Annotated in this window: 49 protein-coding genes and 1 tRNA gene (1 of these 50 running past the window's edge); 14 read left to right on the top strand and 36 right to left on the bottom strand. The window is 68.9% G+C overall.

Translation table 11 applies throughout. The annotated features are described in order from the left end of the window. Window positions 1-439, bottom strand: partial view of a putative antibiotic biosynthesis monooxygenase gene (locus tag ABD767_RS12775; protein ID WP_344869745.1) — the 5' portion only. The gene continues 125 nt to the left of window position 1, outside the view; 439 of the gene's 564 nt are visible here — the first part of the coding sequence; the start codon lies at window positions 437-439; its stop codon lies off the left edge, out of view. Between the two features lie 142 nt (window positions 440-581). Here ABD767_RS12775 and ABD767_RS12770 point away from each other — a divergent pair, with 142 nt between their 5' ends. Further along, a complete protein-coding gene (locus tag ABD767_RS12770; RefSeq protein ID WP_103043958.1) occupies window positions 582-1,496 on the top strand; it encodes a LysR substrate-binding domain-containing protein in 915 nt (304 codons plus the stop codon). 30 nt (window positions 1,497-1,526) lie between these two features. Here ABD767_RS12770 and ABD767_RS12765 read toward each other — a convergent pair whose 3' ends face one another. The 6 genes from ABD767_RS12765 to ABD767_RS12740 all read right to left on the bottom strand — a co-directional run bounded on the left by ABD767_RS12765 (window position 1,527) and on the right by ABD767_RS12740 (window position 6,402). Then, window positions 1,527-2,591, bottom strand: coding sequence for a 2Fe-2S iron-sulfur cluster-binding protein (locus ABD767_RS12765; RefSeq protein WP_103043959.1), 1,065 nt, complete (start codon window positions 2,589-2,591; stop codon window positions 1,527-1,529). Between the two features lie 188 nt (window positions 2,592-2,779). Further along, a complete protein-coding gene (locus tag ABD767_RS12760; RefSeq protein ID WP_103043960.1) occupies window positions 2,780-3,136 on the bottom strand; it encodes a phenol hydroxylase subunit P4 in 357 nt (118 codons plus the stop codon). Window positions 3,137-3,172: 36 nt separating this feature from the next. After that, window positions 3,173-4,720 carry a YHS domain-containing protein gene (locus ABD767_RS12755; protein WP_103043961.1) on the bottom strand — a complete coding sequence of 516 codons (1,548 nt, stop codon included), beginning with the start codon at window positions 4,718-4,720 and terminating at the stop codon, window positions 3,173-3,175. A 44-nt stretch (window positions 4,721-4,764) separates the two neighbouring features. Next, on the bottom strand, window positions 4,765-5,034 hold the full coding sequence (locus ABD767_RS12750) for an MmoB/DmpM family protein (RefSeq protein WP_103043962.1): 270 nt from the start codon (window positions 5,032-5,034) through the stop codon (window positions 4,765-4,767). Window positions 5,035-5,067: 33 nt separating this feature from the next. Then, on the bottom strand, window positions 5,068-6,066 hold the full coding sequence (locus ABD767_RS12745) for a ferritin family protein (protein ID WP_103043963.1): 999 nt from the start codon (window positions 6,064-6,066) through the stop codon (window positions 5,068-5,070). Between the two features lie 48 nt (window positions 6,067-6,114). Next, window positions 6,115-6,402 (bottom strand): phenol hydroxylase subunit, encoded by a 288-nt coding sequence (locus tag ABD767_RS12740; RefSeq protein WP_103043964.1) that lies wholly within the window; start codon window positions 6,400-6,402, stop codon window positions 6,115-6,117. 265 nt (window positions 6,403-6,667) lie between these two features. On the opposite strand from ABD767_RS12740, the gene ABD767_RS12735 reads away from it, so the two are divergent. The 3 genes from ABD767_RS12735 (at window position 6,668) to ABD767_RS12725 (ending at window position 10,933) form a co-directional block, all read left to right on the top strand. Continuing rightward, entirely contained in the window at window positions 6,668-8,356 is a 1,689-nt protein-coding gene (locus ABD767_RS12735) for a sigma 54-interacting transcriptional regulator (protein ID WP_425549921.1), read from the top strand. Between the two features lie 4 nt (window positions 8,357-8,360). Next, entirely contained in the window at window positions 8,361-9,095 is a 735-nt protein-coding gene (locus ABD767_RS12730) for a GntR family transcriptional regulator (protein WP_103043966.1), read from the top strand. Window positions 9,096-9,277: 182 nt separating this feature from the next. Further along, complete coding sequence (locus ABD767_RS12725; RefSeq protein ID WP_103043967.1) at window positions 9,278-10,933, top strand: SulP family inorganic anion transporter; 1,656 nt, start codon at window positions 9,278-9,280, stop codon at window positions 10,931-10,933. A gap of 10 nt (window positions 10,934-10,943) precedes the next feature. On the opposite strand, the gene ABD767_RS12720 is transcribed toward ABD767_RS12725, so the two are convergent. From ABD767_RS12720 to sucC, 9 genes are all read right to left on the bottom strand, one after another. Next, window positions 10,944-11,777 carry a M48 family metalloprotease gene (locus ABD767_RS12720; RefSeq protein ID WP_103043968.1) on the bottom strand — a complete coding sequence of 278 codons (834 nt, stop codon included), beginning with the start codon at window positions 11,775-11,777 and terminating at the stop codon, window positions 10,944-10,946. Between the two features lie 100 nt (window positions 11,778-11,877). Then, window positions 11,878-12,759, bottom strand: coding sequence for an EamA family transporter (locus ABD767_RS12715; RefSeq protein WP_103043969.1), 882 nt, complete (start codon window positions 12,757-12,759; stop codon window positions 11,878-11,880). A gap of 171 nt (window positions 12,760-12,930) precedes the next feature. Further along, complete coding sequence (locus ABD767_RS12710; RefSeq protein WP_103043970.1) at window positions 12,931-13,614, bottom strand: helix-turn-helix domain-containing protein; 684 nt, start codon at window positions 13,612-13,614, stop codon at window positions 12,931-12,933. A 34-nt stretch (window positions 13,615-13,648) separates the two neighbouring features. Next, window positions 13,649-15,040 (bottom strand): DNA repair protein RadA, encoded by a 1,392-nt coding sequence (gene radA / locus ABD767_RS12705; protein WP_344869743.1) that lies wholly within the window; start codon window positions 15,038-15,040, stop codon window positions 13,649-13,651. Window positions 15,041-15,102: 62 nt separating this feature from the next. Further along, window positions 15,103-15,179, bottom strand: a tRNA-Arg gene (locus ABD767_RS12700). Between the two features lie 59 nt (window positions 15,180-15,238). Then, window positions 15,239-15,892, bottom strand: coding sequence for an FHA domain-containing protein (locus ABD767_RS12695; protein WP_103043972.1), 654 nt, complete (start codon window positions 15,890-15,892; stop codon window positions 15,239-15,241). Between the two features lie 210 nt (window positions 15,893-16,102). After that, window positions 16,103-16,915 (bottom strand): Stp1/IreP family PP2C-type Ser/Thr phosphatase, encoded by an 813-nt coding sequence (locus tag ABD767_RS12690; RefSeq protein ID WP_103044002.1) that lies wholly within the window; start codon window positions 16,913-16,915, stop codon window positions 16,103-16,105. 174 nt (window positions 16,916-17,089) lie between these two features. Further along, the gene (sucD, locus tag ABD767_RS12685; RefSeq protein ID WP_103043973.1) at window positions 17,090-17,983 is read right to left on the bottom strand and encodes a succinate--CoA ligase subunit alpha; all 894 of its coding nucleotides are present in this window, start codon (window positions 17,981-17,983) and stop codon (window positions 17,090-17,092) included. A gap of 16 nt (window positions 17,984-17,999) precedes the next feature. Further along, the gene (sucC, locus tag ABD767_RS12680; protein WP_103043974.1) at window positions 18,000-19,160 is read right to left on the bottom strand and encodes an ADP-forming succinate--CoA ligase subunit beta; all 1,161 of its coding nucleotides are present in this window, start codon (window positions 19,158-19,160) and stop codon (window positions 18,000-18,002) included. Between the two features lie 193 nt (window positions 19,161-19,353). On the opposite strand from sucC, the gene argC reads away from it, so the two are divergent. Both argC and uvrA read left to right on the top strand, forming a co-directional pair. After that, entirely contained in the window at window positions 19,354-20,292 is a 939-nt protein-coding gene (argC, locus tag ABD767_RS12675; protein WP_103043975.1) for an N-acetyl-gamma-glutamyl-phosphate reductase, read from the top strand. 75 nt (window positions 20,293-20,367) lie between these two features. Then, window positions 20,368-23,403: an excinuclease ABC subunit UvrA gene (uvrA, locus tag ABD767_RS12670; RefSeq protein ID WP_103043976.1), complete on the top strand. Its 3,036-nt coding sequence runs from the start codon at window positions 20,368-20,370 to the stop codon at window positions 23,401-23,403. 79 nt (window positions 23,404-23,482) lie between these two features. On the opposite strand, the gene ABD767_RS12665 is transcribed toward uvrA, so the two are convergent. The 5 genes from ABD767_RS12665 to pyrF form a co-directional block, all read right to left on the bottom strand. After that, complete coding sequence (locus tag ABD767_RS12665; RefSeq protein ID WP_103043977.1) at window positions 23,483-25,435, bottom strand: methyl-accepting chemotaxis protein; 1,953 nt, start codon at window positions 25,433-25,435, stop codon at window positions 23,483-23,485. A 136-nt stretch (window positions 25,436-25,571) separates the two neighbouring features. Continuing rightward, window positions 25,572-26,531, bottom strand: a complete 960-nt coding sequence (locus ABD767_RS12660; RefSeq protein ID WP_103043978.1) for a M14 family metallopeptidase — start codon at window positions 26,529-26,531, stop codon at window positions 25,572-25,574. Further along, window positions 26,528-27,523 (bottom strand): tripartite tricarboxylate transporter substrate-binding protein, encoded by a 996-nt coding sequence (locus ABD767_RS12655; RefSeq protein ID WP_103043979.1) that lies wholly within the window; start codon window positions 27,521-27,523, stop codon window positions 26,528-26,530. The genes ABD767_RS12660 and ABD767_RS12655 overlap by 4 nt, the downstream gene beginning before the upstream one ends. A 100-nt stretch (window positions 27,524-27,623) precedes the next feature. Then, entirely contained in the window at window positions 27,624-28,526 is a 903-nt protein-coding gene (locus ABD767_RS12650; RefSeq protein ID WP_103043980.1) for a LysR substrate-binding domain-containing protein, read from the bottom strand. 17 nt (window positions 28,527-28,543) lie between these two features. Beyond that, complete coding sequence (gene pyrF / locus ABD767_RS12645; protein WP_103043981.1) at window positions 28,544-29,365, bottom strand: orotidine-5'-phosphate decarboxylase; 822 nt, start codon at window positions 29,363-29,365, stop codon at window positions 28,544-28,546. 56 nt (window positions 29,366-29,421) lie between these two features. Between pyrF and ABD767_RS12640 the strand changes: the two genes are divergently transcribed. Further along, the gene (locus ABD767_RS12640; protein WP_103043982.1) at window positions 29,422-30,300 is read left to right on the top strand and encodes an EamA family transporter; all 879 of its coding nucleotides are present in this window, start codon (window positions 29,422-29,424) and stop codon (window positions 30,298-30,300) included. A gap of 27 nt (window positions 30,301-30,327) precedes the next feature. Here ABD767_RS12640 and ABD767_RS12635 read toward each other — a convergent pair whose 3' ends face one another. The 6 genes from ABD767_RS12635 to def form a co-directional block, all read right to left on the bottom strand. Continuing rightward, window positions 30,328-31,533: a phosphoglycerate kinase gene (locus ABD767_RS12635; RefSeq protein WP_103043983.1), complete on the bottom strand. Its 1,206-nt coding sequence runs from the start codon at window positions 31,531-31,533 to the stop codon at window positions 30,328-30,330. Window positions 31,534-31,619: 86 nt separating this feature from the next. Beyond that, window positions 31,620-31,949, bottom strand: coding sequence for an AzlD domain-containing protein (locus ABD767_RS12630; protein ID WP_103043984.1), 330 nt, complete (start codon window positions 31,947-31,949; stop codon window positions 31,620-31,622). Further along, window positions 31,946-32,713 carry an AzlC family ABC transporter permease gene (locus ABD767_RS12625; protein WP_103043985.1) on the bottom strand — a complete coding sequence of 256 codons (768 nt, stop codon included), beginning with the start codon at window positions 32,711-32,713 and terminating at the stop codon, window positions 31,946-31,948. Before ABD767_RS12625 ends, ABD767_RS12630 begins: the two co-directional genes overlap by 4 nt. Next, window positions 32,710-33,684, bottom strand: coding sequence for a methionyl-tRNA formyltransferase (fmt, locus tag ABD767_RS12620; RefSeq protein ID WP_103043986.1), 975 nt, complete (start codon window positions 33,682-33,684; stop codon window positions 32,710-32,712). The genes ABD767_RS12625 and fmt overlap by 4 nt, the downstream gene beginning before the upstream one ends. Before the next feature lie 70 nt (window positions 33,685-33,754). Further along, window positions 33,755-34,237 (bottom strand): hypothetical protein, encoded by a 483-nt coding sequence (locus tag ABD767_RS12615; protein WP_103043987.1) that lies wholly within the window; start codon window positions 34,235-34,237, stop codon window positions 33,755-33,757. Further along, window positions 34,234-34,758, bottom strand: coding sequence for a peptide deformylase (gene def / locus ABD767_RS12610; protein ID WP_103043988.1), 525 nt, complete (start codon window positions 34,756-34,758; stop codon window positions 34,234-34,236). The genes ABD767_RS12615 and def overlap by 4 nt, the downstream gene beginning before the upstream one ends. Before the next feature lie 188 nt (window positions 34,759-34,946). On the opposite strand from def, the gene ABD767_RS12605 reads away from it, so the two are divergent. The 3 genes from ABD767_RS12605 to ABD767_RS12595 are packed head-to-tail and all read left to right on the top strand — an operon-like array spanning window position 34,947 to window position 38,177. Beyond that, complete coding sequence (locus ABD767_RS12605; RefSeq protein ID WP_103043989.1) at window positions 34,947-36,182, top strand: LysM peptidoglycan-binding domain-containing protein; 1,236 nt, start codon at window positions 34,947-34,949, stop codon at window positions 36,180-36,182. Between the two features lie 31 nt (window positions 36,183-36,213). Then, complete coding sequence (dprA, locus tag ABD767_RS12600) at window positions 36,214-37,371, top strand: DNA-processing protein DprA (protein WP_103043990.1); 1,158 nt, start codon at window positions 36,214-36,216, stop codon at window positions 37,369-37,371. Window positions 37,372-37,394: 23 nt separating this feature from the next. Next, window positions 37,395-38,177: an NYN domain-containing protein gene (locus tag ABD767_RS12595; RefSeq protein ID WP_103043991.1), complete on the top strand. Its 783-nt coding sequence runs from the start codon at window positions 37,395-37,397 to the stop codon at window positions 38,175-38,177. 18 nt (window positions 38,178-38,195) lie between these two features. On the opposite strand, the gene ABD767_RS12590 is transcribed toward ABD767_RS12595, so the two are convergent. The 7 genes from ABD767_RS12590 to ABD767_RS12560 are packed head-to-tail and all read right to left on the bottom strand — an operon-like array spanning window position 38,196 to window position 48,075. After that, complete coding sequence (locus ABD767_RS12590; RefSeq protein ID WP_344869742.1) at window positions 38,196-38,591, bottom strand: PepSY domain-containing protein; 396 nt, start codon at window positions 38,589-38,591, stop codon at window positions 38,196-38,198. Between the two features lie 42 nt (window positions 38,592-38,633). Continuing rightward, window positions 38,634-39,386, bottom strand: a complete 753-nt coding sequence (locus ABD767_RS12585) for a glucose 1-dehydrogenase (protein WP_103043992.1) — start codon at window positions 39,384-39,386, stop codon at window positions 38,634-38,636. Between the two features lie 51 nt (window positions 39,387-39,437). Beyond that, window positions 39,438-41,696 (bottom strand): DUF3141 domain-containing protein, encoded by a 2,259-nt coding sequence (locus tag ABD767_RS12580; RefSeq protein WP_344869741.1) that lies wholly within the window; start codon window positions 41,694-41,696, stop codon window positions 39,438-39,440. Between the two features lie 28 nt (window positions 41,697-41,724). Further along, complete coding sequence (locus ABD767_RS12575) at window positions 41,725-42,861, bottom strand: ABC transporter permease (protein WP_103044004.1); 1,137 nt, start codon at window positions 42,859-42,861, stop codon at window positions 41,725-41,727. A gap of 4 nt (window positions 42,862-42,865) precedes the next feature. After that, window positions 42,866-45,580, bottom strand: coding sequence for a ribosome-associated ATPase/putative transporter RbbA (rbbA, locus tag ABD767_RS12570; protein WP_103043994.1), 2,715 nt, complete (start codon window positions 45,578-45,580; stop codon window positions 42,866-42,868). Between the two features lie 4 nt (window positions 45,581-45,584). After that, a complete protein-coding gene (locus ABD767_RS12565) occupies window positions 45,585-46,655 on the bottom strand; it encodes an HlyD family secretion protein (protein ID WP_103043995.1) in 1,071 nt (356 codons plus the stop codon). A gap of 28 nt (window positions 46,656-46,683) precedes the next feature. Beyond that, entirely contained in the window at window positions 46,684-48,075 is a 1,392-nt protein-coding gene (locus ABD767_RS12560) for an efflux transporter outer membrane subunit (RefSeq protein ID WP_425549922.1), read from the bottom strand. Between the two features lie 306 nt (window positions 48,076-48,381). Here ABD767_RS12560 and ABD767_RS12555 point away from each other — a divergent pair, with 306 nt between their 5' ends. Continuing rightward, window positions 48,382-49,014 (top strand): TetR family transcriptional regulator, encoded by a 633-nt coding sequence (locus tag ABD767_RS12555; protein ID WP_103044005.1) that lies wholly within the window; start codon window positions 48,382-48,384, stop codon window positions 49,012-49,014. 287 nt (window positions 49,015-49,301) lie between these two features. Then, complete coding sequence (locus ABD767_RS12550) at window positions 49,302-51,548, top strand: TonB-dependent receptor domain-containing protein (protein WP_103043997.1); 2,247 nt, start codon at window positions 49,302-49,304, stop codon at window positions 51,546-51,548. Between the two features lie 221 nt (window positions 51,549-51,769). Here the strand turns inward: ABD767_RS12550 and ABD767_RS12545 are convergent, their stop codons facing one another. After that, window positions 51,770-53,062: a Glu/Leu/Phe/Val dehydrogenase dimerization domain-containing protein gene (locus tag ABD767_RS12545; protein WP_103043998.1), complete on the bottom strand. Its 1,293-nt coding sequence runs from the start codon at window positions 53,060-53,062 to the stop codon at window positions 51,770-51,772. Between the two features lie 206 nt (window positions 53,063-53,268). Between ABD767_RS12545 and ABD767_RS12540 the strand changes: the two genes are divergently transcribed. Next, a complete protein-coding gene (locus tag ABD767_RS12540) occupies window positions 53,269-53,730 on the top strand; it encodes a PACE efflux transporter (protein ID WP_344869737.1) in 462 nt (153 codons plus the stop codon). A gap of 79 nt (window positions 53,731-53,809) precedes the next feature. On the opposite strand, the gene ABD767_RS12535 is transcribed toward ABD767_RS12540, so the two are convergent. Continuing rightward, on the bottom strand, window positions 53,810-55,342 hold the full coding sequence (locus tag ABD767_RS12535; protein WP_344869736.1) for a catalase: 1,533 nt from the start codon (window positions 55,340-55,342) through the stop codon (window positions 53,810-53,812). A 121-nt stretch (window positions 55,343-55,463) separates the two neighbouring features. Between ABD767_RS12535 and ABD767_RS12530 the strand changes: the two genes are divergently transcribed. Beyond that, a complete protein-coding gene (locus ABD767_RS12530) occupies window positions 55,464-55,763 on the top strand; it encodes a hypothetical protein (protein ID WP_344869735.1) in 300 nt (99 codons plus the stop codon). Window positions 55,764-55,865: the final 102 nt, after the last annotated feature.

Here is a 55,865-nt window from a genome sequence, read left to right as displayed (position 1 = left end):
TGACGCACGCCACCTTCCAGCACAGGTGCGCCGTGCGGGTGGTGCCGTCGGGCGCGGCAAACCAGTAGTCCAGCCCCGTCACGCGCTGCAATTGCTGCGCACCCACGGTGTGCGGCAGCACCCGCTGCAGCCAGTGTGCGCGCTCTGGCGAGTTCTGCCATGCGGCCAGATGGGCCTCGGTGTCGAAGGCGAACACCACGTGGCAGAGCAGCGGCTCCTCGCTGTCGCCAGCCTCGTCCGGCGGCACGACCTGGCCACCCAGGTGACCAGGAAACTCCTGCGCCGCGGCCAGCATGCCGCGCATGGCTGCCTCGAAGCCGACCACCGCCGCTGGCAGGACACGACGCGCGATCAGCACCGTGACGGCGCACGGCGGGGTTGTCGCGGGTGCAGCCGGTGCGGCCTGCGTCTGGTTGTCGGTCGGAGAAGAGGCGTCCATCTGGCTGGCTGTCCGTGAAAAACGCCGCAGCGTGGCAACTGGGGATGGCGGCAACGATAGGCGATGCGCTCAATACCGACCAACACCATTTTTTGGCAATCTCGATACCATCGCCGTATGCAATTGCGAAGGAGAGCCCCCCATGGACTTGCGTGACATGCGCCTGTTTCTCGCCGTGGCCGAGGAGGGCCACATCGGCCGCGCCGCCGCGCGCCTGCACTTGTCGCAGCCGCCGCTGACGCGCCACATCCAGGCGCTGGAGGAAAAGCTGGGCGTGCCGCTGTTCATCCGCACGCCCAAGGGCATGCAGCTGACCGAGGCCGGCCACACGCTGCTGCAGGAGGTGCCCAACCTGCTGGAGCTGGCGCACCAGGCCGCCGAGCGCACGCGCCTGGCGGGCCAGGGGCTGATCGGGCGGCTGGACGTGGGCCTGTTCGGCTCGGGCGTGCTGGACGTGATTCCACGCATGCTGGCGCGCTTTCACAAGGCGCGGCCCAACGTGAAGATCGTGCTGCACAACCTGACCAAGGACGCGCAGATCCAGGCGCTGCGCGAACGGCGCATCACCGTGGGCTTCAACCGCCTGGTGCCGCCCGAGAGCGACATCTGCACCGAGACGGTGCTGCGCGAGCCTCTGATGGTGGCCGTTGCCGACTCCCACCCGCTGGCCGTGCTGCCCTCGCTGTGCCTGCGGGATCTGGCCGGCGTGCCGATCATCCTCTACCCCAACGTGCCCATGCGCGGCCTGGCGCAGGAAATTACCGATGCCTTCCACGCCGAGGGCGTGCCGCTGCGGGTGGAGCAGGAGGTGGAGGACGTGCTCACCGCCATCGCGCTGGTGTCGGCCGGTTTTGGCGCGGCCATCACCACGCAGTCGGCGTCCAACCTGCGCCTGCCGGGGGTGGCGTTTCGCCCGCTGCACAGCACTCAGCTCAAGGATCTGGAGCTCAGCTGCCTGTACCGCAGGGGCGACCCGTCGCCCGCGCTGGCGGCCTTTCTGGAGGTGGTGCATGCGTTTGCCGCCAGTTCCCGCGGGCGCAAAGGCCACGCGGTTTGAGCATCGGTATGGGGGCCGTCCACGCATCGTTCAAATCTTCTTGAACAGCGGGCTGCGCACCTGCTGCGCGTCGGCGGCCGAGATGAACTTCTCGGTGTAGATGTCGCGCTCGAACAGCCTGCCCTGCATCAGCGTGGTGATGCAGGCCTCGATCATCATCGGTGGGCCGCACAAATAGGCCTTGTGGCCGCGGAAGTCGTTGTTGAAATACGTCTTGGCAGCCTCGTGCACATACCCGCGCACGCCCTCCCAGCCCTCGCCATCCGGCTCGTCCGACAGCGCCGCCACATAGGTGAAATGCGGGTGCTGCTGCGCGAGCTGCAGAAATTCGTCGTGGTGGTAGAGCTCGGCGCGGCTGCGCGCTCCGTTGACCAGGGTGATGGGCCGGCCCTCGCCGGCAGCCAGCAAGTCGAGCACCATGGAGCGCGGGCTGGACAGCCCCGAGCCACCGGCCAGGAACAGATAGCCCAGGTCTTCCTTGGCGTGCGCACTGCTGCGGATGAAAAAGCGCCCGTAGGGGCCGGTGACCTTGACCGCGTCGCCCGCCTTGAGCTGGTCGTGCACCCAGCCCGTGCCCATGCCGCCGGGCACGCGGCGGATGTTGAGCTCGATCTCGCGGCTCTCGCCCGGAGCACTGGCGATCGAGAAGGCGCGCGTGCCCTCGCCCGGAATGTGCAGGTTGATGTACTGCCCGGCCTGGAAGGTGATGGGCGCATCGAGTTCGATCCACACGCCCTTGATGGTGGGCGTGAGGTCTTCGATGCGCGAGACGGTGCCGCCGTAGTCCTGCACCAGCAGGTTCTGCGCGTCGGGCTCTTCGTCGATCTCGGCCTCAATCACGACATCGGACTCCAGCGTCGCGCAGCAGGCCAGGCATTTGCCCTCCTCGCGCTCGTAGTCCATCAGGGCAAAGCCGCTGGCCTCGCCGTGCTCGATCTCGCCATCCTGCACCTCGATCTTGCAGGTGCCGCACAGGCCGTGGCCGCAGGCGTGCGGCAGGTAGATGCCGGCGCGCAGCGCGGCGTCCAGAATGGTCTGGCCATCGTCGACATCGATGGTCTGGCCCAGCGGTTCAATCGTCAGCTGGTAGCTCATGGCTGTCTCACTAAACTATAAAAATAAGAGCTATTTGCGCTTTATGCACAAAGGCTGTAGCCATTCATTACTCCCTCTCTCCTTGGGGGAAAGGATGGGGGTGAGGGAGTGTGTTCCGGCAGGGCGATGAAGCCGGCACCCTCACCCCGGCCCCCTCCCGCCAGCGGGAGAGGGAGCGGGAAGGCCGCTCAGAAACGCGACCCCCGCAGCCCGGTCAGCCCCGGCGTGCGAAAGCGGATCACGCTCTTGTGGCCTATGCCGTGTTCGGCCAGGGTCTTGTCCATGTCGGGCGTGAAGGGCTCGCCGGACATGAACCACTCGGCTCGGTTCCAGTCGATTTTGGCGAAGTCGGGATGTGCGCCGTACATGCCGGGCAGCGCTCCCTGCACCAGCTCGCCGAACTTCATCGTCGGCGGCATTGGGGCGCAGAACGGGGAGCAGAGCATCTTGTGATCCTCCCAGCCGATATAGAGCAGCGGGGCGGGGAATTTGTCCACCGTGTCCTTTGCGGCGAACTTGTAGGGTGCGACGGATCTGACGGCCATGTGAATGTCTCCTGTGGTCTGTAGATGAATCGGGCCTCAGTTGCCCGTGGCCTGGGCGCGCCAAGTCTCGAAGTTCTTCTTGTCCTCGGAGTCGGCGTAGTCCAGGTTGTCGCGTCCCCATTCGATGTTGTACCAACGCACGACCTCGGCCAGCGGGTTGAAGTCGGGCCGGGTGGGATCCACGTCTTCGGGGAAGCAGTTGCCCTGGTAGATCTGGTGCACCGGCAGCCAGCCCTGCACGTATTTCTCGGGCTCGCTGTCGAAGATGTGCTTGCAGCCGTCGGAGCAGCAGTGGTACTTCACGCCCTCGTATTCGCTTTCGCGGTAGGCGATCTTGGTCGGGTCGTCGGGCTCGGTGAAGAACATCGGCACCTGGCAGACCTGGCACAGCATGGGCAGGGTGCCGTTGTAGAAGCGCTTTCCCTCGGCCTGCTGCTCGTTGTAGTGCGTCCACAGAGGACGGTAGTACTTGTCGAAGGTCTCTGGGTACTTGGCCGACAGCCACTCCATGTCCTTCTCGCTGGGCGCCCAGGTGTGGAAGGGGGCGGCGGCGCCGTAGTTGTAGAACACGTTCCAGGCTTGGTGGCTCAGGTGGTCCTTGTCCTTGCAGGCCTGCTCCCAGCCCTTGGGCACCTTGATGCCGTAGCGCGCCAGGTCGTTGAACAGGGCGGTGCCGTTCTGCTCGGCGTAGATCTCCCAGGCTTCCTTCCAGCTCATCACGCGCTTGGGCAGCATGTAGTCCATCATCATGGCCACCAGGGTCAGCACGCGGTAGCCGCGCCAGAACCACTTGTCCAGCCAGGCCTGCACTAGGGCCAAGTTGTCCGGATCCTGCTCCAGGATGAACTTGATGATCTCCAGGCCCAGCGTCATGTGGCGCGACTCGTCGGACTGCGCCGAGAAGCCGAACGCCATCGCGCCCATGTCGCCGTTGTAGGCCGCGCCCGAGATGAAGGGCACGAACAGCAGGTTGGTGAGCACGTATTCGAATGCGAAGCCGATGGCGACCATGAACTCGAACGGGCCGGAGGTCAGTGCATCGTCGAAGAACGATTTCGGAACACTCAGGAACCACACGCGGTCGTGCTGGTGGTGCCAGTTCTGGAAGCCGTTGTAGTGCTTGTTGTAGTTGGACAGGCTGTGGATCTGCGTCTGCGCGTGGCGGATCTCGTCCAGGCTCTGCATCAGGCAGGCCACGCGCGGGCCGGCGCCGGGGAACTCGCGGCCCATGCGGGCAAAGCCGCGGTGCGCCATGTATTCGTTGGGCGTGATGCCGGTCAGGAACAGCTTGAGCGTGTTGATGTAGCGCGCATCGGTCACGCCCAGGTGGCCGTTGTTCTGCGTGAAGGCGTCGATGATGGCGTAGAGCTTGCGCTCCTTCTCGGCCTGGTACTTCCAGTACGAGTCCATCGTCATGCGGAACGGATCCTCGAACTTGTCCCAGTCGTGGATCTTGATGCCTTCGTACTCCACCTGCGGGTAGGCGTCCTTTACGGACTGATAGGTGGGCGTCCAGGCCAGGTCGCGCGTCATGAGGTTGTAGCGCTCTTTCAGGCCGAGTTTCTTGGTGACTTTCATGTCCATGGTGGGTGTCTCCTGTCGTCGTCTGTCTATGGACGTGGGGGGGTTTACTGGTGCCAGGCGAGGGTGAATTCGTCGTCGGTCTCGTCGACGTTGCCGCTCATGGTGATCAGGTGGACCTGCATCTCCTGCAGGTCGAAGTCGCGGCCGATTTCCTGCTCGATCGTGCTTTTGCGCACCACCAGGCGGTGGGGCACGTCGATCTTCACCATGGCCGGCTGGTCGCTCAGGACGGCGCCGGGGTTGTCGGCCAGGATGGCGCTGACGATGGCGCGCGATTCCTCGTTTTTCTGAAAGGCGATGAATACGTTGGACATGGCTGTCTCCTGATGCGGGGGTTGTGTGGGCGCTCAGGCGCCGATGGCCAGACCGGCCTTGTTCATGCGCGCATCGACGGCGGCCACCGTGCGCTCAAGCGCTGCTGCGCCATCCGCGCCCAGTGCCAGTTCGGCCACCGGCGCCAGGGCCTCCTGCACGCGGGCGCGCCAGTGGGCGTACCAGCCGGACAGCAGCGCCTTGTTCTCGGCGCTCTCGGCCGCCGCGGCCTTGATAACGGCGTCGACCCATTTGTTCGCCTCCTGGCTCCACTCGGCCTGGAAGCGCGTGAGCATGGACACCGTGGGCCCTGCCTGCTCGGAAATGACCTGATCGACCTCCTTGTAGGCCAGGCCGAACAGAATCCCGTCCAGCGCCACGTTCTGCGCCACGTACAGCTCGAACCAGTCCTTCATCACCCAGGTGTCTTCCACCAGGCGGCGCAGGCTCTGCCAGGCAGGCGCCTCCAGCCAGGCCTGCTTGCCGGCCTCCAGCTCGCCCTGGCTGCCCAGCAGCAGACCCAGGCGGGTGAGGTACTGGGCAATGCCCAGCTGATCCATGCCCGCGTACAGGCAGGGCTGGGTGATGGCAGTGCCGTAGCCGTAGGCGCACTGGTAGGCGCCGTTCATGTTCGCGCCCCAGGCCACGTGGCGCAGCGGCAGGTAGAAGTCCAGCGCGGTGCGGCGAGCGGTGTCATCAAAGCGATCGGCCAGGCCGCGCTCCTCGACGAAGGCGAAGTCCGCCTCGGCCACCTCCTGCATGCGGGCGCGCGCCTGGGTGTAGGTGCCGTAGTAGAACTGGCGCGGATCCTTGAGCGCATACCAGTCCTTCATCACCAGGCGGGTGCGGCTGGGATCGAACAGCTCATGCTCCGGATCCCAGGTGGGGCGGTAGTGGAAGTTGTGCGTGGGCTGCACATCCATCGTGCCTTCGAGGTAGCGCGACGCGGGCTTGTCGGTGCCGAGGCGCTCGGCGATGTGGTTGTAGGTCTGGCGCAGCGGCGTGATGCTGACGGTGCGCAGGTCGATTTGCATGGGGTCGTCTCCTGAGGGTGGTGTTATGAAAGGGTGAAGTGCAGCCCGTCAGGGCTTGTTGCGAAAGTGCTGCTCGCGTGCGGCGCGCAGGCTCCAGTCCCACTCGTGCGCAGCGCTGCCCTGCTCCTGCTCGGGCAGCGCGCCGTGGGTGGGTTGCACGCCCTGGGTAGTACAGAAGTCGTCGAACTCGGCGCGCGGCAGCACCATTTCGACGAACAGGCCGGGCTCGCCGACGGCGAACTCGAACTCGACCATGCCGCTGTCGTGCTCCTGCACGATGCGGATGTAGCGGCGCTCTATGTCCCAGCGCTCATCGGGGGTGATTTGCGTGCTCATGCCAGGAGGTATTGCAGGAGCCGTGCCAGGGCTTCGCGCAAACCGGCATAAATCTCGATAATTTCGGGTAAATACTTAAAAACACCGTCTGCCATTCACCCTGCGGAAACATCCGGCGAGACATTTGGCGACAATGCTGCGCCGCACTATGCGGATTTGATCGAGCCGATTCGGGCGAAATTCATCATTTGATGAATAGAGAACCGTCCGTATTGCGGCAGGGCATGATTTCTCGATAATTTGGAGCATGTCTGCATCCCCATCAATGCCCTCCGACGCCGATCTGCGCCGCCAGATCCAGTTCTCCGCGGCCGACGGGCGCATCTGGCTGGCGGGCCAGCGCATGGTGCTGATGCATGTGGGGTCGCTCGGCCTGCTGCGCCGCGAGCTGATGCGCACGCTGGGGCCGCAGGCAGCGCGCCGGCTGATGATGCGCGCGGGCTATGCATCGGGCGAGCGCGACGCGGCGCTGGCGCGCCAACTGCGCCCGCACGCCGAAGTGTCCGACATGTTCAGCGTGGGGCCACAGCTGCACATGCTCGAAGGCATGGTGCAGGTCACGCCCGCGCAGCTGGAGATCGACCTGGCCAGCGGCCACTTCTACGGCGTATTCGACTGGCAGCATTCCTGGGAGGCGGAGATCCACCTGCGCGACTTCGGCCCGCAAAGCGAACCCGTGTGCTGGACACTGCTGGGCTACGCCTCGGGCTATAGCAGCGGCTTCATGGGCCGCCAGGTGCTGTTCAAGGAAGTGGCTTGCAGCGGCTGCGGCGCCGCGCACTGCCGTATCAAAGGCCGGGTGCTCGACGCCTGGCCCGATGCCGCCGAGATGGCGCGCGACTACGCCCCCGATACTGATGCTCCCCTATCCAACTCCGCCGGCGCCGGTACGCGCAGCCCGCCCACCTGGCCCGCGCCCATAGCCGCGGAAGACCTGCCCGAGCCCCCTGCCGACGCACTGGATCAGCTGATCGGCCGCTCGATCGGCTTCACTGCCGCCACCGAGCTGCTGCGCAAGGCCGCCGGCACGCAGGTCACCGTACTGCTGGATGGCGAGACCGGCGTGGGCAAGGAGCGCTTTGCCCGCGCGTTGCACGCGCTCAGTCAGCGCGCGGCCAAGCCCTTCGTCGCAGTCAACTGCGCGGCGCTGCCCGGGGACCTGGTCGAGTCCGAGCTGTTCGGTACCGAAAAAGGCGCCTACACCGGCGCCGACGCGGCGCGCGCCGGGCGCTTCGAGCGCGCCGACGGCGGTACATTGTTCCTTGACGAGGTGGGCGAGCTGCCGCTGCCCGCGCAGGCCAAGCTGCTGCGCGTGCTGCAGGACGGCCAGGTCGAGCGCCTGGGCAGCACCCAGCCGCGCCAGGTGGACGTGCGCCTGGTCACCGCCACCCACGTCGACTTGCTGGAGGCGGTGCGCGCCGGACGCTTTCGCCAGGATCTGTACTACCGCCTGAATGTCTACCCGATCACGATTCCGCCGCTGCGCGAGCGGACGCAGGACATCGAGTTGTTTGCCCAGCACCTGCTGCAGCGCTTTGCGCGCCAGCACGACAGGCATGTCGAAGGCTTCACCGACCGCGCGCTGCAGGCGCTGCGCGAGTACGCCTGGCCGGGCAATGTGCGCGAAATGGAAAACCTGATCGAGCGCAGCGTCATCCTGACCGACGCGGGCACCAGCGTGGACGCGCCCGCGCTGTTCCCCCAGGCCGCCGTGCAGGCGCCGACGCACACCCTGGCCGCCTCGGGAGGGCTGCAAGCAATCCAGCCACCGGTATGCAATGCCAGTACCGTCGAGCAACTGCTGGCCCAGCCGCTGGACCTGCAGGGGCTGGAGCACCAGCTCATCGAAGCAGCCGTGGCCCGCCACAACGGCAACCTCTCCGCGGCCGCACGCCAATTGGGCCTGACGCGCCCCCAGCTGAGCTACCGCCTGCAGAAACTGCGTGAAAGCTGATCCCATGGCCAAGCGTCCCGTTCCTCACATGCCTTTCGCGCTGCGCACCGCGAGCGACGCACCGGCGCCCTCGCGCACGCTGATCGAGCAGGCCTACACGCAGCTGCGCGACGACATCGTCGAAGGGCGGCTGGCGCCCGGCGAGAAGCTGCGCGTGGAACACCTCAAGGAGCGCTACTCGGTCAGCGCCGGCACGCTGCGCGAGGCCATCACTCGCCTGGCCAGCGACGCGCTGGTCGTCACCGAGGGCCAGCGCGGCTTTCGCGTCGCACCGATCGCGCCCGAGGAGCTCGAAGACATCACCCAGCTGCGCGTGCAGCTGGAAACCGGCGCGCTGCGTCTGTCGATCCGCAGCGGCGGCGCGCCCTGGCGCCAGGCCGTCGAAGAGGCCTGGCAGGCACTGTCGGCCGAGGAGCCGATCGCGCCCGGGCGCAGGCGCCTGTGGGAGCAGCTCAACCTGCGCTTTCACGAGGCGCTGCTGTCGGGCCACGACTCGCCCTGGACGCTGCGCGTGCTGCGCCTGCTGTCGCGCCACAGCGAGCGCTACCGCAGCTACGCCATCCAGCTGCCCGGCAGCATCCGCAACGTGCACGACGAGCACGCCGAAATCTTCACCTACGCGATGGCAGGCCAGGAGGCGCGCGCCGCGCTGGCGCTGGAGGCGCATATCCGCGCCACGCCCGACCTTCTGATCGCCGCGCTGCGCGAAGGGCGAGTCCAACTGCCCGAGGGAGGCTGAATCAGCCCGAACCGCCGGCGTACACTGGCCGCCACCGCACACCCCAGCCATCTCCCCATCCATGCTCCGCACCCCGCCGCTGACCCGACGCCGCCGCTTCATCACGCGGCTGCGCCACTGCGGGCCGCCCAGGCCATGCCGCCCCGCGCGCTTGCATCGTCCCATCTCCCGGAGCAGTGACCATGGCTTTCGTTTTCCGCCCCCGACTTCTCGACGCCCTTCAGGGCTATGACCGCACGCGGCTGATCGCCGACATCGGCGCCGGCCTGACGGTCGCCGTCGTCGCGCTGCCGCTGGCCATGGCGTTCGCCATCGCTTCGGGGCTCAAGCCCGAGGCGGGCATCTTCACCACCATCATCGCCGGCTTTCTCGTCGCGCTGCTGGGCGGCAGCCGCGTGCAGATCGGCGGGCCGGCCGGCGCGTTCATCGTCATCGTCTACGGCATCGTGCAGCAGTACGGCGTGGCCAACCTGATCATTGCCACCGCGCTGTCGGGCGTGCTGCTGTTCGCCATGGGACTGTTTCGCCTGGGCACGCTGGTGCGCTTCATTCCGGTGGCGGTCATCACCGGCTTCACCAACGGCATCGCGGTGCTGATCGCGTTGTCGCAGGTCAAGGACTTCCTGGGGCTGCGCGTGGCGCAAATGCCGGCGGACTTCTTCGGCATCCTGTCCACGGTCTGGCAGCAGCTGCACACGACCAACGGCTGGGCGCTGGGCGTGGCGCTCGCCTCGCTCGCGGTCATCGCCCTCTGGCAGCACTGGATGCCGTCGCTGGGCGCGCGCGCGCCGTTCTCGGGCAAGCTCAATACGGTGCCCGGCGCCATCGTGGCGCTGGCGCTGTCGACCATCGTCGTCGCGCTGTTCAAGCTGCCGGTGGAGACGATAGGCAGCCGCTTTGGCGGCATTCCGGGAGAGCTGCCGGCGTTTGCGCTACCCGATTTTTCATGGGAATCGGCGCGCTTCGTGCTGATGCCGGCGATCACGCTGGCGCTGCTGGGCGCGATCGAGTCGCTGCTGTGCGCGCGCGTGGCCGACGGCATCATCGGCGACCGCCACGACCCCAACCAGGAGCTGATGGCCCAGGGCATTGCCAACTTCGTCGTGCCGTTTCTGGGCGGCATGCCGGCCACCGGCACGATTGCGCGCACCGTCACCAACGTCAAGAGCGGCGCCACCAGCCCGGTGGCGGGCATGGTGCATGCGGTGGTGCTTCTGGCCGTCATCCTGGTGGCCGCGCCGCTGGCCAGCTCGATTCCGCTGGCGTGCCTGGCCGCCATCCTGCTGCACGTGGCCTGGAACATGGGCGAGTGGCGCGCCTTCGTGCACCTGCGCCGCTACCGCGGCACCTACCGCGCCACGCTGCTGGCGGTGTTCTTGCTGACCGTGGTGTTCGACCTGACGGTAGCGGTGCAGGTTGGCATTCTGGCCGCCTGCGCCACCTTCATCTACCGCATGGCCGCGCTGACGCGCGCCGAGCCGCTGGCGCTGGCCGACGCGCCGCCCGGCGTCGCCGCCTGGCGCATGTCCGGCGCGCTGTTCTTCGGCTCGGCCACCGCGCTGGAGACGGTGCAGGACGCACTGCCCGCCCCCCATGCCGGCACCGGCGCGCTGGTGCTCGACCTGGGCGGGGTGATCTACATGGACTCGACCGGCGCGGGCACGCTGCAGACCCTGCTGCAGGCCTGCCGCCAGCGCGGCCTGCAGGTGCATCTGGCGGCGCTTGCCGGCCAGCCGCTGGACATGGCGCGGCGCATCGGCCTGCTGGAGGCCGGCGGCGCCGCGCTGCACGCCGACCTGGCCGCGGCCCTGGCGGCGGCGCCAGGCGCGAAAGCCTGAACAGCGCCGGTCAGCGCCGCGCCTGCTGGTACAGCCCCATCACGCGCGGTACGTTGCGCTCCAGCTCGCGGATGCGCTCGGGGCCGCTCGGGTGGGTCGACAGAAAGCTGGCACCGCCGCTGCCCGTCACCTCGCCCATCTTGCGCCACAGCGTGACCGCGGCCTGCGGGTTGTAGCCGGCGCGCGCGGCCAGCTCCAGGCCGACCAGGTCGGCCTCGCTCTCGTCGGAGCGGCTGTACTGCAGCGACAGCAGCTGCGTGCCCAGGTTGGCCGCTGCGTTGCCCAGGTCGCCCAGGCCCAGCAGCTGCGCGCCGATCGACAGACCCAGGCTGGTCGCCTGCGTCTTGGCCAGGCGCGAGCGCGCATGCTCGCGCAGCGCGTGCGCCATTTCGTGGCCCATGATCATCGCGATCTCGTCGTCGGTCAGCTTGAGGCGGTCGAGGATGCCGGTGTAGAACGCGATCTTGCCGCCGGGCATGCAGAACGCGTTGACCTCGCTGCTGCCGATCAGGTTGACCTCCCAGCGCCACTGGCCGGCGCGGCTGTTCCACTGGCTGGTGAACGGGATCAGGCGCCGGGCGATCGCGCGCAGCTTGACCAGCTGCGCATTGTTGTCCGGTGCCAGCGCGCGCTGCGCTTTTGCCTGGGCCAGCAGCTGGTCGTACTGCTTGTCGGCGGCCTGCTCCAGCGTCTGCGCCGGCACCAGCTTGCGCAGCGCCGAGGCGCTGCCCACGTCCACCTGCGCCAGCGCCGGCAGGGGCAGCGCCAGCGCCGCCGCGACGCCCAGCACCCAGGCGCACCGGCGGCAGGAAAAAACGAAGGGGTTCAGCAAAGCGATGGTCATGGCAGCAAATGGTTCGGGTGTGATTCACCGCTCGTCACCCCGGCGAAGATTGCAGCATGCGCCGGGATGACGTGGAGCGGCGCGTCATCTGCCGCCAAGTCTACGATTGCGCCCGCAACTCCGCCCACGCCACCACCCACAGGCCGGCAATCACACCGGCCAGCCCCAGCCAGGCCAGCAGTTGCTGGGGTTCGCCGACGACGAGCACCGCCAGCACGAAGGCGGTGACCGGCTCTCCCAGCGCCAGCGTGACCCCGGTGGCCCCCGAGATGTGCCGCAGCCCGCTGGTGAACAGCAGATAGGCCAGCCCGGTGCTGACCAGCCCCAGGAACAACACCACCGCCCAGCTGCTGGCGCCCGCCTGCAGCGCGCCGCCCAGCGCCCAGGCCGCAGGCACCGAAACCAGCGCCGCGCTGCCGAACACCGCCAGATTGGTGCGCACCGTGCCCAGCACCAGCACCAGTTGTTTGTTGGCCAGCGTATACGCGGCGTAGGCCAGGCCCGCCAGCAGGCATAGCGCCACGCCGGCGGCGCTCAGGTGCAGGCCGCCGCCCTGGCCCAGCGCCATGGCCACGCCGCCGGCCACGCTGACCAGCGTGCCCAGCCACCACAGCGGCGGCGGCAGGCGCCGCGCCTGCACCGTCTGCAGCAGCCCGGCCCAGATGGGGCCGCTGCCAATGGCGATCGCCGTGCCCAGCGCCACGCCGCTTTGGCGCACGCCGGCAAAAAAGCTCAGGTTGTAGACCGCGACGCAGGCGCCGGCGAGCAACATGCGCGCCCAGGGCCAGGGGCCAGAGCGCGCCGGTGCGCCCCAGGCCAGCAGCGCAAAAAAGCCGCTGCCGATGACCAGGCGCAGCGCCCCCACCCAATAGGGCGACAGCGTGGCCGGCGCCAGGCTTTGCGCCGTGCCCGTCGTGCCCCAGAGCATCGCGGCGGCCAGCACCAGCGCAATACCGCGGGCGGAATGTCGTGCGTCGTTCATGTGGCGATGGTGCGCCCGCCGGCGCCGGTCAATTGTCGAGAAACGCGCGCAGTGCTCCCGTCACTCCCTCCCCCTCTGGGGGGCCGGGGTGGGGGCCGGCGACGTTTGTGCTGTGCAATGCCGACAGGATGCCGGCGCTCCAGCCCGCCAATGCAAGCGGCTATTAGGGCCCTAATTCAATGCGCGGCGCAAATCGCGCGCGCCCACGCCGCGCTCGCGCCTGAGCGCGTAGGCCAGCGCGCTGGCGCTGGCGTAGCCGCAGGCCAGCGCCGTGGTCTCCAGCGGCTGGCCCGCGGCCAGCAGTTGCGCGGCGCGATCCAGGCGCAGGCCGCGCAGCCAGGCCTGGGGCGTCTGGCCGATCAGCTCGACCAGCCGCGCATGAAAGCGCTGCGCGCTCAAGTGGCACAGCGCGGCCAGCCGGGCCGTGGGCCAGTCTTCGTGCAGCGCCGCCTGCACCTGCTGCGTGAGCCGCGCCAGGTCGATGCGCCGGCGCGCGAGCAGCCCGGGCGCCTGCAGCACGGCGGCCAGACGCTCCGCCACGGCCTGCGGCGCCAGCACCTGGCCACGCCAGGGCGTCGGTACGGCAAAGCGGCGCAGGCGCGCCAGGCCCACCTGGTCGGGCGCGTCGATCACCAGGATGCGGGCGCTGTGCTCGGCGCAATAGCCGTGATCCAGGCCCGCGGGAATGACGATGCCGCAGGCGCTGTCGACAAAGGCGGCGCGCCCGGCGATCTCCAGATCCATACCGCCTTCGAGCGCGTAGAAAATTTGCGCGAAGTCGTGCGCATGTGCGTGGTGCTCGCCGCCATAGCGGCGCACCGAGCATTGGGGTTCGAAGCTGCGAGGGGCTGCCATGGCGCAATGGTAGGGCGGCGGCCGTCGGGCTCGATCAGTCCAGCCCGCGCACCACGTCCATCGCCTCCTCCACGCGCTCGACCGCGTGGATGGCCAGGCCGGCGATCGGCTTCCTGGGCGCGTTGGCCTTGGGCACGACGGCGACCATGAAACCCAGCTTGGCCGCCTCCTTCAGGCGCTCCTGGCCGCGCGGCGCGGGGCGCACCTCGCCGGCCAGGCCCACCTCGCCAAAGGCGATGAAGCCCTTGGGCAGCGCCCGCGCGCGCAGGCTGCTGGTGATGGCCAGCATCACCGCCAGGTCGGCCGCGGGCTCGCTGATGCGCACGCCGCCGACGGCGTTGACGAACACGTCCTGGTCGGCGCAGGCCACGCCCGCATGGCGGTGCAGCACCGCCAGCAGCATCGCCAGGCGGTCGCGCTCCAGGCCCACCGACAGGCGCCGCGGGCTGATGCCGCCGCCGTCGACCAGCGCCTGGATCTCGACGAGCAGCGGGCGCGATCCCTCCAGCGTGACCAGCACGCACGAGCCCGGCACCGGCTCGCTGTGCTGGGAGAGGAAGATGGCGCTGGGGTTGGCCACCCCGCGCAGGCCGCGCTCGGTCATCGCGAACACGCCGATCTCGTTCACTGCGCCAAAGCGGTTCTTGATCGCGCGCACCAGGCGGAAGCTGCTGTGCGTGTCGCCCTCGAAATACAGCACGGTGTCGACCATGTGTTCGAGCACGCGCGGGCCGGCCAGCGCGCCCTCCTTGGTCACGTGGCCCACCAGCACCACGGCGATGCCGGTGGCCTTGGCCAGGCGCGTCAGGTGGGCGGCGCACTCGCGCACCTGCGCGACGCTGCCCGGCGCGCTGGTGAGCTGGTCGGAGTAAACGGTCTGGATCGAATCGATCACGACGATGGCCGGCTGCACCGCGTCGACCGTGGCGAGGATTTTCTCCAGCCCGATCTCGGCGAGCACCTGCACCTGGCTGCCCTCGATGCCAAGGCGGCGCGAGCGCAGCGCCACTTGCGCGCCGCTCTCCTCGCCGGTCACGTACAGCGTCGGCAGGCCCAGGCGCTGCAGCGCGTCGAGCGCCTGCAGCAGCAGCGTGGACTTGCCGATGCCCGGGTCGCCGCCGATCAGCACCACGCCGCCCTCGACCACGCCGCCGCCGAGCACGCGGTCGAGCTCATCCATGCCGGTGGCCGTGCGCGCCACGTCGGCCGCCTCGATCGCCGCCAGCGGCACCACCGGCTGCGCCTGCGCCAGCCCCGCGTACTGCCCGGGCACGGCCGCGCTCAGGCGGTTGCGCCCGGCCGCCGCAGGCTCGGCCAGCGCCTCGATCAGCGTGTTCCACGCGCCGCAGCCCGGGCATTTGCCCAGCCAGCGGGGGCTGGTGGCACCGCATTCGGTGCAGGTGTAGAGGGTTTTTTCCTTGGCCATCGGGCAGCGGGGGAAATCGGCGCAGCGAAGGCGCAGCAATGCAGGGGAGAGCGCAACAGGGCTGGCCTGCCCGGAGGGACTCGAACCCCCGACCTATTGCTTAGAAGGCAATTGCTCTATCCGGTTGAGCTACGGGCAGCCGCGCAACCCGCCATCATACTGCGCGCAATGGCGACGAGAGGCCCGAGGCCGGCCGGCTCAGGTGTAGAGGAATTGCAGCTGCGTGTCGGCCAGCGCGATGTGGTCGCCGTCGCTCAGCGGCACCGAGGCAAACGGGTCGATGCCCTTGCCATTGAGCGTGGGCGGGTGCGCGCCCTCGACATGGGCGAGCACGAAACCCTGGTGGCGCTTGGTGATCGACGCGACAGCCACGCCGGGCTTGCCGATGGTCGTGACCACCTTGACCAGCGCCATCTCGCGGCCGCTGGCGGCCCCGCTGACGACGCGCACCACGGCATTGCGCGTCGTGGCGACGGCCGCCGCCATGGCCTGGGCGTCGGCGCGCTGCGGCGCGGCGCCCGCGCCGGGCTGCACGAACATGGTTTTTTCGAATTCGCCCTCGCCCGGGTCGTCCAGGAAGCGGATGCGGTACTTGCCCATCTCGACGATGTCGCCGCTGCGCAGTTGCTGGCGCTGGATGATCTTGCCGTTGACGTAGGTGCCGTTGGTGCTGTTGAGGTCTTCGACTTCGACGCCGCCGTCCTGCAGGTGAAAGACGCCATGCTCGCCGCTGACCACCAGGTGGTCGATCACGATGTCGTTGTACGGGCGCCGGCCAATGGTGGTGTGCGCCTTGTTCAAGGACACCTCCTTGAGGACCACTCCGTCGATCGACACTATCAGTTTGGGCATGGCGTCACTCGTGTTTTCATGGCATGGCGTATCCGCACAGGGCGACACCCGTAGAGGTTGAGAATAAATTGGCCGTGCCCGAGAGGCGCACCAAAACGCACCCAATCAAGACGCAAAACACAGCCATGGCTCGGGCCATGGCGAGTATTTGCAACGATGAGTGGGAGTGTTTTGGCGTGCAAAGCGGGCATGGAGAATTTTCCCGACCTCTCAGGGCAGGCGCTGCAAGGGCGCCTGCAAAAGTCCATTGTCGGCGCAATCGCCGGCGGCACCAACCTGCACCAGCAGGACGCTGATATTGTCGTTGCCGCCATGGGCGTTGGCCAGGTCTACCAGGCTTTGCGCCTTGTCCTCCAGCGTCTGGCTACGAGCCAGAGCGGCTTGCAGCAGTGCGTCGCCGATCAGGTCGTGCAGGCCGTCCGAGCACAGCAGATACAGGTCGCCCGCCTGCACGGGCAGGTTCTGGCATTCCTCCTGAGCATTGTCCTGCACCCCGAGCGCCCGCGTCACCAGGTTGCGCGGGCCGTAGTACTGCGCTTCCTCGGCGCTGAGCCAGCCCGCGTCGATCTGCTCCTGCAGCCAGGAATGGTCGCGCGTGAGCTGCTGCAGGCTGCCCGCGCGCAGGCGGTAGCAGCGCGAGTCGCCGACGTGGCACAGCACCAGCGTGCCGGCGCCAAACACTGCGGCCACCAGCGTCGTTCCCATGCCGGCGCATTGCGCGTCGCTGCCGGCGTGCCGCACGATGGCCTGGTTTGCCGCGCGCACCGCGGCGGCCAGCGCCTGCTGTACCTGCTCGGCGCTGCTGCCCGGGTGCTGGCGCAGCCAGCGCAGCATGTCGCTGCCAATGCCGTCGACGGCCAGCGCCGCCGCCACCTCGCCGGCGTTGTAGCCTCCCATGCCGTCGGCCAGCACGGCAAGGCCGGTACCGGCGTGCCAGGCCATCGCGTCTTCGTTGTTGTTGCGCACCCGTCCGGTATCGGAGACGCCCGCGCAGTGCAGAACGAGACAGGGCAGAGATTTCATCGGGTGGATCAGCACAAACTGCCTGAAGCGAGCGGACAAGTGAGCGGGAGGATGCAGAAAAAAGCAGCGTGCATCATAGAAGAAGCGTGCAAACCGCCAATGGCTCGATCTGCCCCCTGGAATGAAAAAACGCCAGTGGATCGCTCCACTGGCGTCGTGCATCAAGTGCCGCGTTTACAGCAGGCCCTTGAGCAGGCGACCCATCTCCGATGGGTTGCGCGTGATGGTGAAGCCGCACTCTTCCATGATGGCGAGCTTGGCGTCGGCCGTGTCGGCGCCGCCCGAGATCAGCGCGCCGGCGTGGCCCATGCGCTTGCCGGGAGGCGCGGTGACGCCGGCGATGAAGCCGACGATGGGCTTCTTCATGTTGTCCTTGCACCAGCGCGCGGCCTCGGCCTCATCGGGGCCGCCGATCTCACCGATCATGATCACGGCGTCGGTGTCGGGATCGTCGTTGAAGGCGCGCATCACGTCGATGTGCTTGAGGCCGTTGATCGGGTCTCCGCCGATGCCCACGGCCGACGACTGGCCGATGCCCAGCTCGGTCAGCTGCGCGACGGCTTCATAGGTCAGCGTGCCCGAGCGCGAAACCACGCCGATGCGGCCCTTCTTGTGGATATGGCCGGGCATGATGCCGATCTTGATCTCGTCGGGCGTGATCAGGCCGGGGCAGTTGGGGCCGAGCAGCAGCGTGCGCTTGCCGCCGGCAGCTTCCTTGGCCTTCATCTTGTTGCGCACTTCCAGCATGTCGCGCACCGGGATGCCCTCGGTGATGCAGATCGCCAGATCCAGGTCGGCCTCGACGGCTTCCCAGATGGCGGCGGCTGCGCCTGCCGGCGGCACGTAGATCACGCTGACCGTGGCGCCGGTCTGCTGCGCGGCTTCCTTGACGGTGCCGTAGATCGGGATGTTGAAAATCTTCTCGCCGGCCTTCTTGGGGTTCACGCCCGCGACGAAGCAGTTTTTGCCGTTGGCGTATTCCTGGCACTTCTCGGTGTGGAACTGGCCAGTCTTGCCAGTGATGCCCTGGGTGATGACTTTGGTGTCTTTGTTGATGTAAATCGACATGGGTTCTCTCCGGGGCTTAACGGACGGCTTCGACGATCTTGGTGGCCGCTTCGGCCATGGTGTCGGCGCTGATGATGGGCAGGCCCGACTCGGCCAGCATCTTCTTGCCCAGCTCTTCGTTCGTGCCCTTCATGCGCACGACCAGCGGCACTTGCAGGTTGACGGCCTTGCAGGCCGTGATGACGCCAGTGGCGATGGTGTCGCACTTCATGATGCCGCCGAAGATGTTGACCAGGATGCCCTTGACCTTGGGGTTCTTGAGCATGATCTTGAAGGCTTCGGTGACCTTCTCGGGGGTGGCGCCGCCGCCCACGTCCAGGAAGTTGGCCGGCTCGCCGCCAAACAGCTTGATGGTGTCCATGGTGGCCATGGCCAGGCCGGCGCCGTTGACCAGGCAGCCGATGTTGCCGTCCAGCGAGATGTAGGCAAGGTCGAACTTGCTGGCCTCGACCTCGGCCGGGTCTTCCTCGTCCAGGTCGCGCAGCGCGACGATGTCGGGGTGGCGGAACAGCGCGTTGGAGTCGAAGTTGAACTTCGCGTCCAGCGCCATCAGATTGCCCTTGGAGTCGCAGTTGAGCGGGTTGATCTCGACCAGCGACGCGTCGGTGTCCATGTAGCACTTGTAGAGCTTGGCGAACAGGTCGACGGCCTGGTCGACCGAGGCGCCGGTCAGGCCGATGGCGGCTGCCACCTTCTTGCTCTGCTCGGCGGTGATGCCGGTGAGCGGGTCGATCATCTCGGTGATGATCTTCTCGGGCGTGCTGTGCGCCACTTCCTCGATGTCCATGCCGCCCTCGGACGAGGCGATCAGCGCGACCTTCTGCGTGGCGCGGTCGGTGACCAGCGAGATGTAGAGCTCATTCTTGATGTCGGCGCCGTCCTCGATGTACAGGCGGCGCACCTTCTGGCCCTCGGGCCCGGTCTGGTGCGTGACCAGCTGCATGCCGAGGATCTGGCCTGCCAGGGCCTTCACGTCGTCGATGGTCTTGGCGACCTTGACGCCGCCGCCCTTGCCGCGGCCGCCGGCGTGGATCTGCGCCTTCACGACCCACACGGGGCCGCCGAGTTTCTGGGCCGCTTCCACGGCTTCCTGCACCGTGAACGCGGGAATGCCGCGGGGAACGGGCACGCCAAAGCTGCGCAAGATTTCCTTGCCTTGGTATTCGTGAATCTTCATGAGGTCTCTCTCAGGGAAGGATGGTATTTTTGGGGCCCGTTCAGCCGGCGGGCGGTCGCAATGGCCGCAGTCGGGGGACGAGACAGCGGCTAACTGTATCATGCTGCGTCGCACCATTGCAGCGCATCCTACTTACTCCATCTTGACGATGCAGCCCGCGCGCTGCACCGCACCAGCCCCAGGAGAACACCCCATGCCCAAGGTTTTCATCGACGGCGAGGCCGGCACCACCGGCCTGCAAATCCGCGAACGGCTGCAAGCCATGGCCGGCGTGGAGCTGGTCAGCATCGACCCGGCGCTGCGCAAGGACGCGGCGGCCAAGCGCCGGCTGATCGAGGGCGTGGACCTGGTCGTGTTGTGCCTGCACGACGACGCGGCGCGGGACAGCGTGGCGATGATCGACGCGATCACCGCCGAGACCGGCCGCACGATCAAGGTCATCGACGCCTCGACCGCCCACCGCACGGCCGACGGCTGGGTGTTCGGCTTTCCCGAGCTCGCGCCCGGCCAGCGGGATGCGGTGCGCCAGGCCACCCGCGTGGCCAACCCCGGCTGCTACGCCACCGGCGCCATCGCGCTCTTGCGCCCGCTGGTGGATGCGGGGCTGATCCCTCAGGATTACCCGCTGGCCCTGCCCTCGGTCAGCGGCTACTCGGGCGGCGGGCGCACGATGATCGAGGCCTACGAGAGCGGCCAGGCCGCGCCCTACGAGCTGTACGCGCTGGCGCTGTCACACAAGCACCTGCCCGAGATCATGAAGTACACCGGCCTCAAGCGCCGGCCCATCTTCGTGCCGGCGGTGGGCAACTTCCGCCAGGGCATGCTGGTGGAACTGCCGCTGCACCTGGACCTGCTGCCCGGCCAGCCGCGCGTAGCCGACCTGCACGCGGTGCTGCAGGCGCACTACGCGCGCACCGACACACCGCAGCACTGGGTCAAGGTGATGCCGGCCACCGAGGACGGCAAGCTCGACGCCCAGGCGCTCAACGACACCAACCACCTGGAGCTGCGCGTGTACGGCAACGACGCCTACCACCACGCGGTGCTGGTGGCGCGCCTGGACAACCTGGGCAAGGGCGCCAGCGGCGCGGCGGTGCAGAACCTGCAGCTGATGCTGGGGCTGAGCGACTGAGCATCCGCCACCGCCCGCACTCCATCCACACCCCTGCCGCTCCTGCCCGCGCCCGCGCGCAGGAGCCCGTGCGCCGTGACCCAGCCGCCCCCTGAACACACACTCCCCGCCCCGGACGGCGCCGCCTACCTGGGCGCGCAGCTGCATGCGCAGCGCATCGCGATCCGCGGCGCGCGCACGCACAACCTCAAGAACATCGACCTGGACATTCCGCGCAACCGGCTGGTCGTGGTCACCGGGCTGTCGGGCTCGGGCAAGTCGTCGCTGGCGTTCGACACGCTGTACGCGGAAGGGCAGCGGCGCTACGTCGAGAGCCTGTCGAGCTACGCGCGTCAGTTTCTTGGGCGCCTCGACAAGCCCGACGTCGACCTGATCGAAGGCCTGTCGCCAGCGATCGCCATCGAGCAGAAAGCGACCAGCCACAATCCGCGCTCCACGGTCGGCACGGTCACCGAGATCCACGACTACCTGCGCCTGCTGTGGGCGCGCGCCGGAACGCCCTGGTGCCCCGAGCACCACCTGCCGCTGCAGGCGCAGACCGTCAGCCAGATGGTCGACGCGCTGCTGGCGCTGCCCGAGGGCACGCGGCTGATGCTGCTGGCGCCGCTGGCACGCCAGAAAAAGGGCGAGTTCACCGAGCAATTCGCGCAGATGCAGGCGCTGGGCTATGTGCGCTTTCGCGTCGACGGGAAGATCTACGAGCACGAGCAGCTGCCGGCGCTGAAGAAAACCGAGAAGCACGACATCGACGTGGTGATCGACCGCGTGCGCATCCGCGCCGACCTGGCCCAGCGCCTGGCCGAGAGCGTCGAGGCCGTGCTGCGCGTGGGCGGCGCCGAGGGCGCGGGCCGCGTGCTCGCCGTCGAGATGGACGGCGGCGCCGAGCACCTGTTCAGCAGCCGCTTTGCCTGCCCGCTGTGCAACTACGCGCTGGCCGAGCTGGAGCCGCGGCTGTTCTCGTTCAACTCGCCCAGCGGCGCCTGCCCGGGTTGCGACGGCCTGGGCCACCAGGAGGTGTTCGACGCGGCGCGCGTCGTCGCCTTTCCGTCGCTCAGCCTTGCCGCCGGCGCGATCAAGGGCTGGGACAAACGCAACGCGCTGTATTTCTCGATGCTGCAAAGCCTGGCGGCGCACTACGTCTTCGACGTCGAAACCCCGTTCGAGCAGTTGCCCGACGCGGTGCGGCAGGTGGTGCTGGGCGGCTCGGGCGACGAAGCGATCGCGTTCCAGTATTCACTGGGCGACGCGCAAGGCGCGCCGGTAACCAAGGAGCACCCGTTCGAGGGCATCCTGCCCAACATGGCGCGGCGCTGGCGCGAGACCGACTCCAACGTCGTGCGCGAGGAGCTGGCGCGCTACCGCGTCAGCCAGCCGTGCAGCGAATGCGGCGGCGCGCGCCTGCGCCTTGAGGCGCGCCATGTGCGCGTCGGCGAGGGCGAGGCCGCGCGCGCCATCCACGAGGTCAGCCAGATGACGCTGTCCGGCGCCCAGCACTGGTTCGACACGCTGCAGCTGAGCGGCGCCAAGGCCGAGATTGCCGACAAGGTGGTGCGCGAGATCGCCAGCCGCCTGCGCTTTCTGAACGACGTCGGCCTGTCCTACCTCAGCCTTGCGCGCAGCGCCGACACGCTCAGCGGCGGCGAGGCACAGCGCATCCGCCTGGCCAGCCAGATCGGCTCGGGCCTCACGGGCGTGATGTACGTGCTCGACGAACCCAGCATCGGCCTGCACCAAAGAGACAACGACCGCCTGATCGCCACGCTCACGCGGCTGCGCGACCTGGGCAACAGCGTCATCGTCGTCGAGCACGACGAGGACATGATCCGCGCCGCCGACCACTGCATCGACATGGGCCCGGGCGCAGGCGTGCATGGCGGCGAGGTCATGGCCGAAGGCGACTGGCAGGCGCTGGCGGCCAACGCCCGGTCGCTCACCGGCCAGTATCTGTCGGGCGCGCGCAGCATCGCGGTGCCACTCCAGCGCACGCCGTGGCTGCCCGAGCGCGCCGATGCCGGCGCTGCCGCACCGCGCAAGGCCGCCGCCTCCGGCTTTCCGCAGCCGCGCAAGACCGCCGCGGCTCCTGCGCCCGCGCCCGGCGCGCTGCAAAAGGTCAGCATCATCGGCGCCAGCGGCAACAACCTGAAGAGCGTCAGCGTCGACATCCCCGTCGGGCTGCTGACCTGCGTGAGCGGCGTGTCGGGTTCGGGCAAGTCCACGCTGGTCAACGATACGGTGCACCGCGCGGCGGCGCGCACCATCCACCGCGCGCACGACGAGGCGGCGGCGCACGAGGCAATCACCGGGCTGGAGCATTTCGACAAGGTCATCAACGTCGACCAGTCGCCCATCGGCCGCACGCCGCGCAGCAACCCGGCCACCTACACCGGACTCTTCACGCCGATCCGCGAGCTGATGGCCGAGACCACCACCGCGCGCGAGCGCGGCTACGGGCCGGGGCGCTTCTCGTTCAACGTCTCGCAGGCCAGCGGCGGCGGACGCTGCGAGGCCTGCCAGGGCGACGGCGTGGTGAAGGTGGAGATGCACTTCCTGCCCGACGTCTACGTGCCCTGCGACGTCTGCCACGGCCAGCGCTACAACCGCGAGACGCTGCAGGTGCAGTGGAAGGGCAAGAACATCGCGCAGATTCTGGAGATGACCGTGGAAGACGCCCACGCCTTCTTCAAGGACATGCCGGCGATTGCCCGCAAGCTGCAGACGCTGCTGCAGGTGGGCCTGTCCTACATCCGCCTGGGCCAGAGCGCGACCACGCTGTCGGGCGGCGAGGCCCAGCGCGTGAAGCTGGCGCAGGAACTGAGCCGCCGCGACACCGGCCGCACGCTCTACATCCTGGACGAGCCGACGACCGGCCTGCACTTTGCCGACATCGACCTGCTGCTGCAGGTGCTGCTGCAGCTGCGGGATGCCGGCAACACCATCGTCGTGATCGAGCACAACCTGGACGTGCTGAAAACCGCCGACTGGATCATCGACATGGGCCCCGAGGGCGGCGCAGGCGGCGGCCAGGTGGTGGCACAGGGCACGCCTGAGCAGGTGGCCGACTGCGCGGCCAGCCACACTGGGCAATACCTCAAGCGCGTGCTGGACCGCTGAGCGCAGCCGCGCGCCGCCGTCCCCGTCATACCGGCGAAGGCCGGAATGACGGAAGGGAAGTTTCGAGGCCCTTTGGCGCTTATTGCAAAGCCGGCACACCCCGGGCCTGCTGCAGGCGAAACACCGCCACGCCCTGCACCAGCTCCTGCGCCTGGCCGCTCAGGCTGGCTGCTGCGGCGGCCATCTCCTCGACCAGCGCGGCGTTTTGCTGCGTGGTCTGGTCCATCTGCGTCACCGCCTCGCCGACCTGGGCCACGCCCTGGCTCTGCTCGCGGCTGGCGGCGCTGATCTCGCCCATGATGTCGGTGACGCGGCGCACCGCGGCCACCACCTCCTGCATGGTGCTGCCGGCGCGCTCGACCAGCGCGTTGCCCGCGTCCACGCTGCGCACGCTCTCGCCGATCAAGGCCTTGATCTCGCTGGCCGACTGCGCGCTGCGCTGCGCCAGCTGGCGCACCTCGCCGGCGACGACCGCAAAGCCGCGCCCGGCCTCGCCGGCGCGGGCGGCTTCGACGGCCGCGTTGAGCGCCAGGATGTTGGTCTGAAAGGCGATCGAGTCGATCACGCCGATGATGTCGGCAATGCGCCCCGACGAGGCGTGGATGCCCGCCATGGTCTGCACCACCTGCGCCACCACCTCGCCGCCCTGCTGCGCCACGCTGCTGGCGTTGCCGGCCAACTCGGTGGCCTGGGCTGCGCTGTCGGCGTTCTGGCGCACGGTGGCGGTCATCTGCTCCATCGCAGCGGCGGTTTCTTCGAGCGCGCTGGCCTGGCTTTCGGTGCGCGCCGACAGATCCTGGTTGCCCTGGGCGATCTGGGCGCTGGCGGTGGCCACGCCGTCGGCGTTGCTGCGCACGCGCGCCACCACGCCGGTGAGCTGGCGGCGCATCTGCACCAGGGCCTCCATCAGCCGCCCCACCTCGTCACTGCCATGGACGATGTCGCCGCCGGACAGGTCGCCCGCGGCCACTGCGTGCGCCAGCTCGATGGCCTGGCCCAGCGGGCGGGTGATCGAGCGCACGAAGACCAGCATCAGCCAGCCGCCCAGCGCCACCAGGGCCAGCAAAAACAGCCCTTCGGTCAACAACAGGCCGCGCAGCTGCGACTGGCGCGCCTGCAGCGCCGCGTCCATGCGCTGCAGCGCCTGGGCATTCAGCGCGTACAGCGCGTCGATGGTGCGCGTAAAGGTGTCGTAATACGACGGCGCCGCCAGCATCAGCACGCTGGCGTCAATCAGTTCCTTGCGCGCCAGCGCCAGGGCCTCACCGGCCTCGGCGTGCGCCTTGCGTACCGCGGCCTGCAGCGCGTCACGGTCGCCGGCGTCGCCCTGCATGGCGCGCTCGTACTGGCCGAAGGCCTCACCCATCAGCTCGTCGATGCGCTGGCCCAGCGCGGCCAGCTCGCCGGCGCCGCGCACCGGCAGCTCGCCCTGCGCCAGGTAGCCGGTGCCACGCGCGCGCATCTGGCCCAGTTTTTCGCCCAGCACCGGCGTGCTCACCAGCGCCGCCTGGATCAGTGCATGCGTGTGCGCCTGGGGCTCGAGCTGCAGGCCATAGTCGTGCAGCAGCTCGCCCGACAGCGCCATCAACTCGGCAATCAGCGCGGTGTGCTCGGCGGTGCTCTGGTCGTGGCGCAGCGTACGGCCGGACACGCCCGCCTCCAGCTGCTGCCAGGACTGGCGCGCGCGCGTCCATTGCGCGCGGCGCTCGGGCGCCACGCCGGCCGCATCAAACGCCGCCTCGGCGCCTGCCGCCAGCTGCGTCAGCTGGTCGCGCACCGCCTCGCGGCGCTCAGCCATGCGCGCGTCGCCGCCCAGCATGCCGGCGGCCAGGCCGCGGTGCTGCTGCACACGCTGCACCAGCTGGCTGAGCGCAATCATGGGCGCCGCGCCCTGGGCCTCGCGCTGGGCGATGCGGATGTCGTGCAGCGACTCGCGTACGAACATCCAGGTGGGCAAGGCACTCATCAGCACACCGACCAGCGCCAGGATGAGGAATTTGTGCAGCAGAGGCAGGCGTGAGAGCAGCGGCATGGCGTGTTTCAGACAAAAAGCGGCAAATACGGCAACGCCGCGAAGCGCACGCCCCGCGGCCCCGGCCTCAAATGTATCTGAAAGCTACAGCGCTCACGCCCGGATCCTGGTCGCGATCCCGGTTTATTTCAGCCGTTCACAGCGGCCTTCGTCGCGCAAAACGCACGACGGTGACGCCGGCGCGCGCCTGGCGCGTGCTGGGCATGACGAGCACGCAGTCGTCGTAGGGCGTGGTGACCGGCTCGCCGTCGTTGTCGCCGATCACGGTGCCGGCGCGGGCGATCACCTCCAGGCCGGTGAAGGGCTCGGTGAAGGCAAAGCGCTCGCTTTTCGCCACCACCGGGCCGGTAACCTCCAGCGCCCACTGGCGCGGCGCATCCATCTGGCGCCAGCCGGGCAGCGCATCCGGGGCCAGCGTGCCGGCCGCCTGCAGGAAGCGCACGCACTGGTCGCGCGCCACGCCGCGGCTGGCCGGGTCGCCGTGAAAGCCGCATTCCACCAACAGCGAGCGACTGTCGCCGGCCTCGGCGTCGGGCAGGCCGAAGCGCCCGTAGTCGCGCAGCCGCGTGCCATCCTGGTGGCCGGCGTCGATGACGATGTGCTCGGGCGCGCCCATTGCGCGGGCCAGTTGCAGGTTGCGGGGCTGCATGCCGGTCAGCAGCAGCGGCGCGCCGGGCTCGTGCATCGAGTGCAGGTCGAGCAGCCAGTCGGCCGCCTGCGCAAAGGGCCGCAGCGCGGCGCAGCGGCGGCGCTCCAGCGTGTCGGCAGCGTCGATGCGCGCGTCCTGCCACTGGCGGTTCATGTCCTGGTCGACGAAGCGCGAAGCGTCGTGGTTTCCGGGGTCGAACTGGTCGAACGCCGCCAGGTTGCACAACGCCAGCGTCAGCTGTCCGGCCATCGGGCGTACGCCGGCGTCGAGCAGATCCTTGAGCGCCCAGGCGCCGCACAGCTCGTTGCCGTGGATGAGCGCGCTGATCATCACGCGCCGCCCGGGGCGGCCCGAATCGAAGTGCCAGACGCCTTCGACGCCGGTGTTGCCGGCGCGCCAGGCGCCCAGGTCGGGCGCGCCCAGATCAAAACGCAAGGCGGTGCTCATTCGTCGATCTTTGCGAACTTGACGACCTGGACGTACTTGGCCACTTCGTCCTTCCAGAACTGCGCCAGGTCGGCGTCGGGCGCGGCAATGGAAGAACCTGCGGCGGTCATCTTCTGGCGGAAGTCGGGCGACTGCAGCGTCTCGTTCAGCGCCTTTTTCAGCTTGCTGACGATGGCAGGCGGCAGCTGCGCCGGGCCGGCCAGCGCAAACCAGCTCTCGATGTCGACCTTGCTGAACTGCGCCAGTTCGGCCAGTGCCGGAATGTCGGGCGTGGCGGACGCCCGTTTGGCCGCCGTCGTACCCAGCGCGACCACCTTGCCGGCCTTGATGTGCGGCAGGCCGCTGGAGAGCACGAAGACGCCGAACTCCAGGTTGTTGCCGATCAGGTCGTTGGTCAGCGGGCCGACGCCGCGGTACGGGATGTGCGTCATGAACAGGCCGCCCTGCTCCTTGACCATCTCGCCGGCGAGATGCAGCGCGGTGCCGACGCCCGAGCTGCCGTAGCTGAACTTGCCCGGGCTGGCCTTGACGCGCTCGATGAAGTCCTGCGCGTTCTTCACGCCGGTCGAGGTGGACGCGACCAGCACCAGCGGCTGCGCGCCGATCAGGCCGATCGGCGTGAACTGCTCGGGGCTGTACTTGACGGTGCGCGGCGTGACCTGCTTGGCAATCGCCAGCTCGTTGCTGGAGCCGACCAGCAGCGTGTAGCCGTCGGGCGCGGCGTTGGCCACCTTCTGCGCGGCAATCGTGCCGCCGGCACCGCCCAGGTTCTCGACCACCACGGTCTGGCCCAGGCGGTTGCCCAGCTCGGTGGCCACAAGCCGGCCGGTCAGGTCGGTGCTGCCGCCCGGCGGGTAGCCGACGACGATGGTGATGGGCTTGCTCGGCCAGTCCTGGGCCGCGGCCGGCAGCGCGGCGGCCAGCGCCAGGCAGGTGCCCAGCAACAGCGGCGCCGCAAGTGCGCGGCGCGTCAGGCGGAAGGTGGGGCGCATCGGTGTCTCCTTGTATGTTTGTGCGCCGATTGTGCGAAGTGTCCCTGGGTGCGTGCGTGCCGAATCGGCACCGCGACCTGCCAAATCGAGCCGACAGGAATCAGCGCGGCTGCGCCGCAACCGCGCTCCACAGGCGCTCGGCCAGCGGCGCCAGGCGCCGCTTGGGGCGGTACAGGCGCACGTCGAAGCCCACGTCCAGGCAGGCGTCGCCAGCCAGCGCCAGGCGGGCGGCCGCGCAGTCGGCCTGCACCATCGACCAGGGCAGCCAGCACACGCCCAGGCCCTGGTGCACATACTCATAGCTCGCGTCGGGCGAGTCGCACTCCAGCAGCGTGCGCAGCGCGGGCGCCGCCGGGTGCTGGGCCAGGTGGTCTTCGAGCAGGCGGCCCAGCGCCAGCGTGCGCGCATAGGCCACATGCGGCACGGGCGCCGTCGCGCTCAGGCGAAACAGCGGCGCGCCGTCGGCCGTGGCACGCGCCACGGCCACCAACCGGTCGCGCGCCAGCGTCAGGTGCTGGAACTGGCGCCCGTCCAGCGGCACGACCAGCGCCTGGTGGTGGTACAGCAGCGCAAAGTCGGCACCGCCTGCGCGCAGCAGGTCGACGGTCTCGGCCAGCGACCCGGTGCGCACGCGCAGCGTGCCCAGCGGCCCCAGCAGCGGGCGCCACGGCAGCAGCCATTGCGCGACCAGGGTTCGTGCCAACGTGCGGCCGGTGGCCAGCGTCACGCTGTGCGCGCCGCGCCCGGCAATCGCCTGCAGCTCGTCGTGCGTCAGCGCCAGATGGCGCACCAGGTGCTCGGCGCTCTCCAGCAGCGCCTGGCCGGCCGGCGTCAGGCGCAGCGGCGTGCTGCCGGGCTCGACCAGCGGCGTTTGCGCCCAGGCCTGCAGCGCGCGGATGCGCCGCCCGAATGCGGGGTGGGTGACGTGGCGGCTCTCGGCCGCGCGGGTAAAGCTGCGCTCGCGCGCCAGCGCGATGAAGTCCTCCAGCCACTTGAACTGCATGGCCGGCGGACGGTGCGTCAACGCGCCGCGTTGAGCGTGTCGCGCGTGGCCAGCGCCGCGGCGCGCGCAGCCTGGGCAAAATCCTCGCCGGCCGAGGCGTAGAGGATGGCGCGCGAGGAGTTGACGATGATGGGCCCGCGCTCGGTCAGGCCGGCGCGCACCGTGGCGGCCGCGTCGCCGCCCTGCGCGCCCACGCCGGGAATGAGCAACGGCAGCGTGGGCGCCAGCGCACGCACGCGGGCGATCTCGTCCGGATACGTGGCGCCGACGACCAGGCCGAGCTGGCCGTTCTTGTTCCACGGCCCCTGGGCCAGGCGCGCGATGTGCTCGTACAGCAGCGGCTGGCCCTCGACGCTGGCCAGGCGCTGGCTCTGGAAATCGTCGCCGCCAGGATTGGAGGTGCGGCACAGCAAAAAGGCGCCCTTGCCGGGGTAGCGCAGATAGGGCTCGACCGAGTCCCAGCCCATGAAAGGCGAAAGCGTCACCGCGTCGGCGCCATAGCGTTCGAAGGCCTCGCGCGCGTACTGCTCGGCAGTGCTTCCAATGTCGCCGCGCTTGGCGTCCAGGATGACCGGCACGTGCGGCGCGTGCGTGCGGATGTGCTGCAACAGGCGTTCGAGCTGGTCTTCGGCGCCCTGCGCGGCAAAGTAGGCGATCTGCGGCTTGAACGCGCACGCCAGGTCGGCCGTCGCGTCGACGATGGCGGCGCAGAAGTCATACAGCGCGCTGGGGCGCTCCTGCAGCATCTTGGGCAGGCGGGTCGGCTCGGGGTCCAGCCCCACGCACAGCAGCGAGTCGTTGCGCGCCGAAGCCTGGCGCAGCATGTCTAGAAAAGTCATGGGCCGATTCTAGGGGCCGCGAGCCGCAGGGCGACGATCGCGCACAATCGGCGCCCATGCCCACCTTCTCCCGCCGCCAGCTCGTCGTGCTGGTGCTGCTCACGCTGATCTGGGGCCTGAACTGGCCCATCATGAAATTCGGCGTGGCCGACCTGCCACCACTTACCTTTCGCACGATTTCGTTCTGGATCGCGCTGCCCATCCTGGTGCAGGTGCTGCGCGCACAGGGCGTGGGCTTTGCCGTGCCGCGCAGCTTCTGGCCGCGCCTGCTGGTGTTGACGCTGACCAACATGGTCGCCTGGCACGCGCTGATGATCGTCGCCATCCCGATGCTGTCGAGCGGGCGCGCGGCCATCCTGGGCTACACCATGCCGATCTTCTCGGCCGTCATCGGCAGCTTCTTCTATGGCGACCGGCTGTCCGCGCGCGCCTGGGGCGGCGTGGCGGCCGCGGCCATCGGCGTGGTGCTGCTGCTGTGGAACGAGATGCAGCTGCTGGGCGGCAGCACGCTGGGCGTGGCGCTGATGCTGGCGTCGGCCGCCGCCTGGGCGCTGGGCGTGCAGCAGTTGCGCCGCTCGCAGGTGCCGGTGGCGCTGCTGACGCTGTCGTTCTGGATGGTGGCGCTGACCTGCGTTGCGATGACGATGCTGGCCGTCGTGTTGGAGCACCGGCACTGGCACTGGCCCGGCGCCGGCACCTGGGGCGCGATTGCCTACAACGGCGTGCTGGTGCTGGGTTTTGCGCAAGTCGCCTGGTTCTACCTGGCGCGCACGCTGCCGCCGGTGGCGTCCACGCTCAGCGTGATGATGATTCCGGTGATCGGCGTGTTCACCGGTGCCTGGTGGCTGGGCGAGGTGCTGCGCTGGCAGGACTGGAGCGCGGTCGGCCTGATGGTGCTGGCGATCGTCTCGGTGCTGTGGCCGCCCAGGCGCTGAGCGCCGCAGCGGACCGCAGCACAGCGCTCACCCACGGGCGCGCTTTTCCAGGATTTCGAACGCGGGCAAGGTCTTGCCTTCGAGCACCTCCAGGAAGGCGCCGCCGCCCGTGGAGATATAGCCCACGTCTTTCTCGATGCCGTACTTGGCGATCGCGGCCAGCGTGTCGCCGCCGCCGGCAATGCTGAACGCGCTGGACTCGGCAATCGCCCGGGCAATCGCCTGGGTGCCGCCGGCGAACTGGTCGAACTCGAACACGCCGACCGGGCCGTTCCAGACGATGGTGCCCGCGGCCTTGAGCTGCGCAGCCAGCCTGGCGGCGGTCTCGGGGCCGATGTCCAGGATCATGTCGTCGTCTGCCACGTCGGCGGCCTTCTTGACGGTAGCGGGCGCGTCGGCGGCAAAGGCCTTGGCGGTGACCACGTCGGTAGGAATCGGCACCTCGGCGCCGCGCGCGGCCATCGCGGCAATCACCGCCTTGGCCTCGCCCACCAGGTCGGGCTCGGCCAGGCTCTTGCCTACGGCTAAGCCCGCGGCCAGCAAAAAGGTATTGGCGATGCCGCCGCCGACGACCAGGCCGTCGACGTTCCTGGCCAGGCTTTGCAGAATGGTCAGCTTGGTCGATACCTTGGAGCCGGCGACGATGGCCACCAGTGGGCGCTTCGGGTTGGCCAGCGCCTTGGTGATGGCGTCGATCTCGGCCGCCAGCAGCGGGCCGGCGCTGGCAGTTTTGGCGTATTCGGCGATGCCGTAGGTCGTGCCCTCGGCGCGGTGGGCGGTGCCGAAGGCGTCGTTGACGTAGATGTCGCACAGGCTGGCCATCTTCTGCGCCAGCTCGGCATCGTTCTTCTTCTCGCCCTTGTTGACGCGGCAGTTCTCCAGCAGCACGACCTGGCCGGGCTGCACGCTCACGCCGCCGACCCAGTTGGCGACCAGCGGTACACCGTTCTCGTAGGGGTGGCCCAGCAGCTCGCCCAGGCGCTGCGCCACGGGGGCGAGCGAGTCCTCGGGCTTGAACTCGCCCTCGGTCGGACGGCCCAGGTGGCTGGTGACCATGACGGCGGCGCCCGCATCGAGCGCCATCTGGATGCAGGGCACCGAGGCGCGGATGCGCGTGTCCTCGGTGATGCGGCCGGCGTCATCCAGCGGCACGTTCAGGTCGGCACGGATGAAAACACGCTGGCCGCGGGCCTTGCCCTGGGCGCACAGGTCGGAGAAGCGAATGATTTGCATGGAAATAGGGGGAGAAGTCACGAAGTCGCGGCGATTGTAGGGGGTTGCTGCGCTGCACAACCCGCAGGGCGCCGGCAGCTCCTGCGCTACCAGCCCAGGCCGATGTGCAGCGGCAGATAGACCACCATGCCGGCGACGATGGTGCCCAGAATGGAGCGGCGCCAGAAGTAAAAGCCCATCGCGGCCAGCAGCGCCGGCAGGCGCGCGTCGGCCAGCGTGGCCAGCAGCTCGCCCTGCTGCATGAACAGCTCGGGCGCTATGACGGCGGCCAGCGCCGCCAGCGGCGCGTACTTGAGACCGCGGCGCAGCCAGTCGGGCAGTGGCAGCTCGCGCTCGGGCAGCATGAAGAAGGCGCGCGTGATGAAGGTGATCACCGTCAGGCCTGCAATCGCCAGCAGCGTGTCGGCCAGCGTCATGGCGTCTCCTCCGGCTGCTGGCGCAGCTGGGCGCGGCGCAGCGCGCGCTCGGCTGCCTCGGCGGCAAGGCCGGCGGTGACCGCCGCGGCAATCGCCACCAGGATGTTGAGCTTGAGCGGCAGCGCATAAGCGGCGATCGCCGCGCTGCACGCGACCACCGTGGCCAGCCAGCTGGCGCGGTCGTTGAGCATGGACAGCAGCACGCCCAGCAACGCCAGCACGCCGGCAAAACCCAGGCCCCAGGACAGCGGTATCGCCTCGGCCAGCACGATGCCGAAGATCGACGGAATCTGCCAGGCCAGCCAGTTGAGCGACGCGGCGCCCCAGAAATAGGCCAGTTGCCCCGGCGCGGGCTGCGGCTCGGGAAAGCGCTGCATGAAGCCTACGAAGATCACGTCGCCGCTGAAATAGCCCAGCACGATGCGCTGGCGCCGCGGCAGGTGGGCAAAGTAGCTGCGCCACATGCTGCTGAAGATGACGAAGCGCAGGTTCACGCACGAGGCGGTGAGCCAGACCACCCACAGCGGCGCGCCGACGGCCATCAGCGGCAGCACCGACAGCTGGGCGCTGCCGGCATACACCAGCAGCGACATGACGATGGCCAGCGGCGCCGACAGCCCGATCTTGACCATGGCGACGCCGGTGACCAGGCCCCAGGCGGCAATGCCCAGGCCGGTGCCCACCATGTCCTGGGCGCCCAGGCGAAAAAACGGGTCGTCCATCAGGCTGCGCAGCTGCTCGCGCTTGGCAGCCCAGCGGCTCATGGCGTGCGCCCCTGCAGCCGCTGGCCGGGCGCCAGCGCAAAGCCGTGCAGAAAGTCGCCCGCCGCCAGGCGCTTGCCACCGGCGCGCTGCAAGCGGGTGAGCGTGAGTGCCGTGCCCTCGCCGCAGGCCACGGTGATGCCGGTGGCGCCTGCCGCCAGCACCTGGCCGGGTGCGGCGTCGGCGGGCGCCGGCGCATCGGCCACGGCGCAGCCCCAGACCTTGATGGCAGCGTCAGCCAGCGCGGTGGCAGCGCCGGGAAAGGGGTCGAAGGCGCGCACCTGGCGCGCAATCGTGGCGGCCGGCAGCGTCCAGTCGATCCTGCTCTCGGCCTTGTCGATCTTGTGCGCGTAGGTCACCCCTTGCTGCGGCTGGGGCGTGGCCGCCAGCGGCTCCTGTTGCGCTTGGCGCAGCACGTCGACGACGAGCCGCCCGCCGATGGCGGCCAGCCGGTCGTGCAGCGTGGCGGTCGTGTCGTCCTCGGTGATCGCGGTCGTCTCCACACGCAGCATCGCGCCAGTATCAAGCCCTGCGTCCATCTGCATGATGGTCACGCCGGTCTCGGCGTCGCCCGCTTGAATTGCCCGATGAATGGGCGCCGCGCCGCGCCAGCGCGGCAGCACACTGGCGTGGATGTTCAGGCAACCCAAGCGTGGAAGATCCAGCACCCATTGCGGCAGGATGAGGCCGTAGGCGGCCACCACCATCACGTCGGCCTGCGCATCCAGCAACGCCTGACGCGCGCTGGCCGCGTCCTCGGGGTATTTGCCGTCCAGGCGCAGGCTGCGCGGCTGGGCCACTGCAATGCCGCGCTCCTGCGCCAGCTGCTTGACGGGCGAGGCCTGCAGCTGCATGCCGCGCCCGGCCGGGCGGTCGGGCTGGGTGAGCACGAGCGGCACCACAAAGCCCGCCTGCAAGAGCGCGTGCAAGGCCTCGCGGGCAAATTCCGGGGTGCCGGCAAAAATGACGTTCATGGGCGCAACAGACGAAAAAAAGCAGGATAACAGCGCAGCAGCGGTGCGCGTCGGCAGGCGTCGACCAACGTCAGTGGGCGCGGCTGTCCGGATCGCCGCGCTGCTCGTCGGTGAACATCACCAGGCGCACCACGCCCGCCGGGTCAATGTGCACATGCGCCTGACGCGGCTCGCCCATGTCCTCGATGCGGTAGGTCCAGATGTCGCCGTCAAAGCGCGCCACATGCTCGACCAACGCCGGCGGGCCGAACTGCGCGCGCACGCTCTCACGCGTATCGACGCCGGGCACCAGTGCCTGAAAGTGCGCCAGCGTCAGCACCTGCTCGACACGCGTCAGGCGCGCATGGGCGTCAAAGTCGATCTGGTAGACCTGCTGGCCCGCGGGCTGGCGGCTGTAGATCAGGCGCTCACCGCCGCCGGCCAACGGCACCGCGAGCGTGGGCGCGCCCAATGCTTCGACGACCTGCGCGCGCGGCGTGCCCGGCGTCTGGTGCTCGGGCACTGCGCAGGCGGTCAGCAGCAGCGCAAGCGCAAGCGCGGCCGCAAGCCTCATGCGCGCTCGGCCTGCTTCTCGGCCTGTTTTTGCTGCTTCAGCAGCTTGTTCTTGATGCGGCCACGCTTGAGCGGCGACAGGTATTCGACGAACACCTTGCCCATCAGGTGATCCATCTCGTGCTGGATGCACACGGCCAGCAACCCCTCGGCCTCGATCTCGCGCGGCTGGCCGTCGCGGTCGAGCGCGCGCACGCGCACCGCCAGCGAGCGCTCGACGCCGTCATAGATGCCGGGCACCGACAGGCAGCCCTCGTCGCCCACGCGCGTCTCCTCGCTGGCCCACAGGATCTCGGGGTTGATCAGCACCTGCGGCTGGTCGCGCTCCTCGGACACGTCGATGACGACGACGCGCTCGTGCACGTCGACCTGCGTGGCCGCCAGGCCAATGCCGTTGGCGTCATACATGGTCGCCAGCATGTCGTCGAGCAGTTGGCGAATGCGCGCGTCGACCGCCTGCACGGGCTGGGCCACCTTGTGCAGGCGCGGATCGGGATAGCAGAGAATGGGAAGGACAGACATGCCGAACGTAGGAAATTTGTCACTATTTTGGCCGCTTTTACCGGGGTCTGCCGCTGCAGCACTCAATAATCGTTGCCCAATCAAGGGCTTGGGCACAAAATCTGAAGCACTTGTTACGTTTTTTATCTCCTGCCTGCCGCCCTCCATGGGCCAGCGCAGAGAGGGTCAGCGGGAGGAAGGTTCGATTCATGCACCACACACACCACAATGCCTCGCTCCAGCCGGCCGCGCCGCGCCGCGTCGGCGCCCGCCTGGCGGCAGTGCTTGCGGCCGGCCTGCTGGCCGGCACCGCCCTGGCGCAGGCCCAGGCGCCGAACTACCCCATCACGGCCGCGCAGCGCGCCACGGCGCAGCAGGTGGCGCAGGACGGCGTGCCGCTCGACGAGCTGGCGCCGGGCGCGCCCGACGTCTACGTGGTCAAGCGCGGCGACACGCTGTGGGGCATTTCGGGCATGTATCTGCGCCAGCCCTGGCGCTGGCCCGCGCTGTGGGGCATGAACCTGGACACCATTGCCAACCCCCACCTGATCTACCCGGGCCAGACGCTGTACCTGGAAAAAGCGGGCGGCCGCGCGCGCCTGCGCACCAGCCGCGGCAGCGACGAGACCATCCGCGTGTCGCCGCGCACGCGCTATGACAGCCTGTCGGCCTCGGCCCTGCCGACACTGCAGCAGCACCTGGTCGAGCCCTTTCTGGTGCACGCGCAAATCGTCGACGAGCTGGCGATGGAGCAGGCGCCGCGCATCGTCGCCACGCGAGACCAGCGCGTGCTGATGTCCAGCGGCGACCGCGCCTATGCCCGCGGCCCCGAAGGCAGCCCACTGCAACTGGCACCGGGCGTGCCGCGCCAATATCAGATCTTCCGCAACCCCAAGGCGCTCAAGGATCCGCAGACCGGCGAAGTGCTGGGCTGGGAGGCGCAGTACGTCGGCCGCGCCGAGCTGGTGCGCAGCGAAGGCGTACAGGAAACCACCGACGCCAAAGGCCGCATCGACACCGACATCGTGCCGGCCACGGTCGACCTGATCTCCGCGACCGAGGAAGTGCGCGCCGGCGACCGCCTGCTGCCCGCGCCCGAGCGCAGCTTTGCCAACTACACGCCACACGCGCCAACGCAGGCGGTGGACGCGCGCGTGGTGTCGATCTACGGTGACGTGGCCGTCTACAACGCCGGCAACAACCAGGTGGTGACGATCAACCGCGGCAGCGCCGACGGCATGCAGCCGGGCACGGTGCTGACGCTGCTGACCGAAGGCAGGCGCCTGGTGGACAAGACCGACGACGCCAAGGCCATGCTGCGCCTGCCCAGCGAGGCCAACGGCCAGGCCATGGTGTTTCGCAGCTTTGACCGCGTCTCCTACGCGCTCATTCTGCAGTCGCAGCAAAGCGTGCGCGTGGGCGACCGGCTGGTCAATCCCGAGTGATCTGATCTGATCTGAACCGCACCATCCAGCCATGCAATACGACGAACTGCACGCATGGCTGAGACTGGTGCACAGCGTGGGCGCCAGCGCCGCGCGGCGCCTGCTGGCGCAGTTCGGCGCGCCCGAGGCCATCTGGCAGGCCAGCGCAGCGCAGTGGCGCAGTTGCGCGAGCGCCGCCCAGGCCCAGGCGCTGGCCCAGCCGCCCGAAGGCTTCGACGCGCTGCTGGCGCGCACCTGGCAATGGCTCACGCAGGATGACGGCGCCGGCGCGCGCGCCATCGTCACGCTGGGCGCCAGCGCCTACCCGCCGGCCCTGCTGGCCACGGCCGACCCGCCGCTGCTGCTGTACCTGCAGGGCGCGCCCGCCTTCGTGCGTCCCGCGCACGGCGGCTTTGCGCCGGCGGCAAGCCTTGCGATCGTCGGCAGCCGCAACCCCACGGCGCAGGGCGCCGAGAACGCCCGCCGCTTTGCCCGCGCGCTGCACGAGGCGGGCCTGACCATCGTCTCGGGCCTGGCGCTGGGCATAGACGCCTGCGCCCACGAGGGCGCACTCGACGCGCTGCCCGACCCGCAGCGCCCGGCGACGATTGCCGTCGTCGGCACCGGGCTGGACCGCGTCTACCCGCGCGCCCACCAGCAGCTTGCGCGGCGCATTGCGCAAAACGGCCTGCTGGTCAGCGAATACCCGCTGGGCACGCCGCCGCTGCCGGCCAATTTCCCCAAGCGCAACCGCATCATCTCGGGCCTTAGCCTGGGCACGCTGGTCGTCGAGGCGGCGCTGCAGTCGGGCTCGCTGATCACCGCCCGCCTGGCCAATGAGCAGGGGCGCGAGGTGTTCGCCATCCCCGGCTCGATCCACGCGCCGCAGTCGCGCGGCTGCCACGCGCTGATCCGCGACGGCGCCAAGCTGGCCGAGACCGCGCAGGACGTGCTCGAAGAGCTGCAACTGCCCACGCCCACGCAGTTGCCGGACACCGGCGCGACCGCGCAAGCAACACCCCCGGCCGATGGCGGTAGCGACGACCCCATCCTGCAAGCGCTGGGCTTCGACCCGATGGGGCTCGATGCACTCATCGCCCGCACCGGCTACGGCGCCGCAGAGCTGCAGGTCAGGCTGCTGGAGCTGGAGCTTGCCGGCCAGGTCGAGCGCCTTCCCGGTGGGCTGTTCCAGCGCGTCATGCGCGCCTGAATTCCCGTTCCCGCCGACCTCCCATGCACAACCCGCCCACCGAAACCGAAGCCCATGTCGCCGTGCTGGTCGACTGCGACAACACCAGCCCCGACATCCTGGAATACACGCTGCGCGTGGCCACGCAGTTTGGCCGCGTCGTGCTGCGCCGCGGCTACGGCAACCACGCCACGCTGGCCAACAAATGGCAGGAGGCGCTGGTGCGGCTGGTATTCACGCCCTGCCTGCAATACCAGTACGCCGCGGGCAAGAACACCTCGGACATCGCGCTGGCGCTGGACGCGATCGAGGCGCTGTTCGACGCCCGCGCCAACACCTTTTGCATCGTCACCAGCGACTCGGACTTTGCCTACCTGTGCCGCAAGCTGCGCGAGCGCGGCGCGCTGGTGCACATCGTCGGCGAGGCCAAGTCGCCCGACGCGCTGCGCAACGCCAGCGACCAGTTCTTCGAGTGGGCCCGCCCCGCTGCCGAACCGCCCCCAGAAGAGCCCGCCAGCGCCGGCCCCATCAAGGGAGACCCGGCCAGGCCCGTTGCCGTCGCCAAGCCCGCGCCCAAGCTGCGCCCGCGCCTCGTCGTCGACGCGGTCGCGCTGCTGGCGGCCGACACGCCCGAAGGCAAGGTCAGCGTGAGCGGCCTGGGCAACTACCTCAAGCGCAGCGACCCATCGTTTTCACCAAAAAACTACGGCCATTCCGGGTTGCTGGACATGCTCAAGACCTACGACCTGCTGCGCGTGCAGCAAGAGCCCGGAGGGCACTGGACGACGCAGCTGGCCGAGCCGGCGCGCGCTGAAGGCGGCAAATAACGCGCAGCGGCGGCGCGCTCAATCGTCCAACTGCTCGCGCTCGATCGCGCCGGTGTCGCCATTCACCCGCAGCTCGACCGCCCGGCCCTGGGCGTCGCGGGCCTCGACCTCGTAGCAGCCGTCGTCCCACTCGATCTCGCTGATCTCGCGGTAGCCGGCGGCGGCCATGCGGTCGTAAATCTCACGCACCGTCAGGCGGGCGCCGGCCGGCGCCATCGGCGTGGCGGCAGATGCAGCGCCCAGCGCGGCCTGCTGCGCCCGCAGCAGCTCCAGCGTCAGCGCAGTCATGCCTGTGCCAAGCGCCAGCGCCCAGCGGTAGCCCGCCAATGCCGGTGCCAGCATGGGCATGGCGAGCGGCGTGTGCGCCGCAACCGGCTCGGCGGCGGCGGCGGGATGGGTGGCGGTCTTTTTCATGGCAGTCCTTGGCGAATATGGCAGGAAGAGGCTCTCAGCTTCTCAGGCGGCCGTATAGCCGCCGTCGACGACCAGCCCACTGCCGGCCATGAAGCTGGCGCCGTCGGACAGCAAGAACGCCGCGGCGTGGGCGATTTCCTCGGCGCGGCCCAGGCGGCCGATGGCGTGCTGGCCGACCAGCGCGGCGCGGCGCTGGGCATCCAGGTTGGCCAGGATGGCCGTGTCCACATAACCGGGGTGGATGGAGTTGATACGCACGCCGCGCGCGGCATAGGCCAACGCGGCCGAGCGCGTCAGGCCGGTCACGCCGTGCTTGGCCGCCACGTAGGCCGGCGCGCCGGGGTTGCCGACCAGGCCCAGGATGGACGACATGTTGACGATGGCGCCGCCGCCGGCGGCCAGCATGGCCGGGATTTGCGCGTGCATCGCGTGCATCACGCCGCCGAGGTTGATGTCGATGATGCGCTGCCACTCATCGGGCGCCATGTCGGCCAGCGGGCGCGGCGTCTCGCCGATGCCGGCGTTGTTGAACGCCAGCTGCAGGCTGCCGAAATGCTTCAGCGCGCAGTCGACGGCGGACTGCGCCGTCTCGGGCCGGGACACGTCGCCCACATGCGCGACCGAGGAGCCGCCGGCAGCGGTGATCGCGTCGACCAGCTGCTGCACCGCATCGGCGTCGATGTCGGAGGCGACGACCTGCAGGCCGTTGGCCGCCAACAGCCTGGCCGTGGCCGCGCCAATGCCCGACGCTGCGCCGCTGACCAGAACGCTCTTGCCCTGAAAACTGTATTGCATGGTTTGCTCCTTCCGAAGACGGGTTGGGTAATGGGTGAAGCGCGCGCGGCATCACGCTGGCTTGCGGCGGATTGCTTGCGTGCGGGTGGTTTTTGCTGCAGGCGCCTTGCGCCTTGCGGGCGCCGCGGGGGCCGGCAATGCCGTCTCGGCACCAGCGGCCCGGCCGAACACCTGCTGCATTGCCTGCCAGCGCGCCAGCTCCTCGCCTGCCAGCGGCTCGGCGGCGTTGAGCACCGCGTCCAGGTGCGTCAGCGCCTGGCGGATGCTGCCGGCCGGCACGCCGTCCAGCAGCGCGGGCAGCGCGGCCAGGCTGGCCGCTTCATCGATGCGCATCAGCGCCGCCTGCGAGCGCGCCAGCGTGCGCAGGTCGCGCACGTTCAGGCGCTCACCCAGCTCGTGGTGGTAGATGCTCAGCGCGCGACGGTACTGGCGCTCGTCGGCCGCACGCCGCGGCGCCAACACGTACAGCAGCGCACGCATGGCGGCTGCGGCCAGGCCGCCCTGGCCGGCCGCGGCGTGCAGCGCGGCCAGTTGCTCACGCACCAGCGCGCGGTGCTCGGGGCTGTCGCCGGGGTGCGGGCGCACCGGCGCGGCGGCGTCGGCGTGGCCAGCCAGCGCCTGCAGCAGCGGGTGGTCGTAGATCGCCTCGAACAGCTGCTCCTGCGCCGCGTCACGCCACGCGGTGTACTGGCGCAGGCTGGCGCTGATCGCGTTGGACGCCATCTCCTGCGCCTGCCACCACGGGTTGTCCTGCGCCACCGGCTGGCGCTCGGCGCGCGCCTGCCTGGCCCGCTGCGCCACCCAGGGCGCCAGCGGGTGGCGGTCGCACCACACCTCGTAGCCCACGCGCAGCGGGTGCCAGGCTTGCAGCAGCGCCGCGCGCTCGGGCGTCACCATCCCGCGCACCCAGGGTTGCAGGTATTGACGGTACAGCGCCAGGTTGACTTGCGAGAGGTGGGCTGCGGCGGCAAAGCGGCGGTCGCTGGCGGCGGCCTCCTGCGGGTCGGGCATGACGATGGCGCGCACATCCTGCAGCGTGCGCTGGTGCACGCTCATCCGGTAGTCGCCCGGAACTAGGTCGTCATGCGGCTCGCCCGGCGACTTGTCCTGCACGCTCAGCTCGAACAGCCCGGCGGGCAGCAGGTCGATCAGGTCGATGTTGCTGGTGAACTTGGCGTGCTCTTTGCGCCCTACCGCGCCCGAGACGAAGATGCCCAGGTGGCCGATGCTCTCGTGCGTGGCCCAGGCGATGGTCTGGTTGTGCGCCAGCAATTCGTCGTCGCTGCGGTACAGGTCGCAGATCCAGCCCAGCGCCTGCGGCGGCGGCGTGATGTTGTCACCGTAGGAGCAGAAGACGACGATGGGCGAGGTGATGTTGCGCAGGTCGATGCGCACGCCGCCCTGGGTCACCAGCTCGGCCGAGCTGAGCTTGTTGCCGATGAACAGGTCGTCGACGATGGCCTGCATCTCAAGCTGGTCCAGGCGCACGTAGCCGCCCCAGTATTTCTCGAACTGCAGGTAGCGCTCGCCCTCGGTGTCGACCTCGGCATAGACATGGTGGTTCTTGTCCCACAGCGTGTTGGCCGGGTTCAGGTTCTCGAAGTTCTGCACCAGCCAGGCGCCGTCGAACCGGCCCGCGCCCAGGTCGCTGGCGAGCGCCGTGAGCCAGCTGCCGCCGGTGAGCCCGCCGCCGTAGCGCATCGGGTTCTGGCCGCGCCAGCCGGCCCAGTACGACAGTGGCGTGCCGGCCAGGATGATGGGGCCGAACAGCTCGGGCCAGACGGCCGCGGTCATCATGATCTGCCAGCCCGCCTGGCAGTTGCCGATCACCGCCGGCCTGCCTTGCGCCTGGGGGTGCAGCTCGATCACCTTGCGCAGGAACGCCGCCTCGGCGTGCATCACGTCTTCCAGCGTCTGGCCGGGCACCGGGTCGGGCGTGAAGCCGACGAAGTAGCAGGGGTGGCCGGCTGCCAGCGCCACACCAATCTCGCTGTCGGCCTTGAAGCCGCCGATGCCCGGGCCGTGGCCGGCGCGCGGGTCGACGACGATGAAGGGGCGCCTGGCCGGATCGACGGGCGCGCCCTCTGGCGCCACGATGCGCGCCAGCCCGTAGTTGACCGGGCGCGCCAGCGTGTCGCCGCGCAGCACCAGCTCGGCGTCGAAGTCGAGCACGTTGGGCACCGTCTCCTGCATGTGGGCGCGGTACTGGTTGCCGCGCTGGCGCATCACGTCGGCGTACAGCAGGCTGCGCTGCCAGGCGTCGTGCAGATAGTCCCAGCTGTCCTGGGCGGCGTTCGAGGGATTGAACATCGGGTGCTCCTTGCCTGCCATCGGGCGGTCAGGCCATCTGGCCAATCGTCTTTCTGAAGCGCGCCAGAGCCAGCGCAAACAGCACGCAGCCGATCAGCGCCAGCGCCGCGAACTGCGGCCACACGGTGGCGAGGCCCGCGCCGCGGTACAGCACGGCCTGGCCGATCTCGACGAAGTGCGTCGAGGGCGCGGCCAGCATCACGTCCTGCACCAGCTGCGGCATGCTCTCGCGCGGCGTGTTGCCGCCCGAGAGCATCTGCATCGGCATGATGGTCAGCATCATCAGCAGGCCGAACTGCGGCATGGTGCGCGCCAGCGTCGCCAGGTAAATGCCCATCGCGGTGGTGGCGAACAGGTTGAGCGCCGCGCCGGCAAGGAACAGCGCCATCGAGCCGGCGACCGGCACGCCGAGCGCCCCGCCCACGACGAAGCGCAGCGACAGCCACACTGCCACCAGCACGACGAGCCCCATCGACCAGACCTTGCCCAGCATGATCTCGGTGGGCGTCACCGGCATCACCAGCAGGTGCTCGATGGTGCCGTGCTCGCGCTCGCGGATCAGCGCCGCGCCGGTGAGGATGATGGCCACCAGCGTGACGTTGTTGATGATCTGCATCAGCGAGCCGAACCAGGCGTGCTCCAGCGCCGGGTTGAAGCGCGCGCGCAGCGCCAGCTCCACCGGCAGCGCCGTGGTGCCGCGGTGGCGCTGTACGTAGTCGCGCACCTCGCCCAGCGCGATCTGCTGCACGTAGCCGCTGCCCGAGAACGCCTGGCTCATGCGCGTGGCGTCGACGTTGAGCTGCAGCTCGGGCTGGCGCGCGGCCAGCACGTCGCGCTGGAAGTTGGGCGGAATGTTCAGCACGAAGGTGTAGCGGCCCTGATCCAGCCCTGCATCCATCTCGCTGCGCGTAATGCTTTGCGGCGCGGTGAACAGCGGCGGGTAGAAGGCGTCGGTGATGCGCTGCGACAGCGGCGACTGGTCCTCGTCGACCACCGCGATCGAGGCCAGGTGCAGCGTCTCGGGCACGGCGGTGGCGCCGGTATAGACCGAGACGCTGAACACGTAGACGATGAGCAGCAGCATGGCCGGGTCGCGCCACAGGCTCCACAGCTCCTTGACGCCCAGGCGCCAGACGTTCTGCAGATGGCGAAGATGGCGTTGCATCATCTCAGCGCTCCTGTTTCCTGAGCAGCAGCACGGCCGCGCCCATCACCACCGGCACCGCCAGCAGCAGCGCATTGAACGACGAGCGCAGATCCGACAGGCTGAGCGCCTTGCCGAAGATGCCGCGCGCAATCGTCAGCATGTGCGTGGCCGGATAGACCTCGCCGATCAGCCTGCCCACGCCGTCGAGCGAGCTGACCGGGTGCAGCAGCCCGGCAAACTGCACCGCCGGAATCAGGGTGCCGATCATCGCCAGAAACATCGCCGCGATCTGGCTGTTGGTCACCGCCGACGCCACCAGCCCCATGCCGGTGGCCAGCACCGCATAGACGCTGGCGGCCAGCAGCAAGCCCCAGAAGCTGCCCTTGATCGGCACGCCGAACAGCCACACGGCCATAGCGCACATCAACAGGAAGTTGAGCAGCGCCAGCAGCACATAGGGCAGCTGCTTGCCGACGAGAAACTCGGTGCGGGTGACCGGCGTGGTGTAGAGGTTGAGGATGGAGCCCAGCTCTTTCTCGCGCACCACCGCCAGCGCGGTCAGCATGGCCGGCAGCATCAGCAGCAGCAGCGAGATGACGGCCGGCACCATGGCGGGCAGGCTTTTCACGTCGGCGTTGTAGCGAAAGCGCACCTCCACGCCGGCCGGCTGCACCAGGCTGATGCCGCGCTCGGACAGCTGCGCTGCCAGCCACTGCTGGTGCATGCCCTGCACATAGCCGCTGACGGTCTCGGCGCGCGTGGGCATGGCACCGTCGATCCACGCGCCGACCTGCGCCTGGCTGCCACGCAGCACATCGCGGGCAAAACCGGGCGGAATCTCGATGGCCAGCGACAACTCGCCGCTGCGCATGCGCCGGTCCATGTCGGCCTCGTCGGCAATCGGCGCGCGCTCGACGAAATACGGCGAGCCCGCCAGGTTCAGCGCGTAGCTGTGCGACAGCCCGGTCTGGTCGCGGTCGAGCACCGCGTAGCGCAGATCCTGCACGTCCAGACTGGTGCCGTAGCCGATCACCAGCATCAGGATCAGCGAGCCGACCAGCGCCAGCGTGGCGCGCACCGGGTCGCGCTGCAGCTCCAGCGACTCGCGCCAGAAATAGCTGATGAGGCGCTGCAGGCTGAAGGCGTGCTGGCGCGGCGGCTGTGCCGGCGCAGCGGCCACCGAGAGCGGCGCGTCGGCGCCGGGCGCGGCGCCGCCGGCTTCGATCAGATAGCCGATGAAGGCTTCTTCCAGCGTCGCCGCGCCGCGCTTTTCAACGAGGGCGGCAGGCGCGTCGCTGTCGAGCACGCGCCCGGCATGCATCATCGACATGCGGTCGCAGCGCGCGGCCTCGTTCATGAAGTGGGTCGAGATGAAGATGGTCACCCTGTCGCGGCGCGACAGCTCGACCAGCAGGCGCCAGAAGTTGTCGCGCGCCACCGGGTCGACGCCCGAGGTCGGCTCGTCCAGGATCAGCAGGTCGGGCCGATGCACCATGGCCACCGCCAGCGACAGGCGCTGGCGCACACCCAAGGGAATGGCCGCCGGCAGGCTGTGGCGCACGCCGGCCAGGTCAAAGCGCTCGATCATCTCCGCGACGCGCGCGTCGATCTCGCCCGCCGGCACGTGGAACAGCCGCGCGTGCAGCACCAGGTTCTGCAGCACCGTCAGCTCGCCGTACAGCGAGAACGCCTGCGACATATAGCCCACGCGCTGGCGCGTGGCCATGTCGCCGGCGTCGACCACCTTGCCAAACAGCTTGGCCTCGCCTTCGCTGGCCTGCAGCAGGCCGGTGAGCACCTTCATCGTCGTCGACTTGCCGCAGCCGTTGGAGCCCAGAAAGCCGAAGATCTCGCCGCGGCGGATGCGAAAGCTCACATGGTCGACGGCGGTGAAATCGCCAAAGCGCACCGTCAGCCCCTCGGCCTCGATGGCGATGTCGTCGGCCTCCACGTCCAGAGGCGGAATCACCACGGCGGCGTGGCCGCGTTTCTTCTCCTCGGGCAGCAGCGCGATGAAGGCTTCTTCCAGCCCCTGGGCCTGGGTACGCTCGCGCAGCTCGGCCGGCGTGCCGGTGGCCAGCACCTGGCCGGCGTCCATCGCCACCAGCCAGTCGAAGCGCTCGGCCTCGTCCATGTAGGCAGTGGCGACCAGCACGCTCATGCCCGGACGCTGGCCACGGATGCGCGCGATCAAATCCCAGAACTGCGCGCGCGCCAGCGGATCGACGCCGGTCGTCGGCTCATCCAGGATGAGCAGGTCCGGGTCGTGGATCAGCGCGCAGCACAGGCCGAGCTTTTGCTTCATGCCGCCCGACAGCTTGCCGGCCGGGCGCGCCAGAAACGGGTGCAGGCCGGTGGCGCGCGTCAGCTCGTCGATGCGCCGGCGCCGCTCGGCACCGTCGTGGCCGAACAGGCGCGCGAAGAATTGCAGGTTTTCCTCGACCGACAGCGTCGGGTACAGGTTCTTGCCCAGGCCCTGCGGCATATAGGCCACGCGCGGCTGGATGGCGTTGCGGTGGCGGCGCTCGGCAATGTCGCCGCCCAGCACCTCGACGCGCCCGCCCTGCACCACGCGCGCGCCGGCGATCAGCGACATCAGGCTGGACTTGCCGACCCCATCGGGGCCGATCAGCCCCACCATGCGGCCCGCCGGAATGTCCAGCGTGATGCCGGCCAGCGCCTGCACCTTGCCGTAGTGCAGCGCGACCTCGGTCAGGCGGATCACGGGCCCGGCCATCGTCTTACTCCGGAACCCTGGCGGTCAGGTTCTCGGGCCACTGCGCGGCCGGGTCGAGCTTGACCCAGGCCACGCCCGGCAGCCCGGTCTTGACCTGCTGCAGGTGTTTTTGCAGCAGCTCGGGCGCGATCTGCGCGCGCACGCGGAACATCAGCTTCTCGCGCTCGCTGGCCGTCTCCACCGTCTTGGGCGTGAACTGCGCGGTGGCCGAGACAAAGCTGATCGTCGCCGGAATCACCAGGTCGGGCGCGGCGTCGAGCACGATGCGCGCCTCGCTGCCCATCGCCACGCGGCCGGCAATCGCCTCGGGCAGAAAGAAGCTCATGTACACGTCCGACAGGTCGACCAGGTTGAGCACGCGCCCGCCCGCGCCCAGCACCTCGCCGGGCTGCGCCACGCGAAACTGCACGCGGCCGTCGCGCGGCGCGGTCAGCTGCGCGTCGTCGATATCGGCGTCGATGCGCGCGATGCTGGCCTGCGCGGCAGCGACCTGCGACTGGGCGCCAGTCACCTGGGTGCGGCTGGCGTCGACCGCGGCGCGCGCCGCATCCACCTGCGCCTTGGCCGCCGTCACCGCCGCCCGGGCGCTGCGCACGCGGGCGCTGTCATCGTCCAGCTCCTGCTGCGACGCGGCGCCGTCGCGCACCAGATCCTGCGAGCGCGCCAGGCGGCGCTGCGCGGCGTCCAGCTCGCTATTGCGCAGCGCCACCTGGGCGTCGGCGGCGCGCAGATCGCTCTGGCGCAGCGCCACCTGGGCGCGCGCCGTGGCCACGCCATGCTCGGCCTGCGCATGGCGCGCCAGCGCCTCGGCACGCGCCGCCTGCAGCGACGCCACGTCCATGCGCGCCAGCACCTCGCCGGCGCCGACGAAGGCGCCCTCGGGCACCAGCACCTCTAACAGGCGCCCGGCCAGCTTGGTGGCCACGTCGATCTCGGTCGCCTCGATGCGGCCGTTGCCCTGCACAAAGCCCGGCCCCGACCCGCTGTCCTGGCTGGCGCTCCACGCCAGCCAGGCCCCTGCGGCCACGACCAGCAAAGCCACTGCGCCCAGTCCCTGCTTGAGTTTGGTATTCATCCTGGTATTCCTTGCCTGATCTGCAAATTCATCGCGCCTGCGGCGTCTGGGGTTGGTCGGTGGCGGCCTGCGGCGTCATGGGCTCCAGTGCGCCCGAGCCTCCGCCCAGCGCGGTGTACAGCGACAGCTGCGCGCTCAGCAGCGCGTGCTCTGCGCGCACCACGTCCTGCTGCGCGTTCAACAGGTCGCGCTCTGCGTCCAGCACCTCGAAGTAGCGCGCCGCGCCCGCGTCAAAGCGCCGCTTGGCCAGCTGCGTGCGCCGCGCCAGCGTGGTCTCGATGCCGCGCAGTGTCTGCAGTTGCTCATCGAGCCGCTGGCGCGCCGCCAGCGCGTCGGCCACGTCGCGGAAAGCCGCCTCGATCGCCTGCTGGTAGCTGTTGAGTGCCTGGTCGCGGCGCACCTCGCTCAGCTCCAGGTTGGCCTGCCTGCGCCCGCCGTCGAAGATCGGCAGCGAGACGCTGGGCACAAAACTCCAGGCGCGGCTGCCCGAGGCGAACAGGCCGTCCAGCTCGGCGCTGGCGGTGCCGGCGAACGTGGTCAGCGCAATGCGCGGAAAGAACATGGCGCGCGCCGCGCCGATCTGCGCGTTGGCCGCCTGCAGCGCGTGCTCCGCGGCGCGAATGTCGGGGCGGTTCTCCAGCAGCTGCGACGGCAGGCCGGGCGCCAGCGGCGGCAGGCCCGCCAGCGCGGCCAGCGGCTGCTCGCTGGGCGGCAGACTCAGGCCCGGATCGCCCACCAGCACGCCCAGCGCGTGCAGCTGCGTGCTGCGCTGCAGCGCGAGCTGCGACAGCAGCGCCTGCGCCTGCTGCCACAACAGGTCGGCCTGCACCAGCTCCAGCTCCGAGGCCGATCCCACCTGCAGCCGACGCTGGAACACCCGGCGCGACTCGGCACGCGTGGCCAGCGCCTGCTCGGCCAGGCGCACGCGCTGGTCGATCTCGCGCAGGCCCAGGTAGCCGTCTGCCACCTGCGCCACCAGCACCAGCGTGGCGGCGCGCTGCGCCTCCTGCGTCGCCAGATAGCTTTGCACCGCCGCGTCGTCCAGGCTGCGGACGCGGCCCCAGAAATCGAGCTCCCAACTGCTCAAGCCCACACCCAGCTGGTGCTGGCTGGAGACCAGCGGCTGGCCGGTGAAGTTGAGGTCGCCCGGCACGCGCCCGCGCTCGGACTGCATGCTGGCGCCGACGGTTGGCACCCGGTCGGCGCGCGTGACGCCCCAGGCCGCGCGCGCCTCCTGCACGCGCAGCAGAGCGGCGCGCAGGTCGCGGTTGCGCTCCAGCGCCTGTTCGATCAGGTCTTGCAGCTCGGGCGCCGTGAAATAGTCGCGCCAGGCCAGTTCGGCCACCGGCGTGGCCGCTGCCTGCTCGGCGTTGAACTGCGCCGGCAGCGGCGCCTGGGGGCGCTCGTACTCGGGCGCCATCGAGGCGCAGCCGGCCAGCAGCAAGGCGGCAACGCCAGCGCCCAGGCGGCGACTACGGCGAGTGATCAAGGTATGCAATATGTGCGGCATGGCGCTCCACAAAAGACGGCCGCCCCGTGCGTGCTGACCGGCCCGGCCCACGGCGGCGCCAGCACCTGCCGGCGCTGCGGAAAACGGCAGCGCCGGCGCGGTCGATAAATGCAAAGGCAGCGGTTTCATTACGGGATTTTGCTAATACATGACTGACTGGTCGGTCATTAGTATAGTGTTAACCCTATGGATACCGCAAATTTCATCTCTACCAAAATGGATTCAAGTCAAAACAAGTCCAGCACACGGCAGGCGCATCGGCGCCGCCTTCCCCCCGAGGAGCGCGTGGCGCAAATCCTCGACGCCGCGCTGGAGCAGTTCTCCCAACACGGCTTCAACGCCACGCGCATGGACGACATCGCGCGCGCCTGCGGCCTGTCCAAGGGCGGGCTGTACGTGCACTTCGGCAGCAAGGACGCGGTCTTCGAGGCGCTGCTCGAACGCGCGCTGACACGCACCAACTGGGACGAACTGCCACAACTGGCCCAGGGTGCCAGCGCGCGCGCCGTGGCCACATGGATCGTCGACCGCCTGCACGCCGCGCTGCTGGAGCCGCAGAGCATTGCCATCCTGCGCCTGCTGATCTCCGAGCGTCAGCGCGTTCCCACTCGGCTGGAGCAATGGCGCGAAGGCGTGCTGCGCATGCGCGCGCAACAGGTGACCGCACGCATCCACGATGACCTGGCCGCCAGCATCTCGCCCGACAGCGTGCTGGCCCGCCACCCCTGGCTGGCCCTGTCGCCGGTCATGCACACGGTGCTGTGGCAGGCACTGTTCGGCGAAGGCACCGCGCCCGATGACGACGCGCGGCAGGCGCATATTGATTTGTTGTGTGCGTTGCTTGAGTGAAGGGGGGCACGGGCGGCGGGTTGAGTGCCATCAAAAATGCGCCATCGCCGCCTTTCAGCCAAGGGCCAGGCCTCCTACCGCCCGTAAGAACGTGTTCAAAGAGAAGGTTCTTGGTGCGACCTTGAATCAATCCCCGCGCCAGGGACAAACGCCGATACGCACCGGCAAGGCTGAGACAATCGCTGGTTGGCTTTGCATGCGCTCGCGGCCCCTGCAGGCGCGGGCGGACGCCCGTGGCGCAGCCGCACGCGGCACGGCCGCTTTTCTTCGTTTCCCGACAGACCTTCATGAACACCAAGCAACCCCGACGGATCGCCGCGTTGATGGCGCTGGCACTGGCCGGCTTGGCCCAGGCCAAGGACGACACCACCTTGCTCGACACCCTCGTCGTGACCGGCACGCGCACGCAGACCTCGTTGCGCGACAGCCCCGCGTCGGTGTCCATCGTCGGGCGCGAGGAGATCGAAAAGCGCGGCACCGACAGCGTGGCCGAGCTGCTGCGCGACGTGCCGGGCGTGTCCGTCGTCGACTCGGCCGTCGCCGGCATGAAACGCATCCGCATCCGTGGCGAGCAGTCCAACCGCGTCGTCATCCTCGTGGACGGCCAGGAGCTGACCGACCACAGCTCGTTCGGCTCGCCGCTGCTGGTCGACCCTGCCAATATCGAGCGCATCGAGGTCGTGCGCGGCCCGGCGTCGGTGCTGTACGGCGCCAAGGCGATTGGCGGCGTGGTCAACATCATCACGCGCAAGGGCGCGGCCACGCCGGTGCAAGTCGAAGTGGGCGGCGCTTACCACAGCGCGACCAGGGGCTGGGAGGGTTGGGCGGCGGTCTCGGGCACGGCCGACCGGCTGGACTACCGCCTGTCGGTCAGCGGCGACGACCACGGTGACCGCAAGGTGGCCAAAAGCCCGTACAGCGCCAGCGGCCGGCTGGAGAACTCGTCCTACCAGAACCAGGACGTCAGCCTGCACGCCGGCCTGAAGCTGGACGAAGCGGGCAGGCACTACGTCGCGCTCAAGGCCAACCACCACCACCTGAAGGCGGACGGCTGGCAGGATCCGTTTGCGCTGGTGACGCTCAAGAACATCGGCATCAATCCGACGATCGCCGGCAAGCAGGCGCAGATCAGCATCGACGAAGCCGAGCTGACCCAGTTCAACGCCAACCTGCCCAAGCGCGACCTGGACAAGGTCGGGCTGTACTACGAGGGCAAGGACCTGGGGCCGGTGCTGCGCAAGGCCAGTGCCGACCTGTTCGTGCAGCGCGTGGATCGGGAGTTCAACAACGACATCAGGATCAAGGGAACCGGGGGGAGTGCCTACATCCCCTTCCCGCCACCCTTTGGCCAGACTCTTGGATTGACCTCGGCCGATATCGGCATGAATTCGGTCTCTGTGGATCGCACGCAGACCTATGGCGCTAGTGGCCAGCTCGATTTCAGCTTCCACCCCGACCACTACACGCTGATGGGTGCGCAGTTTTTGCGCGACGACCTTGATACCAACAAAAGCAACACGATTCAAATCAGCAATATCAAATCGCCGTCACCGGGGGTGCCGACCGGAACGCTGAGTGTCAACAGCAACGCCTACGACCGCGCCACCATGCAGACCGCGTCCGCCTTCGTGCAGGATGAATGGTCGCTGACGCCCGACTTCAAGCTGATCGGCGGCCTGCGCTACTACCGGGTCGAATCGACGCTGGAACAGACCAGCAGCAGCACCCACAATGCCGGCGAGAGCAGCCGCCACGGCCGCTTCGTCAAGGCGCTGGGCCTGACCTGGACGGGGCTAGAACATTCCACGGTGCGCGCCGGCTATTCCGAAGGCTATGTGATGCCGTCGCTGCTGGAGCAATTCACCGACTCGCGCGCCGGCCGCGGCATCGTGCTGAGTGGCAACCCCGACCTGCTGCCCGAGCGCTCCAAGAACTACGAACTTGGCCTGCGCTACCAGAACCGCGGCGTGGTGTTTGACGGCACGCTGTTCTTCAGCCGCTCCAAGAACTACATCACCTTCGAGTCCTGCAGCATCAGCGGGCGCTGCGCCCCCGGCGGCGACATCTACGTCAACGCCGACCGCGCCAAAAGCCACGGCGTCGAGCTGCTGATGGAGTACCTGGTGCCCGGCACCTCGTTCACGCCGTATTTCACCGGCACCTGGATGCGCCGCCAGATCACCGTCGACGACTTCTCCACCTACCAGACCGACGTGCCGCGCCTGTCGGGCCGGCTGGGCCTGCGCTGGGAGGACACGCTGGCCAACTCCGAGGTCTGGGCCGACCTGTTCGTGCATGCGGCCACGGCCGTCGACAAGAAGGAGCGGGCCATCGAGAAATCGGGCAAGGTCTCGCGCCATCTGGCCGGCTGGGGCACGCTCAACTTCGCCGTCGGCAGCAACTTTGGCCCGCACGGGCGCCACCGCGTCGTCCTGCACATGGGCAACCTGCTGGACAAGGGCTACCGCGCATCGGTGGACGAAATGCCCGGCGTCGGCCGCAACGTCGTGCTGACCTTCTCGACCCGCTTCTGACCCGGTGGCGCGCCCATCGCGGCGAGGGCGCCGCTCCCCACCGCAACCGGGCGCCGTAGATACAAGGAGGCCAGCTCTCTGGCCGATGCGGCGATCGCAGCGCAAATGCCCTTTGCGCGCCCGCAGGGACTGCGGCTACGCAACCCGAACGGCCCAGGGTTGCGCAGGCGCGCGACAAAAAAAGCGCCCCGAAGGGCGCCAGCAGTGGTCGTTTCAAAAAATCAGGGATACAGCCCGCGCATTTCGCGCGCATGCAGGATGCGCTTGCACGCGACGATGAAGGTCGCCGTGCGCAGCGTGACCTTGTTCTCCTGCGCGACCTGCCAGACGGCGGAAAACGCGTCTTGCATGATGCGCACCAGGCGGGCGTTGATCTCGTCCTCGGTCCAGAAGAAGCTGGTGAAGTCCTGCACCCACTCGAAGTAGCTCACCGTCACGCCACCGGCGTTGGAGATCACGTCGGGCAGCACCAGCACGCCGTTGTCGTTCAGGATGTCGTCGGCCTCGGGCGTCGTCGGACCGTTGGCGCCCTCGATCACCATCTTGGCCTTGACCTTGCCGGCGTTGGCCTCGGTCAGCTGGCCCTCCAGCGCCGCCGGGATCAGGATGTCGCAGTCGACGCCCCAGAACTCGTCGTTGTCCATCACGTCCGCGCCGGCAAACCCGGCCACGCCGCCGGTCTGCTGCACGTGCTCGGACAGCGCATGCGCGTCGATGCCGCCGGCGCGGTGGATCGAGCCGGTGTGGTCCTGCACCGCCACGACCTTGGCGCCGGCCTGGGTGAACAGCTTGCCCGCCGTGCCGCCGACGTTGCCAAAGCCCTGGATGGCCACGCGCGCGCCGTCGATCTTCAGGCCGGTGCGGTGCGCCGCCTCGCAGCCGACGGTGAACACGCCGCGGCCCGTGGCCTCGACGCGCCCGAGCGAGCCGCCCAGGTCGACCGGCTTGCCGGTCACGACGCCGGTCGCCGTCGCGCCGACGTTCATCGAATAGGTGTCCATCATCCAGGCCATGACCTGGGCGTTGGTGTTGACGTCGGGCGCCGGAATGTCCTTGGTCGGGCCGATCAGCAGGCCGATCTCGCTGGTGTAGCGGCGCGTCAGGCGTTCGAGCTCGGCCTTGGACAGCTTCTTGGGATCGACCCGCACGCCGCCCTTGGCGCCGCCATAGGGCACGTTGACCGCGGCGTTCTTGATCGACATCCAGGCCGACAGCGCCATGACCTCGGACAGCGTCACGTCCTGATGAAAGCGCACGCCTCCCTTGCCCGGGCCGCGGCTGACGTTGTGCTGCACGCGGTAGCCCTCGAAGTGGGCGATGGTGCCGTCGTCCAGCTCGATCGGCACGTCGACGATCAGCGCGCGCTTGGGGCGCTTGAGCGTCTCGACCCAGCGCGACAGATTGCCCAGATAGGGCGTGACGCGGTCGACCTGCTGCAGGTAAATGCCCCAGGGGCCGAGATGCTGGGGGTCGAGATAGGAAGGCAGGGGATGGGTGCTGGAAGGGGACGACATGCTTGTCCTCATGGGAAACGAATCAAGGCGGCAAGCTTAGGCCGGCGGCGCGCAAATGTCCAAGGCAGCTGTCTTTGTCCTCCATGCAGCACATGCATAGGCCCTGACGCGGACAAGGTTGCACCGCGGAACGCCCAACGGTTGCACCCTGCCCGCAAAAGGCGGCATCCGTTCCTCGCATCGGGATTTCCCTATACTTGCGCGCCATGGATTCCTCCGTCTCGCACCGCGGCCTGCAAGGCCCGTGGCGCCGCGTTCTATTCGTCTCGCTCTATGAGCTGATCGCCATCGCGGCCGCCAGCCTGCTGTTCATCGCCGTCGGGCAGCGGCCCATGGAGTCGGGCGTGATGTCGGTCATCGCATCGACGCTGGCCGTGGCCTGGAACGTCACCTTCAACCACTTGTTTGAGCGCTGGGAGATGCGCCAGAGCGTCAAGGGCCGCTCAGTCGCGCGCCGCGTGGCGCATGCCCTCGGCTTTGAAGGCGGGCTGGCGTTGATGCTGATCCCGCTGATGGCCTGGTGGTTTGGCGTAGGCCTGTGGCAGGCCACGCTGATGGAGGCGGGCCTGCTGGTCTTCTTCCTGCTCTACACCTACGTCTTCAACTGGGGATTCGACCGCATCTTCGGCCTGCCGGCCTCGGCGCAGGCGCTGGCTGCGTCGTCCTGAAAACAAAAGCCCGCTCGACGAGCGGGCTTGCATCGCGCTGCCTGCGCAGCAGCAGGCAGCGGTTGGTCGACAGCCGTGGTTACACCGGCAGCGCCACCAGCGGGTTGCCGTTCATCGGGTCGTCCTTCCTGGATGCCAGCGCCCGGGCCAGATCCAGCCCCAGCGCCTTGGCCACGCCGGCGCCGTAGGCCGGGTCGGCCGCGTGGCAATTGCGGATGTGGCGGAACTTGACGAACTCGGGCGCGTCGCCCATGGCGCGGCCGGTGTTGCCGAACAGCACCTGCTTCTGCGCGTCGCTCATCAGCTGGAAGAGCTTTCTCGGCTGCTCGAAGTAGTTGGCATCGTCTTCGTGGAAGCTCCAGTGCTTCGCGTCACCATTGATCTTCAAAGGCGGCTCGGCAAACTCGGGCTGGCCCTGCCACTGGCCGAAGCTGTTGGGCTCGTAGTGCGGGGCGCTGCCGTAGTTGGCGTCGACGCGGCCGTAGCCGTCGCGGTGGTTGCTTGCTACCTTGCAGCGGGCCTTGTTGACCGGGATCTGCTGGTAGTTGGCGCCCAGGCGGTAGCGCTGCGCGTCGGGGTAGTTGAACAGGCGCGCCTGCAGCATCTTGTCGGGGCTCACGCCAATGCCGGGCACCAGGTTGCTGGGCGAGAAGGCCGACTGCTCCACGTCGAGGAAGAAGTTCTCGGGGTTCTTGTTCAGCTCGAACTCGCCGACTTCGATCAGCGGGTAGTCGCCATGCGGCCAGACCTTGGTCAGGTCGAACGGGTGGTAGGCCACCTTCTCGGCGTCCTGCTCGGGCATGACCTGCACGTACATCGTCCACTTGGGGAAGTCGCCGCGCTCGATGGCCTGGTACAGGTCGCGCTGGTGGCTTTCCCTATCCTTGCCGACGAGGGTCTCGGCCTCGGCATCGCTCAGGTTCTGGATGCCCTGCTGGGTCTTGAAATGGAACTTGACCCAGAAACGCTCGCCCGCGGCGTTCCAGAAGCTGTAAGTGTGCGAGCCAAAGCCGTGCATGTGGCGGTAGCTGGCGGGAATGCCGCGGTCGCTCATCACGATGGTGATCTGGTGCAGCGCTTCGGGCAGCAGCGTCCAGTAGTCCCAGTTGTTGGTGGCCGACCGCATATTGGTGCGCGGGTCGCGCTTGACCGCCTTGTTCAGGTCGGGGAACTGGCGCGGATCGCGGATGAAGAACACCGGCGTGTTGTTGCCCACCATGTCCCAGTTGCCCTCCTCGGTATAGAACTTGAGGGCAAAGCCGCGGATGTCGCGCTCGGCATCGGCCGCGCCGCGCTCGCCGGCCACGGTGGTGAAGCGGGCGAACATCTCGGTCTGCTTGCCCACTTCGCTGAAGATTTTTGCGCGGGTGTATTTGGTGATGTCCTTCGTCACCGTGAAAGTGCCGAAGGCGCCCGAACCCTTGGCGTGCATACGCCGCTCCGGGATCACCTCGCGCACGAAGTTGGCCAGTTTTTCGTTGAGCCACACGTCTTGCGCCAGGAGCGGACCGCGCGAACCGGCCGTCAGGCTGTCGCGGTTGCTGGGCACCGGAGCGCCAAAGTCGGTCGTCAGATGGGTGACGGGGCAGCGGGGCGTGGTGTTATCGGTCATGGCAATTCCTGTCTGGGGAAGAAAATGGAATACCGAAGTGTCGGTGTCCGTCATGATAGGCAACAGTGATCGAAGTTAAAAATTGATTGATTTCATATTGCCGATAGTGAAATTCAAACCCATGCCTTCTTCCCGCGCACTGGCAGCCGCGGCCTGCCTGGCGGGCGCGCTGCTGGCCGGCTGCGCGTCGCACGCGCCGGCGCCCCATGGCGCGGTGCGCGGCCCCGATGCCAGCGGCCAGGAATGGCTGCAATCGGACGTCAACCGCATGGCCACGCTGGCGATGCAGGCCAACCTGGACAGCCTGTACCGGCTGATGGACAAGCTCTACCAGCGCAACCCTCGGCAGTGGCGCAGCGCCGGCCATACCAACCGAGCGCAGGCCATGGCCGGGGTGGAGGGTGTGCAGAATTTTGTGTAAACGGACAATCCACCGCCGGCGTAAGCCGGCCTGTCCGTAAGCGCAATGAACACCAAGAAACACGACGTACCCGAAGAACTGCTGTCTGGCCTGCTGGCCAAC

It is taken from the genome of Comamonas faecalis (genome assembly GCF_039538025.1).
GTDB classification, from domain to species: domain Bacteria; phylum Pseudomonadota; class Gammaproteobacteria; order Burkholderiales; family Burkholderiaceae_C; genus Comamonas_C; species Comamonas_C faecalis.
Note: the sequence above shows the minus strand (reverse complement) of the source record. Positions and strands in the feature narration are given on the sequence as shown.

Bases quoted from the DNA above. Each gene is read 5' to 3' on its own strand.
- ABD767_RS12770 (WP_103043958.1), top strand. From the start codon at position 582: ATGGACTTGCGTGACATGCGCCTGTTTCTCGCCGTGGCCGAGGAGGGC.
- ABD767_RS12765 (WP_103043959.1), bottom strand. From the start codon at position 2,591: ATGAGCTACCAGCTGACGATTGAACCGCTGGGCCAGACCATCGATGTC.
- ABD767_RS12760 (WP_103043960.1), bottom strand. From the start codon at position 3,136: ATGGCCGTCAGATCCGTCGCACCCTACAAGTTCGCCGCAAAGGACACG.
- ABD767_RS12755 (WP_103043961.1), bottom strand. From the start codon at position 4,720: ATGGACATGAAAGTCACCAAGAAACTCGGCCTGAAAGAGCGCTACAAC.
- ABD767_RS12750 (WP_103043962.1), bottom strand. From the start codon at position 5,034: ATGTCCAACGTATTCATCGCCTTTCAGAAAAACGAGGAATCGCGCGCC.
- ABD767_RS12745 (WP_103043963.1), bottom strand. From the start codon at position 6,066: ATGCAAATCGACCTGCGCACCGTCAGCATCACGCCGCTGCGCCAGACC.
- ABD767_RS12740 (WP_103043964.1), bottom strand. From the start codon at position 6,402: ATGAGCACGCAAATCACCCCCGATGAGCGCTGGGACATAGAGCGCCGC.
- ABD767_RS12735 (WP_425549921.1), top strand. From the start codon at position 6,668: ATGCCCTCCGACGCCGATCTGCGCCGCCAGATCCAGTTCTCCGCGGCC.
- ABD767_RS12730 (WP_103043966.1), top strand. From the start codon at position 8,361: ATGGCCAAGCGTCCCGTTCCTCACATGCCTTTCGCGCTGCGCACCGCG.
- ABD767_RS12725 (WP_103043967.1), top strand. From the start codon at position 9,278: ATGGCTTTCGTTTTCCGCCCCCGACTTCTCGACGCCCTTCAGGGCTAT.
- ABD767_RS12720 (WP_103043968.1), bottom strand. From the start codon at position 11,777: ATGACCATCGCTTTGCTGAACCCCTTCGTTTTTTCCTGCCGCCGGTGC.
- ABD767_RS12715 (WP_103043969.1), bottom strand. From the start codon at position 12,759: ATGAACGACGCACGACATTCCGCCCGCGGTATTGCGCTGGTGCTGGCC.
- ABD767_RS12710 (WP_103043970.1), bottom strand. From the start codon at position 13,614: ATGGCAGCCCCTCGCAGCTTCGAACCCCAATGCTCGGTGCGCCGCTAT.
- radA (WP_344869743.1), bottom strand. From the start codon at position 15,040: ATGGCCAAGGAAAAAACCCTCTACACCTGCACCGAATGCGGTGCCACC.
- ABD767_RS12695 (WP_103043972.1), bottom strand. From the start codon at position 15,892: ATGCCCAAACTGATAGTGTCGATCGACGGAGTGGTCCTCAAGGAGGTG.
- ABD767_RS12690 (WP_103044002.1), bottom strand. From the start codon at position 16,915: ATGAAATCTCTGCCCTGTCTCGTTCTGCACTGCGCGGGCGTCTCCGAT.
- sucD (WP_103043973.1), bottom strand. From the start codon at position 17,983: ATGTCGATTTACATCAACAAAGACACCAAAGTCATCACCCAGGGCATC.
- sucC (WP_103043974.1), bottom strand. From the start codon at position 19,160: ATGAAGATTCACGAATACCAAGGCAAGGAAATCTTGCGCAGCTTTGGC.
- argC (WP_103043975.1), top strand. From the start codon at position 19,354: ATGCCCAAGGTTTTCATCGACGGCGAGGCCGGCACCACCGGCCTGCAA.
- ABD767_RS12665 (WP_103043977.1), bottom strand. From the start codon at position 25,435: ATGCCGCTGCTCTCACGCCTGCCTCTGCTGCACAAATTCCTCATCCTG.
- ABD767_RS12660 (WP_103043978.1), bottom strand. From the start codon at position 26,531: ATGAGCACCGCCTTGCGTTTTGATCTGGGCGCGCCCGACCTGGGCGCC.
- ABD767_RS12655 (WP_103043979.1), bottom strand. From the start codon at position 27,523: ATGCGCCCCACCTTCCGCCTGACGCGCCGCGCACTTGCGGCGCCGCTG.
- ABD767_RS12650 (WP_103043980.1), bottom strand. From the start codon at position 28,526: ATGCAGTTCAAGTGGCTGGAGGACTTCATCGCGCTGGCGCGCGAGCGC.
- pyrF (WP_103043981.1), bottom strand. From the start codon at position 29,365: ATGACTTTTCTAGACATGCTGCGCCAGGCTTCGGCGCGCAACGACTCG.
- ABD767_RS12640 (WP_103043982.1), top strand. From the start codon at position 29,422: ATGCCCACCTTCTCCCGCCGCCAGCTCGTCGTGCTGGTGCTGCTCACG.
- ABD767_RS12635 (WP_103043983.1), bottom strand. From the start codon at position 31,533: ATGCAAATCATTCGCTTCTCCGACCTGTGCGCCCAGGGCAAGGCCCGC.
- ABD767_RS12630 (WP_103043984.1), bottom strand. From the start codon at position 31,949: ATGACGCTGGCCGACACGCTGCTGGCGATTGCAGGCCTGACGGTGATC.
- ABD767_RS12625 (WP_103043985.1), bottom strand. From the start codon at position 32,713: ATGAGCCGCTGGGCTGCCAAGCGCGAGCAGCTGCGCAGCCTGATGGAC.
- fmt (WP_103043986.1), bottom strand. From the start codon at position 33,684: ATGAACGTCATTTTTGCCGGCACCCCGGAATTTGCCCGCGAGGCCTTG.
- ABD767_RS12615 (WP_103043987.1), bottom strand. From the start codon at position 34,237: ATGAGGCTTGCGGCCGCGCTTGCGCTTGCGCTGCTGCTGACCGCCTGC.
- def (WP_103043988.1), bottom strand. From the start codon at position 34,758: ATGTCTGTCCTTCCCATTCTCTGCTATCCCGATCCGCGCCTGCACAAG.
- ABD767_RS12605 (WP_103043989.1), top strand. From the start codon at position 34,947: ATGCACCACACACACCACAATGCCTCGCTCCAGCCGGCCGCGCCGCGC.
- dprA (WP_103043990.1), top strand. From the start codon at position 36,214: ATGCAATACGACGAACTGCACGCATGGCTGAGACTGGTGCACAGCGTG.
- ABD767_RS12595 (WP_103043991.1), top strand. From the start codon at position 37,395: ATGCACAACCCGCCCACCGAAACCGAAGCCCATGTCGCCGTGCTGGTC.
- ABD767_RS12590 (WP_344869742.1), bottom strand. From the start codon at position 38,591: ATGAAAAAGACCGCCACCCATCCCGCCGCCGCCGCCGAGCCGGTTGCG.
- ABD767_RS12585 (WP_103043992.1), bottom strand. From the start codon at position 39,386: ATGCAATACAGTTTTCAGGGCAAGAGCGTTCTGGTCAGCGGCGCAGCG.
- ABD767_RS12580 (WP_344869741.1), bottom strand. From the start codon at position 41,696: ATGTTCAATCCCTCGAACGCCGCCCAGGACAGCTGGGACTATCTGCAC.
- ABD767_RS12575 (WP_103044004.1), bottom strand. From the start codon at position 42,861: ATGCAACGCCATCTTCGCCATCTGCAGAACGTCTGGCGCCTGGGCGTC.
- rbbA (WP_103043994.1), bottom strand. From the start codon at position 45,580: ATGGCCGGGCCCGTGATCCGCCTGACCGAGGTCGCGCTGCACTACGGC.
- ABD767_RS12565 (WP_103043995.1), bottom strand. From the start codon at position 46,655: ATGAATACCAAACTCAAGCAGGGACTGGGCGCAGTGGCTTTGCTGGTC.
- ABD767_RS12560 (WP_425549922.1), bottom strand. From the start codon at position 48,075: ATGGCGCCCGAGTACGAGCGCCCCCAGGCGCCGCTGCCGGCGCAGTTC.
- ABD767_RS12555 (WP_103044005.1), top strand. From the start codon at position 48,382: ATGGATTCAAGTCAAAACAAGTCCAGCACACGGCAGGCGCATCGGCGC.
- ABD767_RS12550 (WP_103043997.1), top strand. From the start codon at position 49,302: ATGAACACCAAGCAACCCCGACGGATCGCCGCGTTGATGGCGCTGGCA.
- ABD767_RS12545 (WP_103043998.1), bottom strand. From the start codon at position 53,062: ATGTCGTCCCCTTCCAGCACCCATCCCCTGCCTTCCTATCTCGACCCC.
- ABD767_RS12540 (WP_344869737.1), top strand. From the start codon at position 53,269: ATGGATTCCTCCGTCTCGCACCGCGGCCTGCAAGGCCCGTGGCGCCGC.
- ABD767_RS12535 (WP_344869736.1), bottom strand. From the start codon at position 55,342: ATGACCGATAACACCACGCCCCGCTGCCCCGTCACCCATCTGACGACC.
- ABD767_RS12530 (WP_344869735.1), top strand. From the start codon at position 55,464: ATGCCTTCTTCCCGCGCACTGGCAGCCGCGGCCTGCCTGGCGGGCGCG.